The organism is Amycolatopsis halotolerans (genome assembly GCF_042647905.1).
Taxonomy (GTDB): domain Bacteria; phylum Actinomycetota; class Actinomycetes; order Mycobacteriales; family Pseudonocardiaceae; genus Amycolatopsis; species Amycolatopsis halotolerans.
Window position 1 is genome coordinate 1 of record NZ_JBHRWI010000077.1, and the last position, 57637, is coordinate 57637.

Annotated in this window: 50 protein-coding genes and 1 pseudogene; 27 read left to right on the top strand and 24 right to left on the bottom strand. The window is 69.0% G+C overall.

Annotated features, from left to right (window positions below; genetic code table 11):
- The first annotated feature begins 62 nt into the window (after positions 1-62).
- Positions 63-878 carry an SDR family oxidoreductase gene (locus tag ACFORO_RS44720; RefSeq protein WP_377873344.1) on the top strand — a complete coding sequence of 272 codons (816 nt, stop codon included), beginning with the start codon at positions 63-65 and terminating at the stop codon, positions 876-878.
- Here ACFORO_RS44720 and ACFORO_RS44725 read toward each other — a convergent pair.
- Positions 827-1345 carry a MarR family winged helix-turn-helix transcriptional regulator gene (locus ACFORO_RS44725; RefSeq protein ID WP_377873343.1) on the bottom strand — a complete coding sequence of 173 codons (519 nt, stop codon included), beginning with the start codon at positions 1343-1345 and terminating at the stop codon, positions 827-829. The genes ACFORO_RS44720 and ACFORO_RS44725 overlap by 52 nt on opposite strands.
- Before the next feature lie 150 nt (positions 1346-1495).
- Here ACFORO_RS44725 and ACFORO_RS44730 point away from each other — a divergent pair, with 150 nt between their 5' ends.
- Positions 1496-2284, top strand: coding sequence for an IclR family transcriptional regulator (locus ACFORO_RS44730; protein ID WP_377873342.1), 789 nt, complete (start codon positions 1496-1498; stop codon positions 2282-2284).
- Between the two features lie 68 nt (positions 2285-2352).
- On the opposite strand, the gene ACFORO_RS44735 is transcribed toward ACFORO_RS44730, so the two are convergent.
- The gene (locus ACFORO_RS44735; RefSeq protein WP_377873341.1) at positions 2353-5217 is read right to left on the bottom strand and encodes an FAD-binding and (Fe-S)-binding domain-containing protein; all 2865 of its coding nucleotides are present in this window, start codon (positions 5215-5217) and stop codon (positions 2353-2355) included.
- Between the two features lie 129 nt (positions 5218-5346).
- Here ACFORO_RS44735 and ACFORO_RS44740 point away from each other — a divergent pair, with 129 nt between their 5' ends.
- Both ACFORO_RS44740 and ACFORO_RS44745 read left to right on the top strand, forming a co-directional pair.
- Complete coding sequence (locus tag ACFORO_RS44740) at positions 5347-6612, top strand: hydroxyacid-oxoacid transhydrogenase (protein ID WP_377873346.1); 1266 nt, start codon at positions 5347-5349, stop codon at positions 6610-6612.
- Positions 6613-6628: 16 nt separating this feature from the next.
- Positions 6629-7963, top strand: coding sequence for an MFS transporter (locus ACFORO_RS44745; protein ID WP_377873340.1), 1335 nt, complete (start codon positions 6629-6631; stop codon positions 7961-7963).
- A gap of 74 nt (positions 7964-8037) precedes the next feature.
- Here ACFORO_RS44745 and ACFORO_RS44750 read toward each other — a convergent pair whose 3' ends face one another.
- From ACFORO_RS44750 to ACFORO_RS44770, 5 genes are all read right to left on the bottom strand, one after another.
- A complete protein-coding gene (locus ACFORO_RS44750; RefSeq protein WP_377873339.1) occupies positions 8038-8835 on the bottom strand; it encodes a SigB/SigF/SigG family RNA polymerase sigma factor in 798 nt (265 codons plus the stop codon).
- 220 nt (positions 8836-9055) lie between these two features.
- Entirely contained in the window at positions 9056-9484 is a 429-nt protein-coding gene (locus tag ACFORO_RS44755; RefSeq protein WP_377873338.1) for a DUF6292 family protein, read from the bottom strand.
- Positions 9485-9505: 21 nt separating this feature from the next.
- Positions 9506-10000: a hypothetical protein gene (locus ACFORO_RS44760; RefSeq protein ID WP_377873337.1), complete on the bottom strand. Its 495-nt coding sequence runs from the start codon at positions 9998-10000 to the stop codon at positions 9506-9508.
- A 180-nt stretch (positions 10001-10180) separates the two neighbouring features.
- A complete protein-coding gene (locus ACFORO_RS44765) occupies positions 10181-11623 on the bottom strand; it encodes a CYTH and CHAD domain-containing protein (RefSeq protein WP_377873336.1) in 1443 nt (480 codons plus the stop codon).
- Positions 11624-11634: 11 nt separating this feature from the next.
- The gene (locus ACFORO_RS44770) at positions 11635-12759 is read right to left on the bottom strand and encodes an NAD(P)-dependent malic enzyme (RefSeq protein ID WP_377873335.1); all 1125 of its coding nucleotides are present in this window, start codon (positions 12757-12759) and stop codon (positions 11635-11637) included.
- A gap of 318 nt (positions 12760-13077) precedes the next feature.
- Between ACFORO_RS44770 and ACFORO_RS44775 the strand changes: the two genes are divergently transcribed.
- A complete protein-coding gene (locus tag ACFORO_RS44775) occupies positions 13078-13437 on the top strand; it encodes a VOC family protein (RefSeq protein ID WP_377873334.1) in 360 nt (119 codons plus the stop codon).
- Positions 13438-13495: 58 nt separating this feature from the next.
- Here ACFORO_RS44775 and ACFORO_RS44780 read toward each other — a convergent pair whose 3' ends face one another.
- Genes ACFORO_RS44780 through ACFORO_RS44800 form a run of 5 tightly spaced genes read right to left on the bottom strand, consistent with a single transcriptional unit; the run spans position 13496 to position 18586 of the window.
- Positions 13496-15295, bottom strand: a complete 1800-nt coding sequence (locus tag ACFORO_RS44780; RefSeq protein WP_377873333.1) for an AMP-dependent synthetase/ligase — start codon at positions 15293-15295, stop codon at positions 13496-13498.
- Positions 15296-15338: 43 nt separating this feature from the next.
- Positions 15339-15839, bottom strand: coding sequence for a flavin reductase family protein (locus tag ACFORO_RS44785; protein ID WP_377873332.1), 501 nt, complete (start codon positions 15837-15839; stop codon positions 15339-15341).
- A complete protein-coding gene (locus tag ACFORO_RS44790) occupies positions 15832-16599 on the bottom strand; it encodes an enoyl-CoA hydratase/isomerase family protein (RefSeq protein WP_377873331.1) in 768 nt (255 codons plus the stop codon). The genes ACFORO_RS44785 and ACFORO_RS44790 overlap by 8 nt, the downstream gene beginning before the upstream one ends.
- A gap of 11 nt (positions 16600-16610) precedes the next feature.
- Positions 16611-17417, bottom strand: coding sequence for an enoyl-CoA hydratase/isomerase family protein (locus tag ACFORO_RS44795; protein WP_377873330.1), 807 nt, complete (start codon positions 17415-17417; stop codon positions 16611-16613).
- Positions 17414-18586 (bottom strand): LLM class flavin-dependent oxidoreductase, encoded by a 1173-nt coding sequence (locus ACFORO_RS44800; RefSeq protein ID WP_377873329.1) that lies wholly within the window; start codon positions 18584-18586, stop codon positions 17414-17416. The genes ACFORO_RS44795 and ACFORO_RS44800 overlap by 4 nt, the downstream gene beginning before the upstream one ends.
- Before the next feature lie 117 nt (positions 18587-18703).
- Between ACFORO_RS44800 and ACFORO_RS44805 the strand changes: the two genes are divergently transcribed.
- From ACFORO_RS44805 to ACFORO_RS44845, 9 genes are all read left to right on the top strand, one after another.
- Positions 18704-19462 carry a creatininase family protein gene (locus ACFORO_RS44805; protein WP_377873328.1) on the top strand — a complete coding sequence of 253 codons (759 nt, stop codon included), beginning with the start codon at positions 18704-18706 and terminating at the stop codon, positions 19460-19462.
- A 9-nt stretch (positions 19463-19471) separates the two neighbouring features.
- The gene (locus ACFORO_RS44810) at positions 19472-20068 is read left to right on the top strand and encodes a TetR/AcrR family transcriptional regulator (protein ID WP_377873327.1); all 597 of its coding nucleotides are present in this window, start codon (positions 19472-19474) and stop codon (positions 20066-20068) included.
- A 310-nt stretch (positions 20069-20378) separates the two neighbouring features.
- Positions 20379-21062, top strand: coding sequence for a FadR/GntR family transcriptional regulator (locus tag ACFORO_RS44815; RefSeq protein ID WP_377873326.1), 684 nt, complete (start codon positions 20379-20381; stop codon positions 21060-21062).
- A complete protein-coding gene (locus ACFORO_RS44820; protein WP_377873325.1) occupies positions 21059-22282 on the top strand; it encodes a CynX/NimT family MFS transporter in 1224 nt (407 codons plus the stop codon). The genes ACFORO_RS44815 and ACFORO_RS44820 overlap by 4 nt, the downstream gene beginning before the upstream one ends.
- 4 nt (positions 22283-22286) lie before the next feature.
- A complete protein-coding gene (locus tag ACFORO_RS44825; protein WP_377873324.1) occupies positions 22287-22712 on the top strand; it encodes a MarR family winged helix-turn-helix transcriptional regulator in 426 nt (141 codons plus the stop codon).
- Positions 22713-22829: 117 nt separating this feature from the next.
- Positions 22830-24080, top strand: coding sequence for a bifunctional 3,4-dihydroxy-2-butanone-4-phosphate synthase/GTP cyclohydrolase II (locus ACFORO_RS44830; RefSeq protein WP_377873323.1), 1251 nt, complete (start codon positions 22830-22832; stop codon positions 24078-24080).
- A gap of 130 nt (positions 24081-24210) precedes the next feature.
- Positions 24211-24594: a histone-like nucleoid-structuring protein Lsr2 gene (locus ACFORO_RS44835; protein WP_377873322.1), complete on the top strand. Its 384-nt coding sequence runs from the start codon at positions 24211-24213 to the stop codon at positions 24592-24594.
- A gap of 513 nt (positions 24595-25107) precedes the next feature.
- A complete protein-coding gene (locus ACFORO_RS44840) occupies positions 25108-25275 on the top strand; it encodes a hypothetical protein (RefSeq protein ID WP_377873321.1) in 168 nt (55 codons plus the stop codon).
- A gap of 372 nt (positions 25276-25647) precedes the next feature.
- Positions 25648-26235, top strand: coding sequence for a nitroreductase family protein (locus ACFORO_RS44845; RefSeq protein WP_377873320.1), 588 nt, complete (start codon positions 25648-25650; stop codon positions 26233-26235).
- On the opposite strand, the gene ACFORO_RS44850 is transcribed toward ACFORO_RS44845, so the two are convergent.
- Positions 26183-27388 (bottom strand): AMP-binding protein, encoded by a 1206-nt coding sequence (locus ACFORO_RS44850; protein ID WP_377873319.1) that lies wholly within the window; start codon positions 27386-27388, stop codon positions 26183-26185. The genes ACFORO_RS44845 and ACFORO_RS44850 overlap by 53 nt on opposite strands.
- 964 nt (positions 27389-28352) lie before the next feature.
- Between ACFORO_RS44850 and ACFORO_RS44855 the strand changes: the two genes are divergently transcribed.
- The 5 genes from ACFORO_RS44855 to sbnA are packed head-to-tail and all read left to right on the top strand — an operon-like array spanning position 28353 to position 36502.
- The gene (locus tag ACFORO_RS44855) at positions 28353-30854 is read left to right on the top strand and encodes a Pls/PosA family non-ribosomal peptide synthetase (RefSeq protein ID WP_377873318.1); all 2502 of its coding nucleotides are present in this window, start codon (positions 28353-28355) and stop codon (positions 30852-30854) included.
- Between the two features lie 32 nt (positions 30855-30886).
- The gene (locus ACFORO_RS44860; RefSeq protein ID WP_377873317.1) at positions 30887-33370 is read left to right on the top strand and encodes a non-ribosomal peptide synthetase; all 2484 of its coding nucleotides are present in this window, start codon (positions 30887-30889) and stop codon (positions 33368-33370) included.
- A gap of 34 nt (positions 33371-33404) precedes the next feature.
- Positions 33405-34418, top strand: a complete 1014-nt coding sequence (locus ACFORO_RS44865) for a TauD/TfdA family dioxygenase (RefSeq protein ID WP_377873316.1) — start codon at positions 33405-33407, stop codon at positions 34416-34418.
- Entirely contained in the window at positions 34415-35482 is a 1068-nt protein-coding gene (gene sbnB / locus ACFORO_RS44870) for a 2,3-diaminopropionate biosynthesis protein SbnB (protein WP_377873315.1), read from the top strand. The genes ACFORO_RS44865 and sbnB overlap by 4 nt, the downstream gene beginning before the upstream one ends.
- 45 nt (positions 35483-35527) lie before the next feature.
- Entirely contained in the window at positions 35528-36502 is a 975-nt protein-coding gene (gene sbnA, locus ACFORO_RS44875; protein WP_354749092.1) for a 2,3-diaminopropionate biosynthesis protein SbnA, read from the top strand.
- 100 nt (positions 36503-36602) lie between these two features.
- On the opposite strand, the gene ACFORO_RS44880 is transcribed toward sbnA, so the two are convergent.
- From ACFORO_RS44880 to ACFORO_RS44910, 7 genes are all read right to left on the bottom strand, one after another.
- Positions 36603-37775 (bottom strand): L,D-transpeptidase, encoded by a 1173-nt coding sequence (locus tag ACFORO_RS44880; protein WP_377873314.1) that lies wholly within the window; start codon positions 37773-37775, stop codon positions 36603-36605.
- A 49-nt stretch (positions 37776-37824) separates the two neighbouring features.
- Complete coding sequence (locus ACFORO_RS44885) at positions 37825-38724, bottom strand: M56 family metallopeptidase (RefSeq protein ID WP_377873313.1); 900 nt, start codon at positions 38722-38724, stop codon at positions 37825-37827.
- Positions 38721-39068, bottom strand: coding sequence for a BlaI/MecI/CopY family transcriptional regulator (locus ACFORO_RS44890; RefSeq protein ID WP_354749098.1), 348 nt, complete (start codon positions 39066-39068; stop codon positions 38721-38723). The genes ACFORO_RS44885 and ACFORO_RS44890 overlap by 4 nt, the downstream gene beginning before the upstream one ends.
- A 197-nt stretch (positions 39069-39265) precedes the next feature.
- Positions 39266-40213, bottom strand: coding sequence for a cation diffusion facilitator family transporter (locus ACFORO_RS44895; RefSeq protein ID WP_377873312.1), 948 nt, complete (start codon positions 40211-40213; stop codon positions 39266-39268).
- 74 nt (positions 40214-40287) lie between these two features.
- Positions 40288-40965 (bottom strand): M23 family metallopeptidase, encoded by a 678-nt coding sequence (locus tag ACFORO_RS44900; RefSeq protein ID WP_377873310.1) that lies wholly within the window; start codon positions 40963-40965, stop codon positions 40288-40290.
- 53 nt (positions 40966-41018) lie between these two features.
- Positions 41019-41765, bottom strand: a complete 747-nt coding sequence (locus tag ACFORO_RS44905; protein ID WP_377873345.1) for an SDR family NAD(P)-dependent oxidoreductase — start codon at positions 41763-41765, stop codon at positions 41019-41021.
- Positions 41766-41784: 19 nt separating this feature from the next.
- Positions 41785-42525 (bottom strand): SDR family NAD(P)-dependent oxidoreductase, encoded by a 741-nt coding sequence (locus ACFORO_RS44910; RefSeq protein ID WP_377873309.1) that lies wholly within the window; start codon positions 42523-42525, stop codon positions 41785-41787.
- A gap of 79 nt (positions 42526-42604) precedes the next feature.
- On the opposite strand from ACFORO_RS44910, the gene ACFORO_RS44915 reads away from it, so the two are divergent.
- Positions 42605-43420, top strand: a complete 816-nt coding sequence (locus tag ACFORO_RS44915) for a helix-turn-helix transcriptional regulator (RefSeq protein WP_377873308.1) — start codon at positions 42605-42607, stop codon at positions 43418-43420.
- Positions 43421-43430: 10 nt separating this feature from the next.
- On the opposite strand, the gene ACFORO_RS44920 is transcribed toward ACFORO_RS44915, so the two are convergent.
- Together ACFORO_RS44920 and ACFORO_RS44925 are read right to left on the bottom strand one after the other, a co-directional pair.
- Positions 43431-44135 (bottom strand): SGNH/GDSL hydrolase family protein, encoded by a 705-nt coding sequence (locus ACFORO_RS44920; RefSeq protein ID WP_377873307.1) that lies wholly within the window; start codon positions 44133-44135, stop codon positions 43431-43433.
- Positions 44136-44798: 663 nt separating this feature from the next.
- Positions 44799-45476, bottom strand: coding sequence for a LysM peptidoglycan-binding domain-containing protein (locus tag ACFORO_RS44925; RefSeq protein WP_377873306.1), 678 nt, complete (start codon positions 45474-45476; stop codon positions 44799-44801).
- Between the two features lie 1133 nt (positions 45477-46609).
- Between ACFORO_RS44925 and ACFORO_RS44930 the strand changes: the two genes are divergently transcribed.
- From ACFORO_RS44930 to ACFORO_RS44940, 3 genes are all read left to right on the top strand, one after another.
- Complete coding sequence (locus ACFORO_RS44930; RefSeq protein WP_377873305.1) at positions 46610-46903, top strand: hypothetical protein; 294 nt, start codon at positions 46610-46612, stop codon at positions 46901-46903.
- The gene (locus ACFORO_RS44935) at positions 46900-48273 is read left to right on the top strand and encodes an aspartate aminotransferase family protein (RefSeq protein WP_377873304.1); all 1374 of its coding nucleotides are present in this window, start codon (positions 46900-46902) and stop codon (positions 48271-48273) included. The genes ACFORO_RS44930 and ACFORO_RS44935 overlap by 4 nt, the downstream gene beginning before the upstream one ends.
- Positions 48274-48761: 488 nt before the next feature.
- On the top strand, positions 48762-49490 hold the full coding sequence (locus tag ACFORO_RS44940; protein ID WP_377873303.1) for a hypothetical protein: 729 nt from the start codon (positions 48762-48764) through the stop codon (positions 49488-49490).
- Positions 49491-52348: 2858 nt separating this feature from the next.
- Here the strand turns inward: ACFORO_RS44940 and ACFORO_RS44945 are convergent.
- Both ACFORO_RS44945 and ACFORO_RS44950 read right to left on the bottom strand, forming a co-directional pair.
- Positions 52349-53344, bottom strand: coding sequence for a YeiH family protein (locus tag ACFORO_RS44945; RefSeq protein WP_377873302.1), 996 nt, complete (start codon positions 53342-53344; stop codon positions 52349-52351).
- Positions 53341-53472, bottom strand: a complete 132-nt coding sequence (locus ACFORO_RS44950) for a hypothetical protein (protein WP_377873301.1) — start codon at positions 53470-53472, stop codon at positions 53341-53343. The genes ACFORO_RS44945 and ACFORO_RS44950 overlap by 4 nt, the downstream gene beginning before the upstream one ends.
- Positions 53473-53651: 179 nt before the next feature.
- On the opposite strand from ACFORO_RS44950, the gene ACFORO_RS44955 reads away from it, so the two are divergent.
- The 4 genes and pseudogenes from ACFORO_RS44955 (at position 53652) to ACFORO_RS44970 (ending at position 57502) form a co-directional block, all read left to right on the top strand.
- Entirely contained in the window at positions 53652-54614 is a 963-nt protein-coding gene (locus ACFORO_RS44955) for an LLM class flavin-dependent oxidoreductase (RefSeq protein ID WP_377873300.1), read from the top strand.
- A pseudogene (locus ACFORO_RS44960) lies at positions 54611-55875 on the top strand (LLM class flavin-dependent oxidoreductase). The gene ACFORO_RS44955 and the pseudogene ACFORO_RS44960 overlap by 4 nt, the downstream one beginning before the upstream one ends.
- Positions 55872-56915 carry an LLM class flavin-dependent oxidoreductase gene (locus tag ACFORO_RS44965; RefSeq protein ID WP_377873298.1) on the top strand — a complete coding sequence of 348 codons (1044 nt, stop codon included), beginning with the start codon at positions 55872-55874 and terminating at the stop codon, positions 56913-56915. The pseudogene ACFORO_RS44960 and the gene ACFORO_RS44965 overlap by 4 nt, the downstream one beginning before the upstream one ends.
- 89 nt (positions 56916-57004) lie before the next feature.
- Positions 57005-57502, top strand: a complete 498-nt coding sequence (locus tag ACFORO_RS44970) for a GNAT family N-acetyltransferase (RefSeq protein WP_377873297.1) — start codon at positions 57005-57007, stop codon at positions 57500-57502.
- The last annotated feature ends 135 nt before the right edge of the window (positions 57503-57637 follow it).

Below are 57637 nucleotides of genomic sequence, written 5' to 3' on the forward strand. Positions count from 1 at the left end.
CAGGGCCCACCGATCCTACGAATGACCAGTTCAGACCCAACAAAGAAGGTAGGACCCCGGCCATGACTCTCGCCGGAAAGACCGTCCTGATGTCCGGCGGCAGCCGCGGCATCGGCCTGGCCATCGCGACCCGCGCGGCACGCGACGGGGCGAACGTCGTCCTGCTGGCGAAGACCGCCGAACCGCATCCGAAGCTCGAGGGCACCGTCTACACCGCGGCGAAGGAGATCGAAACCGCCGGCGGCCAGGCGCTGCCGATCGTCGGCGACGTGCGATCGGAGGACGACGTCCTCTCCGCGGCCGAAGCGGCGGCGGCGCAGTTCGGCGGCATCGACATCGTCGTGAACAACGCGAGCGCGCTCGACCGGTCCGGCACCGAAGCGCTCTCGATGAAGCGCTACGACCTCATGCAGGACATCAACACCCGAGGCACGTTCTTGCTCAGCAAGGCGGCGATCCCGCACCTGCGCAAGGCCGCGAACGCGCACATCCTGACGCTGTCGCCGCCGCTGAACCTCTCCCCCGGGTGGATCGGCGCGCACCTGGGCTACACGCTCTCCAAATACGGGATGAGCCTCTGCACGGTCGGCCTCGCCGAGGAGCTGAAAGCGGACGGGATCGCGGCGAATTCGCTGTGGCCGCGCACCCTGATCGACACCGCGGCGGTCCGCAACATCATCGGCGGCGAGAGCCAAGCGCGTACGCCGTCAATTGTGGCCGACGCCGCGTACGCGATCCTCACCCGGCCGTCCCGCGACTGCACCGGGAACCTCTTCATCGACGACGAGGTGCTCGCCGCCGAAGGCGTCACCGACCTGTCCGGCTATCAGCGCGGCGAGGGCGAACTGGCGCTGGACATCTTTGTCGACCCGGTCTGATCCCGCATCCGGTCGAACTCCCCCGGCAGCACGCCGCCCTCGTTCATCTTGGCGAGCAGCTTGTGCAGGGAATCGTGGGAGCGCTGCGGAAGGTCGCTGAGCACGTGCTGGTCGAGGTCGGCCAGCAGCGTGTCGGCCTTGCCCAGCGTCTCCCGCCCCGCATCGCTGAGGTCGACGACGTAGCGCCGCCGGTCCTCGGGGTCGCGGGCGCGCGCGGCGAGCCCGAGCGACTCCAGGTCGTCCAGGCTGCTGACCATGGTCGCCGGGTCGATCCGCAGGTAGGAGCCCAGCGACAGCTGCGACATCGGCCCGTTGTCAGCCAGCGCCTGCAGCACGCTGTAGTGGCGGACCCGCAGGCCCAGCCCGTAGAGCCGGTCCTCGGCGAGGCGGAACACGACCTGGCCGAGCTTGACCAGGAGACAGCTGGTGTGCTCCCCGATCCCGCCCGGCGCCAACGGACCAGACATCGTTTCCCCTGCCCATCGTTAGCGGACCGTACGGTTCCCGATGATACGGGCCGGGGACCGGCGGACGCGCGGATCGGGTGCGCCGCGCCGCGCCGGGCCCGGCAGGCGTTAATCTGGCCTGACCCGACAGCACGAGAACACGGAACCCAGGTGAACCAGACCGGAGCACAGCCGCCAGCCGGAACGCAGGCCATCCGCCGGGCGCTCGGCATCCTGCGGCTCCTCATGGACGAGGACGGGGAGCTCACGCTGTCCGCGATCGCCCGCAAACTGGACCTCACGCCGGGCACGACGCACCGGGTCGTGCGCGCGCTGAGCTCCGACGGGCTCGTCGCGCACAACCCCCGCACCGACAGCTACCACCTCGGCCCCGGCGCCATCCTGCTCGGCCAGGCCGCCCAGCGCGTGCACGGGCTGCAGCTGGCGCTGCCGGTCATCCAGCGGATCAACGCGGACACCGGCGAATCGGTCAACATCACGATCCGCGAGGGCGCCGAGTCGGTGGTGCTGCTGCGCGCGCAGTCGACGCTCCCGTTGCGGTTCGAGCAACATCCCGGCGCACGGTTTCCGTTGTACGCCACGGCTTCCGGCAAGGCGATGCTCGCCAACTCTCTTGACGCGGAGTCCTATCTCGCGGGCCTCCCGGACCAGTTGCCCGCGCTGACGTCGCACACCCTCGCCACCCGGGACGCCCTCGCGCTGGAGCTGACCGAGACGCGCTCTCGCGGGTACAGCATCGACAACGAGGAGAACGTCGCCGGGGTGCGGTGTGTCGGGGCTGGAGTCCTGGACGAACGCGGTCTTGCGCGGGCGGCTGTGGTGATCCAGGTGCCTACTGTGCGGTTGCCGGAGGATCGGGTTCCGGAGCTGGGGGCGCTCGCGGTTGAGGCGGCGAAGGAGATCGCGCCGTTCCTGCCGCCGGACCGCCTCACTGGGTAGGCCAGTTGTACGTGAGGGGAACCCTGAGGGAATCTGATTCCCTGAGGGTTCCCCTCACGTACCACGCCTCATGCGCTGCGGAGGCCCAAGGCGCGCGCGGTCAGCGAAGCGAGATGCGCGGGCTCGCGGTCAGACAACTGCCGAATCTGCGTCCGGCAGCTGAACCCGTCCGCGTGCACCACCGTGTCCTCCGACGCCGCTCGCAACGCAGGCATCAGCTGGTGCTCCGCGACAGCGACGGAAACGTCGTAATGCCCCCGCTGAAACCCGAAGTTCCCCGCCAACCCGCAACACCCCTCCCGCAACACCTGCGTCTGCGACGACAACCGGCCAAGCAGCTGCGAATCAGCGTCATAACCGAGATCCGCGTGCTGGTGACAATGAACCTGAGTAAGCACCGGCGCCGAGGATTTCTCCAGAGCAGGCAGCTCCCTCTCCCCCAGATGCTCGGCGAACGTCCGCACACTCCGCTTCAGCAGGGCAGTCCGCGAATCCTCCGGCAGCAGCTCGGCACCGTCCTCCCGCAGGGTCGCCGTGCAGCTGGGCTCCAGGCCGATCACCGGAATCCCCTCCTGAAGCCACGGGTCGAGCGCGTCCAGCGACCGGCGCAGGACCCGGCGTGCCGTGTTCAGCTGGCCGGTGCTGTGCCAGGTCAGTCCACAGCAGACAGTCCGCTCCGGGATGACCACCTCGTGCCCCAGCGCCTCCAGCACGGCGACCGCGTCCCGGCCGACCTGCGGATCGAAGAAGTTCGTGAAGGTGTCCGGCCACAGGACGACCTTCGACGACGACCGCACCCGTTCCCGGCGGCGGAACCACGAAGCGAAAGTCGGCGCAGCTAGCTGCGGCAGTTCGCGTTCGGCGGCGATTCCGCCCAGCCGGTTCAGTACCGGCCGGAGCGGACCCCGCGACACGGCGTTGATCGCACGGGCGAAAGGGGCGCCCAGCCGGAGCCATCGCGGCAGCGCGCCCATCGTGTAGTGCGACATCGGGCGAATCCGGCGTTCGTAGTGGCGGCTGAGGAATTCGGTCCGGTAAGAAGCCATGTCGACACCGACGGGGCAATCAGACTTGCAGGCTTTGCAGCCGAGGCAGAGGTCGAGAGCGTCCCGGACCTCGGGGGAACGCCAGCCGTCCTCGATGACGTCCCCGGCGAGCATTTCGAACAGCAGGCGCGCCCGGCCGCGGGTCGAGTGTTCCTCCTTGCCGGTGGCGCGGTAGCTCGGGCACATCATCCCGCCGGACTCGGACACGCATTTGCCCACGCCCACGCACCGACGCGACGCCGCGGCCAGGTCGCCGCCGTCGGCGTGCAGGGCGAGGCGGGCGCGGGTCGGCAGGACTGGCGGGGCGATGACCGTGCGCAGGTCGGCGTCCAGCGGCGCGGGGTCGACGACTCGGCCGGGGTTCATGCCGTTCGCCGGGTCGAAGGACGCTTTGAAGTCGGCGAAGGCCCGCATGAGCCGTGGCGAGAACATCAGCGGCAACAGTTCGGCCCGGGCTTGGCCGTCGCCGTGTTCGCCCGAGAGGGAGCCGCCGTGGGACACGACCAGTTCCGCGGCCTCGACCATGAACGACCGGTAAGCTTCCTTCGCTTCCGGCGCGGCCATCGGGAAATCGATCCGCACGTGGAGACAGCCGTCGCCGAAGTGGCCGTAGACCACGCCCTTGCGGCCGTGTTTGTCCAGCAGCAGGTCGAATTCGCGCAGGTACGCGCCGAGCCGGTCCGGCGGGACCGCGGAGTCTTCCCAGCCCGACCACGCCTCGGATCCGTCGGCCAGTCGCGTCGCGAGACCTGCGCCTTCCTCCCGGATGCGCCAGAGTTTCCGTTGGGCGGCAGGATCTTCCACGACCAAAGCGGTAGCGCCGACCTGCGGGGCGCGGGCAGCGACCTGGTGGGCGACAGCCACCGCCTCCGCCGCGTCGTCGCCGCCGGTTTCCAGGTACAGCCACGCGGTTCCGTCCGGCAGGGTGCTGCGGTCGCCGGGTTTCCGGGCATCCAATGCGGCGACGAGACCGGCTTCGATGCCTTCCATGGTGAGCACCGGAAGGTCGAGCAGCGAAGGGACCGCGTCGGCGGCGGCGACGCTGTTCTCGAAGCCCAGCACGGCGAGGGCGCGCGTCGCCGGGATCGGGGCCAGGTCGACTACCGCGCTCAGCATGGTCGCACAGGTTCCCTCGGAGCCGACCAGGGCCTTGGCGACGTCGAAACCGTTCTCCGGCAACAGGTATTCGAGGTTGTACCCGGAGACCCGCCGGGGCAGTTCCGGGTAGCCGAGCCGGATGTCGGCCAGGTATTCGTCGCGCAGGTCTCGCAGGCCGCGGTACAGCGCGCCGACCGAATCCTCGCGGGCGCAGAACTCCTCCAGGTCCGCCGGTGAGGTCGGGCCGACCTCGATGCGAGTTCCGTCAAGGAGGGCGATGTCCAGCGCGCGGACGTTGTCGACCGTCTTGCCCCACGCCACGGAATGCGAACCGCAGGCGTTGTTGCCGATCATGCCGCCGATCGTGCAGCGGCTGTGCGTCGACGGGTCCGGACCGAAGGTGAGCCCGTGCTCGGCGGCCCGTTCGCGCAGCCGGTCCAGCACGAGACCGGGTTCGACGCGCGCGGTGCGGGCGGCGGCGTCGATGTCGAGCACGCGGTTGAGGTGCCGGGTGAAGTCCAGGATCACCGCGCGGTTCGTGGCCTGCCCGCCGATGCTCGTCGCCGCGCCGCGCGGGAGGACCGGCACGCCGTGCTCCGCGCACACCTTCAGCGCCGCGACCACGTCATCGGCACTGCGCGGCCGCACGACGAGCAGCGGGATGTGCCGGTAGTTCGACGCGTCGGTGGAGTGGGTGGCGAGCGTGGCCGGGTCGCCGGCGACTTCGCCGGACACCGCCCGCGCGAGTGCTTCCTGCAGTGCCGAATGCGTACGGACTCGGGCCGGCATGGGCGTCTCCTGGGAAATCGGGGGTTCACAGCGCCGCGGTCCTCGGGCTACCGTGAAGGCTCGCCACATAGTGGATATAGCTTCCACATGTTGTCAATATCGACGTGAGGAGTGGTCTCCTTGACCGACATGCCCCGCAACGAAAGCGTGTTCACCTGGGCAGCGCCCCCGCTGAAGTTCGGTGCCGGCGCGCTCGACGAGCTGGGCGCGGAGGTGGCCGCCCGGCAGGCCAAGTCGTGCCTGATCCTCACCGACCCCGGCGTCCGCGGCACCGGCATCCCGGACCGGGCGCTCGACTCGATCCGCGCGGCCGGGGTGAAGAGCGAGATCTTCGACGGCGTCGGCGTCGAACCGACCGACGCCAGCATCGACGAGGCGGTCGCCTACGCCCGTCAGCAGGAATGGGACTGTTTCGTCGCGATCGGCGGCGGCTCGGCGATCGACACCGCCAAGGCCGTCAACCTGCTGACCACGCACCCCGGCGAGCTGCTCGACTTCGTGACGCCGCCCATCGGCGCGGGCAAGGCCCCTTGGCTGCCGCTGAAGCCGCTGATCGCCGTCCCGACCACCGCGGGCACCGGTTCCGAATCGACCACGATCTGCGTCGTCGACCTGCTCGGCCTGCACCTCAAGGCCGGGGTGAGCCACCCGTCGCTGCGCCCGTCGCTGGCGGTCGTCGACCCGCGCACCACGATCACCCTGCCGTCGGAGGTGACCGCCGCCAGTGGCATGGACGTCCTGTCGCACGCGCTGGAGAGCTACACCAGCGTCGCGTTCGACGCGAAGCCCGCGCCGGAAGAACCGATGAAGCGACCGGCTTTCTGCGGCTCCAACCCGATCAGCGACGTCTGGTGCGAGATGGCGTTGACCTTGGTGGGCAAGCACTTGCGCGCCGCTGTCCTCAATGGACGCGACCTGACCGCGCGCACCCAGATGGCGCTCGCGTCCACCTACGCCGGAACCGGTTTCGGCAACGCGGGCACGCACCTGCCGCACGCCAACGCCTACCCGATCGCCGGGGCGGTGAAGCAGTACCGCGCCGCGGGCTACCCGGAAATGCCGATGGTCCCGCACGGCCAGGCCGTGTCCGCGACCGCCGCCGAGGTGTTCCGCTGGACCTATCCCGCGTCGCCGGAACGGCATCTGCACGCCGCGCATCTGCTGTCCGGCGGGCAGACGTTCACCACCACGGACGGCGCCGACGCCCTCCCGCACGTGCTCACCGAACTGATGGCCGACATCCAGATGCCGAGGGGACTGCACGCGTTCGGTTACGGCGACGAGGACATCGACACCCTCGTCGACGGCACGCTCAAGCAGACCCGCCAGCTGGCGGTCGTGCCCCGTCCGGTCACCCGGGCCGCGCTCGAAGACATCTTCCGCCGTTCGCTCTGACCACCGGGAGTTATCAATGGCGACAACTCCGGAGAAGAGCACCGACGTCCGCCTGGTGGTCGCGTCCAGCGTGTTCGGCACGACCGTCGAGTGGTACGACTTCTTCCTGTACGGCACCGCCGCGGGACTCGTCTTCAACAAACTGTATTTCCCCGGCTCCGATCCCCTGGTCGGCACCGTGCTGGCCTTCGCGACCTTCGCGCTCGGCTTCCTCGCCCGTCCGGTCGGCGGCTTCGTCTTCGGCCACCTCGGCGACCGGATCGGGCGCAAGAAGATCCTCGTCGCGACCATGCTCATCATGGGCACCGCGACCTGCCTCATCGGCCTGCTGCCCGACTATCAGATGATCGGACCGGCCGCGCCGATCATCCTCGTCGTCCTGCGGCTGGCCCAAGGCGTCGCCGTCGGCGGCGAATGGGGCGGTGCGGTGCTGATGGCCACCGAATACGCCCCCGCCGGGAAACGCGGTCTCTACGGCAGTTTCCCGCAAATCGGACTGGCCATCGGGCTCACGCTGGGCACCGGTGTACTGGCCCTGCTCAACGCGATCACCAGCGACGCGGCGTTTCTCGCGTGGGGGTGGCGAATCGGCTTCCTGCTGTCCGCCGTGCTGGTCCTGGCGGGCCTGCTGATCCGGGTCAAAGTCATGGAAACCCCCGCCTTCCGCACCATGGCGGCCGAGGAGGGCACCGCCACCGTCCCGGCCGTCGAACTGGTCCGCGACCGGCTCTCCCGGCGACACCTGTTGCTGGGCATGGGCAGCCGCTTCACCGAGGGCGTGGCGTTCAACGCGTGGGCGGTCTTCGTGATCTCCTACGGCAGCGGAACGCTGAAACTGGACCGGCAGCCGCTGCTGGTCGGCGTGATGATCGCGGCCGCGGTGATGGTGGTGTTCATCCCGGTGTTCGGCAGGGTGTCTGACCGCTTCGGCCGGCGGCGGACCTTCACGACCGGAGCCGTGACGACGCTGGTGCTGGCGATCCCCGCACTGGCGGCACTGCACAGCGGCAATCCCGTGCTGATCACGCTCTCGTTGATTGCGGTGCTGGGCATCAGCTACCCGGTGATGTACGGCCCGCAAGCGGCGTTCTATGCCGAACTGTTCCCGATTTCGCGGCGGTGCACCGGGATCTCGGTCGTCTACCAGCTTTCCGGCGTCGTGGCTTCGGGACTCACCCCGCTGGTCCTCGCCTACCTCGCCGGGAAGACCGGGACGACCGGCATCCTGATCTACCTCGCGGCGACGACCGTGATCAGTGTCGTCTGCACGCTGGCGATCCGCCAGAGCGACCTGTTCGACGACGACGTCCGGCCCACCGTACCGGCACAGGAGGTGCCCCGCCTCACCTGAGCGGCGCGAGGTCCGTGAGGGGAACCCTGAGGGACTCTGATTCCCTCAGGGTTCCCCTCACGGACGGTCACCGGCTAGGGGCAGCGCGCCTCGGTGAGCTGCTCCCGCAAAGTGCGCAGCGTCCGCGCCAGCAACCGCGAAACCTGCATCTGCGACAACCCGACCCGCTCCGCGATCTGGCTTTGCGTCATATTCGAGAAGAACCGCATGACGACGATCGCGCGCTCCCGCTCCGGCAGATCGCGCAACAGGGGCTTGAGCGTTTCCCGGTCCTCGAGCTTCTCGATTTCAGGATCGTCTTCGCCGAGGGTGTCGGCCAACGCGATCGAGCCGGTGTCGTCGTGGGCCGGATAGTCGATCGACGCGGCCTGGTAAGCGTTCCCCGCGTGCAGGGCTTCGGCGACCTCGTCGAGATCGAGGTCCAGGTGGTCGGCGAGTTCGCGCGCGGTGGGCGCGCGGCCGAGGCGCTGGCCCAGTTCCGTGGCGGTCTGGCCGATCCGCAGGTGGAGTTCCTTGAGCCGCCGCGGAACCCGGACCGACCAGGTGTGGTCGCGGAAGTACCGGCGGACCTCGCCCATCACCGTCGGGACGGCGAACGCGACGAAATCCGTCCGCCGCGCCGGGTCGTAGCGGTCGACGGCGTTGATCAGGCCGATGCGCGCCACCTGCAGGAGGTCTTCGGACGGCTGGCCGCGGCGGGCGAAGCGGCGGGCGATGTGCTCGGCCAGCGGCAGGTGTTCCTCGATGAGGCGGCGCCGCAGCCGGGAGTGCTCGTCGGTGTCCTCGGCGAGGTGGCTGATCTCCTCGAACAGCACGGCGCAATGCCGGTAGTCGTCGCCGCGCCGGGTGCGGGTCATGGTCGCCGCGGTCATGGAAATCCTCCTGACAGCCGAGGGGAACGTGACTCGTGTAGTGCCATGGAGCGCATCGCGTTGCCGACGCTCATCATCCTTAGTGGACAGTTCCCGGCGTCGCAAGGCGAGCGGGCGGCGGATCAGCGCGCCCGCCCGGGTCGCCACGCGGCCGAAGCGTCATGGCCGGGAGATACCCGGCGGGGAGCAAGATCAACCGGGCGGCCACCCGAATGGGGGCTCAAGTCACACCGCGCAGACGCAGGAGAGTGTCGAGTTCGGCGGAACTGCCCACGGAACGGAGCGCGGGCGGCGCGAGCTGCCCGATGCGGTGATCGTCCTCGCGCAATGCGGTGACGAACCCGAGGAGCTCCGCGGGCGGCGGCGTGACGGTGCCGCCGCCGAGATAGCGGAGCACGATGAAGTCCTCGCCGGAATGCGTTTCGACCGCGATCGCCCATCCGTGGACCTCGTCCCACAGCAACGCGAAATCGCGGCCGGGGTAACCCGGCAGGCGGCCGTCGAGGCCTACGCGCGCCGAAAGCGGCGGGCCCGGGTCGACGGCGCAGGACTCCAGGCCGGTCCGGAGCGCCCGCGCGACTTCGGCGAGGTAGCCCCGCAGCGCGGCGAGAACGGCGTGCTGATCGCTGGACGGGAAGTGCGCGGTCACGGGCGCCACGCCCGAGAGCGATCAGCGTCCGGACCGCCAGCGCCCGCGCAGCGAACGGCGGTCGGTGCGACTGAGCACGCCCGCGGTGTCGCGGGTCCAGTGGCCGCCGCGGGAATCGGTGAAGGAGAGGCCAGGGACGGCGGCCGCCGAGTACAGGTCGTCCACCGGCATGGCGTCCTCGCCGAAGGGCAGCGCGCGGACGGCGGTCGCGCCGGGCGGGATGATCGCGAACCGGGCGCGGTGCGGCTCCTCCTCGTCCGGGCGGCAGACCTCCAGCGAGCAGTCGAACACCGGTGCGTCGCCGCTGTTGTGCGCGCACACGACGTAGTCCTCTTCACGCTCATGCCGGGCGCCTTCGTCGAGCCACGCGGAGACCGATTGGGCCTGCCGCTCCTGCCGGACTTCCGCCTGGTCCTTCCGGTTGAGCAGCATGATCCACACATACGAGGCGAACCCCAGCAGCGAGCCCGCGCTCCCGATCGCCGATACCCACGTCGCGGTCAGTTGTGATCCCATTTCCGGCAGGGTTCCCCGATCCGGCCCCGGCGAAACCGGATCGGGGAAAGGTTTAGACCTCCCGGCGACGGGGTAGCAAGATCGCAGCGCGGAACCCGCTCCGCGCACTGGACTTCCGCTGCCGCGGGGACGCCGGTGGTGCCGAGACACCGCCGGCGTTTCTGCTGTCCTCAATGGACCTCAGGCCTTCAGCCAGGCCGGCCGCTCGCCTTTCCGCACCGTGCGCCATTCCTCGGCGAACCGGTCCCGCAGCCCGCGCGCCGCGGCCTCGTCACGGCCGTAGAGGAGACCGAAGGCGAACGTGTTCTGGTTCTCGCTGAAGCCGTCGATCGCGAAGTGCCGCAATGCTTCGCGGTCCACCACGGTGTCCTGATGCTCCCCGAGCGTGCCTTGCACTGCCTTGACGTTCTTGCGCCAGGTGCGCAGCTTCTTGCCGAACACCGGCCGGACGGCGTCGGCGGCGTAACGGGCGCGCTTGGCCTTCTTCCGGACGTTGTGCAGCGCCTTCTCCAACTCGGCGCCGCTGAGCCCCTCGGTCGCCGCAGTGGCCCGATACAGCTTGCGCGCGGTTTTGCGCACGGGCTTCCGCAACGCCTTCTTGCCCACAGGCTGGATCGTGTCGAGCAGCGCGGCGATCGACCGCAACAGAGTCGCGTATCGGTTGCCGGACAACGCGTCCATCGCGCGGGCCAGCTCCGTTTGCGAGTTGCGAGCGTACTCGCGGGTCAGATATTGCCGCAGCGGCCCGAAAAGCAGCTCCGGCGGGACCTCGTCGAGACAGGCTTCGAGGCGAGCTTGGCTTACCTCGACGTCGCGCGCGGGGGCGAGTTCGCCTCCCAGCCATTTCAGCTCCGCCGCGACCGCTTCGGCTTTCTTCTTGCCCACCAAGGATTTGAACGTCTGGAGCCCGCTTCGCAACTTCCGCGCCGCCACTCGGAGCTGGTGCACTGAATCGTCTTCCCCGACGCGAAAGCCCAAGTCAGCGCGACGCAATCGCTCGAATTGCTCGCTCAGGTACGCGGGCAGGACCTCGTTCGAGCCACGCTTGCCTTCAGCGGCGTCCCCGATCAGCCGCTCCAGTTTCGACGGCCACCAGGCGTCCTCCGCCCCGCGCTTGCGCAAGGTGCGATCGAGGCGGTCGAGCAGCTCCGGCCCGGACTCCGGCGAGAACTCGACGTCGAGCTCGCGCCAGCGGTCCAGGTGAAGTGCTTGTCCCCCAAGGAACTCTCCGGTGACGTGGTCGTCCGCCAGGGTCGCCAGCGTCCGGCCGGACGCGTCGGCCAACCGGTGCGTGAACCGGTCGGTCCGCAGCTGTGCGACCGGGCGCAGCTTGCGGTCCAGCGTGTACGCGCGGAGCAGCGTCGCGATCGGAGCGGGTGTCTTCGGGTCGTCGTCGAGCGGAAACCGCAGCTCTTGACCGGGCAATCGCAGGGACCATCCGGTGTCGCTGCTTCTTCGCAGCGCGATCCCGGCTCTGGTCAACCGGAAGTCCTTGGTGTCGTAATAGACGGTCTCCAGCGTCCGCTCGGCGGGAGCTTCCTGTGTGATCCCCTTGCTCGCCAGCTGCGGCACCCGGGCCTTCAGGCTCAGTTCGTACTTGCGTTCGGACTGTGCGCTTCGCATTTCACGCTCCTTCAGTCGTTTTCCGCCGCGCCGCCGACGCCCTCGGCGATCGCGGGCACCAAACCCTCGTCGAAGACGCTGGGCACGAGGTGCTCGAGGTCGAGGTCGTCGCCGACTGCCGCGGCCAGCGCGTGCGAGGCCGCGAGCAGCATCCGCGCGGTCACCCTCGGCGCGCCCGAGTCGAGCAGCCCGCGGAACATCCCCGGGAACACGAGGACGTTGTTGATCTGGTTGGGCAGGTCGCTGCGGCCGGTCGCGACGATCTCCGCGTGCTCGTGCGCGGCGTCCGGGTCGACCTCCGGGTCCGGATTGGCCAGTGCGAACACGATCGCCCGGTCGGCCATCCGGGCGAGGTCGTCGCCCTTGAGCAGCCCGCCGACGCTCACGCCGATGAAGACGTCCGCGTCGCGCAAGGCGTCTTGAAGGCTCCCCCGGACCGCGTCGCCGCGATTGGTGTTTTCCGCGAGCCACTGCTTCTCGCCGGTCAGGTCGCGTTCGCCGTGCAGCACACCTTTGCTGTCGCAGACCACGATCCGCTCCGCACGGAAATCCGCCTTCAACAGGAGACGGGCGATCGCGGACCCGGCCGCCCCCGCGCCGGAGATCACCACCGACGTCTCCCCCGGCGTGCGATCAGTCAGCTTCAGCGCATTGTCCAAAGCAGCCAGCACGGCTACCGCGGTCCCGTGCTGGTCGTCGTGGAAAACCGGGATGTCCAGCTCGTCGTGCAACTGCCGCTCCACGGTGAAGCACCGGGGCGCGGCGATGTCCTCCAGGTTGATCGCGCCGAAGGACGTCGCCAGATCCTTGGCGGTGCGCACGAGGTCCTCCGGTTCGCGGCTGACCGGGCAGATCGGCCAGGCGTCGATGTCGGCGAACCGCTTCAGCAGCGCGGCTTTGCCCTCCATCACCGGCAGCGCGGCGGCCGGGCCTTGGTCGCCGAGGCCGAGCAGCGCGGAACCGTCGGAAACGATCGCGACCGAATTGCTGCGCACGGTTTCGCGCGCCAGCACCGAGGGGTCGTCGGCGACGCGTTTGGCCAGCTCGGCGACGCCAGGCGTGTAGTGCTCGGCGAGGTCGTCGGCGTCGTCGAGCCGCACTCGGGTGGTGACTTGGATCTTTCCGCGACTGCTCATGGGAGCCGGATACCCGGCTGCGGGGCGGAGGAATCCTGGATTAGGCGAGGACGAACGCCGCGTCCTCGGTGACCCGGAAGTCGAGCACGAGGCAGCCGCCGTGCTCGACGCTCTCCAGCTCGCTGCGCTCCACGGTGAACGGTACGCGCCTCCACCAGCGGCGACATCCGGCGCTGCCGCTGGTGGAGTCTCGCGCTTCCGGCGCTCCCTTCAGGCCGCCAGGCTCGCGAGTGCGGGCGATGTCTTCGCCGGGCGGTCGGCGGACCGCATCCACGTTCTCGTACCCGGCCCGTGATCGATGCGAGCTACGCTCGACTGGTGAACGATTCCCCGAAGCCGGCCAAGATCGGGAACGTGCTGCACCCGGTCGCCGATGTCAGCTCAGCCGTGCGGTTCTACGCCGAGACTTTCGGCCTGCCGACGAAATTCGTCGACGGAGACCGCTACGCCGCCCTCGACGCGGGCGGAACAACCCTCGCCCTGGCCGGTCCGGAGGAGGACGTCACGGACGGGGTGCCTGCCGCGTCGTTCAAGGTTCCCGAGGTGGCTGCCGCATTGGCTGCGTTGGTGGCTGGCGGCGGAACCGTTGTGCGGCTACCGGAACAAGGACCACACGAGGTGCGGGCGGTGGCGCGCGATCCTTGGGGCAACACTGTAGTGGTTTACGGACCGCGATAACCCTGGGAAACGGCCGCAGCGGGACGGAAATCCCGCTGCGGCCTGGCGTGGCCTCTCCCTAGCGCCGCGGCCTCCGCACGTGGTCCGCGATCGCCGCGTCGTCGTCCACGCCGTACATCTCCCCGATCAATCCCGCGAACGAATCCACCACAGCCGCGCGCTTCACCTTTCCGTTCGCCGTCCGCTCGCCTCGCGAAGCCTCCAACGGCCGCGGCAGCACCCGGAAATCCTTCAGCTGCTCCACCCGCGCGAGGTCCGCGTTGACCCGGTCCAGCTCCGCCCGCAACCGCTCTGCCAGCTCCGCACCGGCGGCCGCATTCGGTTCGATCAGGACGGTCAGGTACTTCCGGCCATCGCCGACCACGATCGCTTCCTCGATCAGCGGACTCTCCCTCAACCGGATTTCGATCGGCTGCGGATCGACCGTCTTGCCGCCCCGGGTGATGATCACGTCCTTCTTCCGGCCGATCAGCCGAATATCCCCGTCGGGCGTGCGCTCCATCAGGTCGCCGGTGCGGAACCAGCCGTCCTCGAAAACCGCCGCGGTTTCCGACGGATTCCGCCAGTACCCGCGGAACAGCAGCGGCGCGCGGATCAGCATCTCGCGATCGTCCGCCAGTCTCACCTGGAAGCGCGGGTCCGGGAATTCCCGGCCGATCCGCCCCGGACGAGGGAACGGCTGTCCGAACTGCCCGATGGGACACCCGCCCGTCTCGGTGAGCCCGTAGTTCTCGCGCAGGTCGAGCCCCCAGATCTGCCACAGCGCCACGACGCTCTCCGGCATGGCGGCCGAAGCCGTCCACGCGACGCGCAGCCGGTCCATTCCGTGAATTGCTCGCAGCGGAAGGAAAACTCCGCGAACCGCGGCGGCGTAAGCGATTCTCAACAGCACCGAGGCACGTCGGCCGGACCAGCGTCGCTCGGCCATCCGGCGACCGACGTGCATCGCGATCCGATAGGCCACGCGCCGAATCCCGTTCCAGGACTCAGCTTGCGCGATCAGCTCAGCGGCGAGCTTCTCGTAGAAGCGAGGCGGCCACAGCACGACTGTCGGCCGCACCGCGCGCAGCACCTGGCCGTATTCCTCGATGGGGCAGAAAGTCACGACCAGCCGAGTGTGCAGCGGAGTGAAAACGAGCAACACGGCAGGTGCGACGTGCGCCAGCGGGAGAAAACCGACCACATCGTGCCGCGCAGTCCGGCACTCCGGGTACAAGCCGACGACACTCTGGATCGCGTGCTGGAGCGTGCGGTGCGAATGCGTCACGCCCTTGGGAACTCCGGTGGAGCCCGAGGTGTAGAAGAGGACGGCCGGGTCGTCGAGTGTCGTGGCGGCGATCAGCTCGGCCAAAGAGTCCAGGTCTCCGGCCGAGCGCAGGTCGTCCCAGCTCGCACCGGTGATCCCCTCCGGCAGGTCCGGCGGCGCGACGTCGATTCCGACGACGAGCCGCAGGTCCGGGGTGTTCGCGGCGATCTTCGCGACTTTGGCGAGCTCCGTTTCCGACTCGCCGACGAACGCGACCGCCTCGCTGTGCACGAGAACCTGTTCGATCTCGGCCGGCGAGTTCGTCGGATACACCCCGATCACGACCCCGCCGACGCTCTGCACCGCCAACGCGGCGAACACCCATTCCGGCCGCGCGCCGCTCATCACCGCGACCCGATCGCCATGCCGGACACCCTGTGCGACCAGGCCAAATGCCAGTTCACGCACCCGGTCCAGGTACATCCGCCAGGTGAGCACCCGCACGACCCCGCCGCGCGAATACCGCAGCGCGACGGCGTCGGGTTCGCGGCGGGCGCGATCGAGCAGCAAACCTGGCAGCGTCCGATCCGGTTCGAACTCGGTCAGCTCCATGTCCCGGCCTCTCTTCCCGCCGCGAGCCCAGCTCCGGCGGCGCTCACGCGGCATGCTCGCCGAGGTGGAGGAAGTCACCCCGGTACCACGTCACGGGCAGTTCGACGCCGGTCCGTGCGTCGAGTACCCGGCCGATAAGGATCACGTGGTCCCCGCCGGGCACGGCCTGCTCCAGTCCACAGTGGAGGACCGCCGCCGCGTCCGGCAGGAGCGGATGGCCCTGCTCGTCGAACTCGAAGCTCCCGTACGCGAACTTGTTCTCGCCTTTCGTCGCGAACCTCGTCGCCAGCTCGGCGTGCGACGGGGTCACCACGTTCACGACGAACCGTTCAGCCGCCATGAAAACCGGGAAGCACGTCGCGCCCCGGTCAAGACACACGAGCACCAGCGGCGGATCGAGCGACAGCGACGCGAAGGAGCTCGCGGTGAATCCGTGCAGCGTTCCGTCCTCGCTCCGGGTCGTCACGATCGTGACGCCGGACGGGAAACGGGACAACGCCGAACGGAAGACGGCCGGATCCAAGTCGTGCGAAACGTCAGCCATTCCATGCCTCCCGGGCAGCTCGTGCGGCAGGGTCGTTGAAAATGGTTCGCGCGTCGGCGGCCGTGACCTGCAACTGTTTCTCGTCCGGCCACACGGCGGTCTCCTGGCGCAAAGCCAGTTTCAAGGCCGCGAACACCGCTGGCGGTTTCGCCGCCGCCGCGCGCGCCTGCGCCGCCGCAACCTCCAGCAACTCCCCCGGCTCAACCACCTCGTCGACAATGCCCAACGCTTTCGCCGCTGACGCGTCGACGGATGCTCCGCCCAGCAACAACCGCCGGGCACCACGATCGCCCACAACCTCACGCACCCTGGCGATTCCTTTCACCGCAGGCAACATTCCGTGGTCGACCTCGGGGAAAACGAACCGGGCTTGCGACGACGCGTACACCGCGTCAGCGAACAACGCCATCTCGATCCCGCCGCCGACACACCAGCCGTTCACCGCGCACACCACCGGCCGGGGAAACTTTTCCAGAGCGCAGAGCAGCGCGTGGAACGACGTCATCCGCTCGACCATCGACTCGGCGTCGTAGCCGACCGCTTCCTTGAGATCGCCGCCTGCGCAAAAGAACCGGTCGCCCGCGCCGGTCAGGACGACGGCGGGAGCGTCCGGACCGCTGGCGAGGTCTTCCAAAGCGGCGGTCAGGCGGTGGATGAGCGAGTTGCTGAGCGCGTTCGCTGGTGGACGGCTCAGGGTCAAGACCACCACGCCGTCCGCTTCATCGGACACTTGGACAGCGCTGAGCGAGGCAGTGGTCACGTCGCCTCCGCTCAATTCGCCGATACGGCGGAAGGGAAGACCGGCGGACGCTTCTCCCGGAACGCCTGGCGCGCTTCGCGATAATCAGCTCCGGCGAAGTCGAGAATCTCCAACGCGCCGGACAATTCGTGCTGCGGCAACGCATTCGTGAGCCACATGTTGAGCGCGCGTTTCGTGAACCGGAGCGCCTGCTGCGAACCTTGCGCGAGCTGAGCGGCGACTTCCAAAGCACGCGGCAGCACCTGTTCGCGGGGAACGGCCAGGCTCACGAGCCCGATCCGCTCCGCCTCGGCCCCGGACAGTTTCTCCGACGTCAGCACGTAATACTTTGTTTTGGCCATCCCGACCAGCAGCGGCCAGATCAGCGCGGCATGGTCGCCTGCGGTCACGCCGACCTTGGTGTGCCCTTCGATCAACACCGCGTCTTCGGCGGCGATGCTGATGTCAGCGAGCAATGCCGTCGACAGGCCGTAGCCGACCGCGGGGCCGTTGATCGCGGAAATGATCGGCTTTTCGATCCGCAGCACGGTCGAGATCCGCCGCCGCTCGGCCTCCAGCATCGCGAGCGCCGCTTCCGGCGTCGGATCGGGTTCGCGGACGTCCATCCCGGTGCAAAACGCGTCGCCGGCCCCGGTCACCACGACGACGCGCGTCTCGTCGTCGCGCTCGACGTCGGCCCAGATCTGGCTCAGCTCTTCGAACATCGGCATCAGCAGCGCGTTGTACCGCTCGGGCCGGTTGATGGTGATCAGCAGGACGCCGTCGGCCGGCCGTTCGACGAGCACATTTCCGGTGCCGTGCTGGTAAAGGCCGCTCATCGGACCGCCTCCGCGGGCTTGTTCTCGGACTGGAACCGGCGCAGCGCTTCCTCGTGCGCCGGACGCGCGGCGCGGATCCCCGCCAGCACGTCGTCGGCCGGGCGCACCACGTTGCGCGGGTGCTTGAAACGCGGGATCACGTACTTGCCGAACAGCTCGATCGACCGCATCAGCTGGTCATGCGGAAGACTGTCCACTCGCAACACCAGGGACTCGACGCCCATGTCCGCGTAGCGCTGGACGTGCTCGATGCAATGCTCCGGGTCGCCGACGAGGAAGCCCTGCGAACGCTCGAACAGGTACTCCTCGTCGCTGAAGTCGACGTCATTGACCGCGCCCATGTAGGCGTAGTCCTGGGAAAGCTTGGCGAGGCGCCCGAACGCGTCGGTGGACAGCTTGGACATCTCGAACAGCGGGCGAGCCTGTTCGCGGGCCAAGGCGGTCGTCTCGGCGCAGTGCATGCCACCGCTGACCAGGACCATCTTGCGCGGCGTGATCGGGTAGTCGTGGGTGGCCGCGGCCAGGGTTTCGTCGTAGAGCTTCAGCATGTTCTCCACGAGGTCGTAGCCGAGGTAGAAGCCGCCCATGATCGCGCCGATGCCCATCTTCGCCGCGGTTTCGACCGAACTCGGACTCCCCGCGGCGACCGAGATCGGCGGGCAGGGCGTCTGCAGCGGCTTCGGCACCAGGCTGCGCGGCGGGACCTTGTAGTGCTCGCCCACGAACGAGAACGGGTCGTCGAGGAACGCCCGGCGGATCAGCTCGATGCCCTCGCGCCATTGGGATTTGTTCTCGGTCGGGTCCACCTCGAACGCCCGCAGCGCGAGCGTCGTGTTGCCGCGGCCGGTGCCGAGTTCGATGCGGCCGTTGGAGAGGATGTCCTCGGTCGCGATGCGCTCCGCGACGCGCAGCGCGTGATTCATCCGTGTCGGCAGCAGCGTGACGAGGTGGATGAAGCGGATCCTGCTGGTGAGCGCCATCAGGTAGGGGTAGAGCACCTCCGGCGCGGACACCGTCGCCGTGCCGATGGCTACGTGCTGCTCGGAACTTCCGAAGGCGTCGAAGCCGACTTGTTCGGCGAGCAGCACCTCCTCGATCAGTTCTCGGTACCGGTGTTCGTGGGTGAGGCCCACGGGGGTGTCGCCCTCGGACATGAGGATGAAGTCCACGGTCGCTCCTTCCGTCCAATGTTATTGCTCGATAACATAAGGCTGAGCTGACGCGTGGTCAAGGCGTCGCTGAGGAGCTACTGTGTTACTTGTTACTAACTTTGACTGGAGGAGCGCATGAGTGAACTGCGGATCGAGCGGCTGACCTCGCCCGAGATCGCCGACGCGATCGCGGACGGCATGCGGACCGCGGTTCTGCCGCTGGGGGCCACCGAGCAGCATGGAGCGCACCTGCCGTTGTCAGTCGACAGTGAGCATGCCGACCGGCTGGGCGTGCTCGTGGCGGAGCGGCTAGGCGATGCTCTCGTCTTGCCTACGCTGCGCGTGGGTTGTTCTTCGCATCATCTTGGGTTTGCCGGGACCCTGTCGCTACAGCCTTCGACGTTGGAGTCGGTCTGTCTTGACTGCTGCGAAAGCCTTGCTGTGCATGGGTTTCGGCGAGTGTTGATCTTTTCTGCTCATATCGGGAACTATCCGCTGCTCAGCGAGATCGAGTCGCGGCTCGCTGCCCGGTTGCCCGCTGCACTGGAGGTGGTCGCGTTCTCCGACTCGGCCGCGGTGCTTGACGCTTGGCGTGCCGCCGTCGGTGGCCTGGCCGGTCAGGTTGGCGGACATGCCGACGTTGCCGAGAGCTCGGTCATGCTCGCGCTTCGGCCGGAGGCGGTGCGAACCTCGCGTGCCGCGGCCGGACTGGCCGAGCCGATGACTGACGAACTGCTCAAGCGGGTATTAACCGGCGGAGTTAAGGCGGTCGCGCCGGATGGCGTGCTTGGCGATCCGCGGGGGATGTCTTCTGAGCTGGGATTTGCCTGCCTCAACGCGGTCGCGGGGATGGTGGCGGAGTATGCGGCGGCACGTTATCGGTCCCTCACCTAGACTCGAGCCATGACGAGTCCATCTCGCGCCGCGTCGCCTCGTTCCTCGCGCAGGCAGACGTTGATCAAGGTCGCTGGCGAGCTGTTCCATGAGCGTGCTTTCGATGCGGTTACCACCGAGATGATCGGTGCTCGGGCCGGGGTGACCGGTCCTGCGCTGTATCGGCATTTTCCTAGCAAGCAGGCCTTGTTGATCGCGGTGCTCGAGGATCCACTGAAGGATCTGCTTGCCAATGCGCGGGAGACTGCCGCAGAGGTGGCTGATCCGCGCAAGGCGCTTGAGGCGATGATCGACTATCACGTCACGCGCAGCCTTCAGAATGTGCCTTCTACGTTGGTGTTCTTGAAGAATGAGCACAACGTTCCGGAGGAGGAGCGGCATCGGATGCGGCGGATGATGCGGCTCTACGCCGAGGAGTGGAGTGCACTGGTGGAGCGGTTGCGGCCGGATTTGTCGGATGCGCAGAATCGGGTTCTTACGCATGCCGTGTTTTCGATGATTAATTCGGTGCCGCAGTTCAATAGCGGGCTTGATGCGGAGAGTGTCGCGACTACGATTCGTACGGCTGCGATCAATGCGTTGCTTGTTCCGGCTGGGGCTGTCTGACCCTGCTGGATTCGCGAGGGTTCCCCGCACGGACCACGCCCCAACAGCCACCCGCGCACCCAGCTATCGAGGCACCCAGCCCCCGCCCTGCACCCCGATACGAAGCCTCCCTGCGGTCCGGGGTTGCTTGTCAAGGCATCTTTCCCGCCTTGACAAGCAACCCCGGACCGTCAGCACAATCAAGCTTCGGGGTGCGGGGCCCCACCACGGTTCCGTGAAGGGAACCCTCACAGACCTCGGCCCGCGAGCAAGACCCCCTCGCGACCCCGCTCACATTCAAATGTCTGACATTCGGTGTTAGGGTCGCCTTATGAACGATCTTCGGGCGCCCAGTCGGGTCGCCAGCCTTGCCGCGCAGCTCGTGGACACTCTCCGGGAACAGATCGCCTCCGGGGAGTGGCCGGTCGGGATGCGGATTCCCCCGGAGAACGACCTGGTCAAGCAGCTTGGCGTCGGGCGGACGACGGTGCGGGAGGCGCTCGGCGCGCTGGTGCACCTCGGGCTGTTGGAGGCGCGGCGGGGCGACGGGACGTATGTCCGGGCGTCTAGCGAAATGCAGTCCGTCTTGATGCGGCGGGCCAACTCCTCGCGGCGGAGCGACGTGCTGGAGCTGCGGGCCGTGCTTGAGGAGTATGCCTCGGGGCTGGCTGCGGTGCGGCGCACTGACGACGACCTGGTCAGTTTGCGGCAACTGCTCGACGAGGCCGAGAAGCGCGACAACACCGAGACAGCCGTTGAGGCGGATGTCCGTTTTCATCAGGCCGTCGTGAATGCGGGGCGGAATTCCCTGCTCACCGAGGTGTACGACGTCCTCAGCGCCTCCGTTGCCGAGCAGATCGGTGACACGTTGTGGCCCGAGGCGACCGCGCAGGAGCACACCCGACTGCATCGGCAGCTGGTCGAGGCGATCGCGGCCCAGGACGAGGTGGGGGCGCGTTACTGCGCCGCCGAAATCGTGAAGCTCACCGGGGCCGGAACGGAGCGGGAGAAGTGACCGCCGAGGTCGAAGCTCCAGCGGTCGCGAAGAGACCGATCACTAAGCCTGAGTGGTCAGCCGGACTGCTGCTCGCGATTCTCTTGGTGGCAGCCAATCTCCGCGCGACGCTGACCGGCGTCGGCACGTTGTTGCCTGCCATCGAGCACGACACCGGGCTGCCGGCGTCGGCGGGTGGTGTGCTGAATACCTTGCCTCTGTTGATGTTCGCGGTGACGTCGCCGCTGGTCGGGCGCGTCTCGCATCGGATCGGGTCTACGCGGTTGCTCGTGCTCTCGCTGGCGGTGCTGGCAGTGGGCACGGTGGTTCGGTCGCTGCCGTCGGTCGCATGCCTGTTCGCGGGGACGGTGTTGCTGTCCGCGGCGATCGCCGTGGGGAATGTCTTGCTTCCTACGGTGATCCGCACGCACGTTCCGGCCTCGCGGGTGCATACCGTCAGCGCGCTGTACGTCACGGTCATGGGCGTGGTCGCCGCGGTGTCGTCCGGGATTTCCGTTCCGCTGGCGGGGGTTCTGCCTGGCGGATGGCATTCCGCGCTCGCCTGGGCAGTGGTCGTCGCCTTGGCCGCGCTGGCGGGGTGGCTGCCGCGGCTGCGTGGTTCGCGTCCGGACACCGGGTCGCAGACCGGCAGCACGCACGCGCCGACGCCGTGGCGGTCTTGGCTCGCGTGGCAGGTCTCCCTGTTCATGGGTCTGCAATCGCTCGCCTTCTACACCGCCGTCGCGTGGTTGCCCAGCATTCTCAGCGGGCAGGGCATGACCACGGCTGCGGCTGGCTGGATGCTGTTCTATTACCAACTCGTCGCGCTGGCCACCGGCATGGTGCTGCCCTTGCTTACCCGGGGACGGGCCGACCAGCGCTTCCCCGCGGCCGCGGCGTCGGCGGTCACGGCTGCCGGGTTCGCGATTCTTCTGCTGGCGCCCGGAATCGCGATTGTCGGGTGCACGCTGCTCGGGCTGGGCACTGGGGTCTGCCTCGTGCTCGCGCTCAGCTTCCAGAGCCAGCGCGCCACCGGTCCCGGCGAGACCACCGCGCTGGCCGGAATGGCGCAGTCCATCGGCTACCTGGTCGCTGCCGCCGGACCGCTGCTGCTCGGCATCCTCCACGACGCCACCGGAAGCTGGTCCGGCGCGCTCGTCGCGCTCACCGTGTTGAGCGTGCTGATGGTTTTCACCGGGTACGGGGCCGGGCGCGATCGTCACGTTCGCGCTGGTCGTTGAGGCCATGTCCGACGCCGACCTCGCCGACCAGTTGCTCACGCTGACCCGCCTGGTCCAGCGTGCGGAAGCGGCACCGGCCGAAGCGATGTGCTTGCCGCTGCTGGCCATGCTCGCCGACGATGGTCCGTTCCGGGCCGGGGAAATCGCCGCGGTGCTGGGCGTGAATCCGTCGACGGTCAGTCGCCAGGTCGCCGGGCTGGTGCGGTCCGGGCTGATCGAGCGGCGAGCCGATCCCGAGGACGGTCGGGCCAGCCCGCTTGTCGTGACCGCTGCGGGCCGCGGGATTCTCGATGCGGAACGGCAGCGCCGGGCGGCTCAGTTCGGCGACGCTCTCGCCGGGTGGTCTCCGGACGAACGTGCGCGGTTCGCGGACCTGCTCGGCTGTTTCGTCCGCGATCTTCAGCGGACCGGTGCACTCCACGGCTCGTGACCCTTCCACTCAATGTTATTAGCAGATAACATCGACGCACAGGTAATGCCAGCTCGCTGCCTGATTCGCGTTATTCTCCAGTAACTACGAGTGGCTTCAGCGCCGGGGAGGTTCGACATGCTTGCTACCGAGGACAGCGTTCGCGCGGCGGTGTTCGCACTCGAGGAAGGCCGGATGATCGTGGTCGTCGACGATCACGACCGGGAGAACGAGGGAGACCTCGTGCTGGCGGCCGACAGTGTCACCGCCGATCAGATGGCCTTCCTCGTCGCGCACACCACCGGAATCGTGTGCGCGCCGATGACCGCGGAACGAGCCGACGCGCTCGCGCTTCCGCCCATGGTCGCGGATAACAAAGACCTGCACAGCACCGCGTTCACCGTGTCGGTCGATCACGCGGACGCCGGGACCGGAGTGTCCGCGACAGCACGCGCACGCACCTGCCGGGCGCTCGCCGAGCCGGGCACGGCACCGGAGAGTCTTCGCCGTCCGGGCCACATCTTTCCGTTGCGTGCCCAGGACGGCGGGGTGCTCGTCCGCGCCGGGCACACCGAAGCCGCTGTCGATCTGTTGCGGCTGGCCGGTCGCGAGGCGGTCGGCGTCATCAGCGAGCTGATCGGCCCGGACGGCGAAATGCTGCGCGACGCCGGCGTGCGGGAGTTCGCCGCCGAACACGGACTGCCCGTCGTCGCCATCGCCGATCTGGTCCGGCATCGCCGCACCACCGAGCGGCTGGTCGAACCGGTCGCGACGGCCGCGATGCCGACGGCTTTCGGCGACTTCCGAGCGATCGCGTATCGGTCCCTAGTGGACGGTGCCGAGCATCTCGCCCTCGTCATGGGAGACGTCGCCGCCGCCGGCAGCTCCGAGCGAGGCGCGCTGGCGCGGGTGCACAGCGAATGCCTCACCGGCGACATCCTCGGCTCGTTGCGCTGCGACTGCGGCACCCAGCTCGAACAAGCGATGCGCGCGGTGGCCGACGAGGGGTGCGGGGTCATCGTTTACCTGCGCGGCCACGAGGGCCGCGGCATCGGCCTCGCTTCCAAGATCGAGGCTTACGCGCTGCAGGAAACCGGTCTCGACACAGTCGACGCCAATGTCGCGCAGGGTCTGCCGGCGGACTCCCGCTCCTATGATTCCGGCGCGCGGATCCTCGACCATCTCGGCGTCCGGCGAGTGCGGCTCATCACCAACAACCCGGAGAAATACCGCGGACTCGGCGATTACGGACTTCACGTCACCGAGCGGGTCGCGCTGCGCCCGGTCGAAACTCCGCACAACCTGCGTTACCTCCGGACGAAACGCGACCGGATGGGACACGCCTTCGCGGCGTTGCCCGATCCGGCGCCGCGGCGGAAAACCTCCTGACCGCCGTTCCGCTCGGCACGGCCAATTCCACCGGCGCGACCGGCGTTACATTATTGCCGCCGACCAGCCACAGTGGACTCCTGTTATGGTCTGCGGTGACCGCGTCCCGTTTCCAGGAGGAGTCACCGCGATGGCACAGAAAGTCCTCGTCGAGATGATCGACGACCTCGACGGGTCCGAAGCCGGGCAGACCGTCCCCTTCGGACTCGACGGCGTCCAGTACGAAATCGACCTGTCCGACGAGAACGCCGCCACCCTGCGCGGGGAACTGGCGACGTTCATCGCGTCCGCCCGCCGGACCGGCGGACGCAAGACGACCGTGCGGGCCGCGGCCGCGCCGACGGCCGAGGAACGCGAACGCTCCAAGGCGATCCGCACGTGGGCCCTGGACAACAACTGGGCCATCGCCGAACGCGGCCGCATCCCGCGCGAGGTGATCGCCGCCTACGAGGAAAGCCAGAAGCCGGAGGCGAAACCCCGCAAGCGCACCGCGAAAAAGCGCGCGGGCAAATAGCCCGCCGGGCCTCGGCGGTTCCGCGGAGATCATTTCGGGAAAAGCCGGACGAGCCGTTCGCTCCCCACCGGAGTTCGAACGGCCGCCGCCCGGCGTTTTCCCGCGCGGCCACCGCCTGGCATACCCGGAACGCGGGAGTTCGAGTCTCTCAGCAGTAACGCCGCCCGGCCGCAGGCAAATGCCTCCGGCCGGGCGGCGAACCATGCCCCGCCGATTTCACGCACCCCGGCGATGCCCACCTCCGCGCGCTCGGTGACAACTCACGCCCCGGATCGGTACGGGAGCCGTGCCGTCCCACGCGAACAATTCGCCCCGCACCGATCTGCTTCGCGACACCGCTCTCAAGCCGACCGCACCGTCGCCAATGCCAGACGCGCTGCGGGATCGCGTCGGCGCAATCAACCACGCGAGACCGGACCAGCGGGTCCCGGATCTGCGCCGCGAGGAGGTCGCGGTGCTCGCCGGGTCAGCACCGAGTGGTACCCGCGGCTCGGGAACGGACACATCGGCGGCGTGCCCGAGGAGGTCCTCGACGCGGTCGCCAAGGCGCTGCAGCTCGACGACGAACGCACCTGCCTGTTCGACCTCGCCCGCACCGTCGGCCGGCCCCCAGCGGCGGGCAACGGCACCGTCCGCCGCAGCGGGTCAGTCCGATCGTGCAGCGCATCCTCGACTCGATGACCACCGTCACCGCGTTCGTTCGCCTCGCCACCAATCCGCTCGCCCGCGCGCTCTGCTCCCCCGTCTTCGACATCCCCACCCGCACCTGCGAGCACACCCCCGCACGACAAAGGCCTCTCCGACCTCATCGGCGAACTGTGCACCGCTGGACGGCCCACGAAGTCCGTCCGCACCGCACCGGCGTCAAGGAATTCCGGCGGTCGGCGAACTCACCCTCGATTTCGAGGCCAGGCAGCTCACCACGAACACCAGCCGCACCCTGACCGCCTGCACCGCGGCACCCGACACCGCGTCCGAGGAATCGCTCCGGATCAGGCCGCGGACGCTAGAAACCCGCTACAGTCGACCGAAAACTTCCTCCAGGGGGCAGCGATGGAGTTTCAGGAAGTCGTGCGGCGCAGGCGCATGGTGCGCAAGTTCACCGACGAACCGGTGCCCGAGGACAGTCTCCGGCGGATCATGCGCAACGCGCTGCGCGGGCCGTCCGCGGGGTTCTCGCAAGGCCAGGCGTTCCTGGTGCTCCAAGGCGACGACGTGCGGCGATTCGCCGACACCCTCTCGTCCTGGACGCTGGACGAGGGCACCAAGGCCGCGCCGGTGATCGTGATCCCGTTCTCGGTGAAAGACGTCTACCTCGACCGCTACGCCCAGCCGGACAAGGGCTGGACCGACCGCGGCGAGGACCATTGGCCGGTGCCGTTCTGGTACATCGACACCGGCATGGCCGTCCTGCTGATCCTCCAGACCGTGGTGGACGAGGGGCTCGGCGCGGTGTATTTCGGCATCGGCGCGGAGGACTACGCCAAGGTGCGCACCGAATTCGGCGTGCCGGACAGCCACGAGCCGGTCGGCGCGATCGCCATCGGCTACGACGCCGACGCCAAGATCTCCGCGGGCGCCTCCCCGGCTACTCGCAAGCGGAAGCCGGAGAGCGAGACTGTCCACTTCGGACAGTGGTAACCGCGGCAGCCGCCGGTTCCTCGAGCCGCAGCACGCCGGATTCGTCGAGCCAGCCGCGGTCGCCGGTCAGGTAAGCCCGCTGTGACACACCGTCGATGTCCAGCTTCGGGAAGGCGTCGGCGGTGCGCTCCGGCGAGTGGAGGTAGCCGAGGGCCAGACCGTCGCCGGTGAGCGCGATCTCTCCGCGTTCACCGGCCGGTGCCGTCTTGACGCCGTCCCACACCGCGACGCCGGTGCCCGCGACCGCGCGGCCCAGCGGGATGCCGCCCGCGGCGTCGAGATCGGCCTGGGTCACCCGGTGAATCGTTGCGGCCCCGCAGTTTTCGACTGCACCATAAGCGTTGTACAGCGCCAGGGACGGGCAAGCCGCCAGGACGGTCCGGCAGACGGCCGGGTCGAGCCAGTCGCCGACGGTAAGGATTCGCAGTCCGGACAGGCAGGCCGCATCGGCGGCGACGGCAGCGAACTGGGCTGAGTCCAGAAAGAGATGAGTCGCGCCGCGCCGGACGCAGCCGTGGACATCCGCGGGCGCGAGTTGATCTTTCCGGTACGGGAGAACGGTTCCGCCGGACAGCAGCGTCGCCCACAGTTCCAGGCTGAAGACCGGCCCTGACGGGGCGGCGGCGCAGATGGTGACGGCGGCCGGACCCAGGGGGACGCATCCGCCCGCCGCGACCAGTCGAGTGGTTGCCCGGTGCGGCGAGAGCACTGCCGTCGAGTCCGAGGTCCGGAAAACAGTCGCCGGATCGCCCGGGGACGCATCGGGAAGCGCGGGTCCGTCGCCGGGTTTCCGGAGGCGTTCGGCCGGTATGTGCTCGATCGACGCCGCGGCGAGCGCGGCGGCACCGGCCGCGTCGCCCGTTACGACCGCCGGTCGCAGGGCGGACACCAGAACGGCGAGCCGGGTTCCGGGACAGCGCACATCCAAGACGCTGTACGCGCAGCCGGCCAGGAGAATTCCGAGCAGCAACGGCGGCAATTCCGGAGTGCGCTTGGCGGCCACCGCGACGATTCCGCCGGGAGAAGCGCCTGCCGCGGCCAGATTGTGCGCGATGCGGCGGGCTTCGGCGACGAGCCGCGCATAGGTCACGACGTCCAGCCGGTCGCGAATCGCCACCGCGTCCGGCCGGTTCGCCGCCTGCCGGAGCAGCATAACGGTAATCGTTTTCGCCGAGGCGGCGGTACCGGGCAGCACCGCGTCACTCGAATCTCAGGGCGGACGGGACGGTCGACTCTGCCTTCATGTTTTTCTCCCCTGGCGCGATCCGGGAAATCCGGACAACACGAAAATGTTTCAATGCAGCCAGAAAACCACGAGAAGCGACATAATTCCAGCGACCGGACCGACGCCTCGACTTCGCCCGCGCGCCGGACGCGGAAATACCGCGATCGGCCGTTTCCTCCCGGGAAGCTCTCCGTGCGACCTTCCGGCCGACCCCGGCCCCGGACGGCGCACCTGCGAAAAATCCGGCAGAGCAGTCCGGCGTACCCCGAACAGCGCAACGAAATCCTCCGTCCGCCGCGAACCTCATCCACCTGGCACAAACCCACGACATGGGACGGCAATTCCCTCGAAAGTGCCATCAATCCCGCGAAGCGCCACTTGCATATTCCAGTCCGGCGCATAACGTCACCGAATTCGAGGACCAAGGAACCTTGACGGGCACCCGCAGCGAGCACGGCGGGGCCAGGCCGTCGCCCGGGACCGCTTCCACACAGCGACTTCGCGCCACTCCATGTGCCGCGAATTTCACCCCAGCGGACCAGTTCCGCCTCCGCTAACAGGGGAATCCACCCCCCGAAAGCGGGGAAATCCTGGTAACATCGCCCGTGCGGAGGATCGGTTTGCGGTAAATGCACGACGACGATCAGACTTCACCGGAATCCTTCGCCGGACCGTCCCGGATCCGTCGACAACCGCCACTGGCTGTTGAAAAACAAAGGGTATTCACGGCATTAGTCCCCTTTGCCAGATTAATGGTTCCTTACGTGGTCTAGACCTCAATCCCGGCGCGTGTCGCATTTGTCAACCGCGACTCGCATCGAACAGGTCACGAAATTGTCAACACCGACGTCCGTAGGTTACGTCGGCGTTACATCCACCGATCATTAGGCATATGGATCTCACCGAGTACCCGACCGCCCGCCCCGGTCCGGCACCCGACACCGAAGAAGCATTCGCCCAGGTGATGGCCGACGTCACCGGGCAGGAAAACGTGTCGGTCGACAGCAACTTCTTCGCCGATCTCGGGGCCAACTCGCTCGTGATGGCACAGTTCTGCGCGCGAGTGCGCAAGCGTGCCGATCTTCCCACTGTCTCCATCAAGGACATTTACCGGAATCCGACCATCGCCAGCCTGGTCTCCGCTTTGGCCGAGACCGAGGAGGTCCCGGCCGAGGCGCCCGCTCCCGCCCCCGCGGAGCCGCCGAAGCGCGCGAGCCGACTCGAATACTTCGGCTGCGGGATACTGCAGCTGCTGATCTTCTTCGCCTATTCGTATCTCGTGGCCCAGGTGCTCGGCGTCGGCACCGACTGGATCCTGGCCGGCACCGGCCTGCTCCACTACTACCTGCGCGCGGTGGTCTTCGGCGCCGTGGTGCTGGCGGTGCTGTGCACCCTTCCGATCGCGCTCAAATGGATCCTCGTCGGCCGCTGGAAGCCCGGCGAGATCCGCCTGTGGAGCCTCGGCTACGTCCGGTTCTGGGTGGTCAAGACGCTCGTCCAGCGGAACCTGCTGGTCCCGCTGTTCGTCGGCTCCCCGCTCTACTCGCTGTACCTGCGCGCGCTGGGCGCGAAGATCGGCAAGGGCGTCACGATCTTCTCGCGCTTCGTCCCGGTGTGCACCGATCTGCTCACCATCGGGGAAGGCGCGGTGATCTGCAAGGACACCTACTTCACCACCTATCGCGCGCAGGACGGCGTGATCCGGACCGGACCGGTCTCGATCGGCGCGAACTCCTACGTCGGCGAGATGTCCGTCATCGACATCGAAACCCGGCTCGGCGCCAATGCCCAGCTCGGGCACGCGTCGTCCCTGCACGCCGGGCAGACGGTTCCGGAGGGGCAGAGCTGGCACGGTGTTCCCGCCGTCCCCGCCGACGTGCACTACCGGCGGGTCGAACCGCGGGCCTGCGGCAGCGTCCGGCGGGCGCTGTTCGCCGTGCGCCAGACCCTGACGGCGGTCCTCCTGCTGGCCCCGGTGGTGCTCGGCCTGCTCGGCTTCATGCTGAACACGCTGCCGGAACTCAGCCCGGCGATGGGACTCGGCACGGCCGTCCTGGACTTCGCCGACCCGCAGTTCTACTGGAAGGCCTTCGTCGTCTCCTTCATCCTGTACTTCGGCCTGCGGCTGACCGGTTTCCTGATCGTCACGTTCGTGCCGCGGCTGCTGAACCTCGCGCTGAAACCCGGCGAGGTCTACCGCCTCTACACTTTCCGCTACACCGCACACCGCGCCATCCGCATCCTCACCAACCTGCGGTTCTTCAAGACGCTTTTCGGCGACAGCTCGGCCATCGTGAACTACCTGCGCCTGGTGGGCTGCAAGGTGTCCGGCAAAGAGCAGACCGGGTCCAACTTCGGGCTCGACGAGAAGTACGAGAACCCGTACCTCTTCTCCTCCGGCGCGGGCACGATGGTCGCCGACGGCCTGTCGGTGGTCAACGCCGAGTACACCAACACCTCGTTCCGGCTGTCCCGGGTGCACGTCGGGGCGCGGAACTTCCTCGGCAACCACGTCCTCTACCCCGCCGGGGCGAAGACCGGGGACAATTGCCTGCTCGCCACCAAGGTCCTGGTTCCGCTCGACGGCCCGGTGCGCGAGGACGTCGGCCTGCTCGGCTCCCCCAGCTTCGAAATCCCGCGCTCGGTGGAGCGCGACAGCCAGTTCGACCACCCGAAGACGCCGGAGGAGTTCCGCCGCAGGCTGGCCGCCAAGACCCGGCACAACGTCGGGGGCATGCTGCTGTACGCCGTGTCCCACTGGCTGTTCTTCTACGGGCTGCTGCTGCTCACCTGGGCCTCGGACGTGTACTACGACCTGATCGGCCCGCCGCTGTTCGCGATCGACACGGCCGCGATGCTGCTCTACGGCATGCTGTATTTCATTGCCCTGGAACGGATCACGGTGTTCATCCGGCCGATGCACCCGGTGTCGTGCTCGATCTACGACCGGCGGTTCTGGCGGCAGGAACGGTTCTGGAAAGCGGCCGCGGCGAACGCGATCTACCGCTCGCTCGACGGGACCCCGTTCAAGCGCACAGTGTGGCGGCTGCTGGGCGTCAAGGTCGGCAAGCGCCTGTTCGACGACGGCGCGCTCATCATCGAAAAGACGTTGGTGCGCTTGGGCGACAACGTCACACTGAACATCGGGTCCGTCGTCCAGTGCCATTCGCAGGAGGACGGCGGCTACAAGATGGACCGCATCGCCATCGGCAGCAGGTGCGTCGTCGGCACCGGCGCGCTGGTGCATTACGGCGTGACCATGGGCGACGGCTCGTCGCTCGCCCCCCATTCCTTCCTCATGAAGGGCACTGAGGTCCCGGATCGCGAGCACTGGGGCGGGAACCCCGCGCACGAGGTCCGGGCAGGCCGCCGTCAGCTGGCGGGGAAATCGTGACGGAGCAACGACAACCACGGGAAGGACGACCCATGAGAACCGGACTGGGAGCGGTTCGCGAGCACTGGCGCGAGGTACTCACCGCCGGCGGACGCACCAGCGTCCCGCGCTGGACGCTGGAAGCGGGCTCCGCGATCGGCGACCACGAAACGCCGATCCCCCGGGGGATCGCGACCGGGCTGCGGCTGCTGGCCGACCAATTGCGCGTGCCGCTGAGCTCGGTACTGCTCGCCGCGCACGCCAAGGTGCTCGCCGCGCTGTCGGGCGAGCCGCAGGTGTGCACCGGTTACGTCGCCGGTCCCGGCGGAGCGGCGCTGCCCTGCCGGCTGAGCACCGAATCCGGCACCTGGCGCGAGCTGATCGAGCACGCCGCGGAGGTCGACGCGCAAACCCTGGCCTTCCGGGACTTCCCGGTGGACGAACTGCGCACCGAACTCGGCATCATCGCGCCGCCGTTCGAAACGGTCTTTGACCCGACTGGCACCGCGGGGGATCTCGCCGGGGACACCGTGCTGCAACTGGACGTCTCGCCGGATCTGGAGACGCTCCGGTTGCGCTTCCGCACCGAGGTGCTGGATTCCGAAAGCGCCGAACGCGTTCTCGGCTACCACCTGAGCGCGCTCGCGCTGATCCGCACCGACGTCACCGCGCCGCACCGCGAAACGACCCTGCTGTCGTCCGCGGAACTCAAGCTGCAGCTGGAAGGCCTCGCCGGGCCGCACGTCGAGGTGCCGGACCTGCGCTGCCACGAGCTGTTCCAGCGCCACGTCGCCAGCCGTCCGGACGCGATCGCGGCGGTGCACGGCGACCGGCGGTGGACGTACCGGGAGCTCAACGGGCGTGCCAACCGCCTGGCGCGGGCGCTGGTGGCGCGCGGGCTGCGGCGCGAGGGCGTCGTCGCGGTGGTGACCGAACGCAACCTGGACTGGATGGCCGCCGTGCTGGCCGTGTTCAAGGCGGGCGGCGTCTACCTGCCCGTCGAGCCGCATTTCCCGACCGACCGCATCGCGACCACGCTGCGCCGGGCCGATTGCGAACTGGTGCTGACCGAACCGGGCAGCACGACCACTTTGCGCAAGGCCGTCGAATCGCTGCCCGGCGTGCGCACCTTGTTCGTGGACGCCGCGTACGAGGAGGACCACTCCGACGAGGACCTCGCCGTCGCCGTCGACGCCGGACAGCTCGCCTACATCTACTTCACCTCGGGCTCGACCGGCGAGCCGAAGGGCGCGATGTGCGAGCACGCCGGGATGGTCAACCATCTCTACGCCAAGATCAACGACCTCGGCATCACCGAGGACTCGGTGGTCGCGCAGGTCGCGCCGCAGTGCTTCGACATCTCGCTGTGGCAGCTGGTTTCCGCGCTGCTGGTCGGCGGGAAGACCCTGCTGATCGAGCAGGACGTGATCCTGGACGCCGACCGGTTCGTGGACCGGCTCGGCAGCGGCGGCGTGTCTGTGCTGCAGGTCGTGCCCTCCTACCTCGAGGTCGTCCTCTCCGCGGTGGACAAGAACCCGGTCGCGCTGCCCGATCTGCGCTGCGTGTCGGTGACCGGCGAGGCGCTCAAGACCGAACTGGCGCAGCGCTGGTTCGCCGCGATGCCGGACGTCAAGCTGGTCAACGCCTACGGCCTCACCGAAACCTCGGACGACACCAACCACGAGGTGATGGACCGCGCGCCGACGCGGGAGCGGGTGCCGCTCGGGCCGCCGGTGCAGAACGTGCGCGTGTACATCGTCGACGAGCAACTCGACCCGGTCCCGCTCGGCGCGCCCGGCGAGATCGTGTTCTCCGGGGTGTGCGTGGGCCGCGGCTACATCAACGACCCGGAGCGCACCGCGCGGGCGTTCACGACCGACCCGCACCGGCCGGACGCCCGGCTCTACCGCAGCGGCGACCACGGCCGCTGGCTGCCCGAGGGCAAGGTGGAATTCCTCGGCAGGCGGGATTCGCAGGTCAAGATCCGCGGTTTCCGGATCGAGATCGGCGAGATCGAGAACACGCTGCTGCGGGTGCCCGGGGTGCGCGACGGCGCGGTGGTCGTGGCCGAACACGGGCAGGGCAAGCGGCTGGTCGCGTTCTACTCCAGCCGGGAGCAGCTCGATCTCGCACTGCTGCGGGACCAGCTCGGCGCCGCGCTGCCCGAGTACATGCTCCCCTCGGCGTTCCATTGGCGGGAGCAGTTGCCGTTGACCGCCAACGGAAAGATCGACAAGAAGAACCTCACCGCGCTCGCCGCCGAACTCGACGCGGTCGAAGAGGACTACGACGAGCCGGTCACCGAAACCGAACAGCGGCTGGCCGGGGCCTGGGCGCAGGTGCTCGGCAGCCGGTCCGGCCGGATCGGCCGCCGGGACAGCTTCTTCGGCCGGGGCGGCACGTCGCTGTCCGCGGTGAAGCTGGCGATCGCGCTCGACCGCGCGGTCTCGATCAAGGACGTCGCCAAGCATCCGGTGCTCGCCGACCTGGCCGAGCTGATCGACAGCCGGTCCGGCTCCTCGTCCCGAAGCTCCTGACCCTCTGCAACGCGGAAATCGAAGGGATTCCACGATGTCGTTGTCCAAATTCCTGCCGAAGACTTCCCCGCCCGAGCCGGATTTCTGTCCCGGGCTGCCCGCGGTGCTGCGGGCCGAGGCAGGCGGCGACCCGGCCGGCTGGGCGAGCACGCACCGGGACACGGTGCGAAGACTCGTCGCCGAATACGGCGCGGTGCTCGTCCGAGGTCTCGGGCTCGCCGAACAGACCGCCGTCGCGGCCGTGTTCGGAAGGCTGACCGACCTGCTGATGACCGAGCGGGAGGCCTTCGCGCCGCGCGCGGCCTACCCCGGCGGGGTGCACTCCTCGACGGAATGGCCGCCGAACCAGCCGATGTGCATGCACCACGAACTGAGCTACACCTTGGAGTTCCCGGGCCTGATGCTGTTCGCCTGCGTCAGCCCGCCGTCCTCGGGCGGCGTCACCGGCGTCAGCGATTCCACCGCCGTGCTGGCCTCGCTGCCCGCGGACCTGCGCGCGCGGTTCGAGCGCGAAGGCTGGCTGCTCACCCGCAGCTTCAACGACGAGATCGGGGCGTCGGTCGCCGAAGCGTTCGGCACCGAGGACCGCTCCGCGATCGAGGACTACTGCCGCGCCAACCGGATCGAGTTCGCCTGGCAGCCCGACGGCGGGCTGCGCACCCGGCAGCGCCGCGACGCGATCGTCGGGCATCCGGTCACCGGCCAGCGCTGCTGGTTCAACCAGATCGCCTTCCTCAACGAGTGGACGATGGCGCCCGAGGTGCACGAGTACCTGGTCGACATCTACGGAGCGGACGGGCTTCCGTTCAACACCCGCTTCGGCAACGGCGACCCGATCGGCGAGGACGTCGTGCAACTGCTCAACGAGGTGTACGAGGAGCACACCGTCCGCGAACCGTGGCAGGCGGGCGATCTCCTTCTGGTCGACAACGTCCGCACGGCGCACAGCCGGGACGCCTACGAGGGCCCGCGCGAGGTGCTCGTCGGGCTGGCCGACCCGGTACGACTTTCCGACTGCTCGCTGCATTCCGAGGGGACAACCCAGTGACCACGCAATCTTTCACCGCCGAATCCGCACCCGCGGGGCCGGGCGCGGTGCCGCCGTTCGCGGTGATCTCCGGCAGCCAGGTCCAGGAGGCGCTGGCCGGGCGCGAACGGGAGGTCGTCGACCTCGTCGAGACCGCCTACCGGGTGCACGGCTCCGGCGATTCGGTCAACCCGCCGTCGTATTTCCTGCGCTTCCCCGACCGCCCGGCCGACCGGATCATCGCCCTGCCCGCCTCGCTCGGCGGGGAGACGAACGTCGCGGGCGTGAAGTGGATTTCCAGCTTCCCGGGCAACGTCGCCGCCGGGATCCCGAGGGCGTCGGCGGTGCTGATCCTCAACGACCTCGCGACCGGGTATCCGTTCGCCTGCCTGGAAAGCTCCATCATCAGCGCGACCAGGACCGCCGCCTCCGCCGCGCTCGCCGCGGACTGGCTCAGCCGGACACGGGAACGGCCCCGGCGCGTCGGGTTCTTCGGCGTCGGCCTGATCGCCCGCTACATCCACACCTTCCTCGCCGGGACCGGCTGGGAGTTCGACGAGATCAACGTGCACGACCTGCACGCCGACAGCGCCGCCGGATTCCGCGGCTACCTGGAGCAGTCCGGGTTCGCCGGGGACATCAGGGTGCGCGACACGGCCGAAGGCCTGATCCGCGACAGCGATCTGGTGATCTTCGCGACGATCGCCGGCGAACCGCACGTGCACGATCCCTCGTGGTTCTCCCACAACCCGTTGGTACTGCACGTTTCCTTGCGCGATCTGGCCCCCGAGGTCCTGCTGGCGTCGGCGAACCTGGTCGACGACGTCGACCACTGTCTCAAGGCCAACACCTCGCCGCATCTGGTGCAGCAGCGCACCGGCAGCCGGGACTTCCTGCTCGGCACGCTGGACGACGTGCTGTCCGGCCGGATCAGCCCGCCCGCCGACCAGCCGCTGATCTTCTCCCCGTTCGGGCTCGGCGTCCTCGACCTCGCCGTCGGGGCCTTCGTCCACGAGAGAGTGTCCGACACCGGCGGACTGCACGTCATCGAGGACTTCTTCCACGACCTGCGCCGGTATGGCTGAGCGCCGTCCGCCCCTGAGCTTTTGTTCCTGACGAGGAGAAAAACCGTGCGTGTCATCACCGTTCCCGAAGCCTTCAACGAGGAGGCGCTGTACGTCGACCTCCGCTGGAGTTTCGGCTATTCGCTGTTCCTCAAGTGCGAGGGCTTCAACTTCGCCGGCTCCATCAAGCTGAAGGCCGCCACCGAAATGGTCGACGCGGCCGAACGCGACGGCCTGCTGCGGCCGGGCTCGATCATCGTCGAGTCCTCTTCGGGCAACCTCGGCGTCGCGCTGAGCATGATCGCGGCCAGCCGGGGGTACAAGTTCCTGTGCGTCACCGATTCCCGCTGCAACCTCGCGACCCGCCGCGCCATCGAGGCGCTCGGCAACGAGGTGCACATCATCACCGAACCCAGCCCCGAGGGCGGTTTCCTCGGGGCGCGCATCGACCACGTGCGCATGCTGGTCGCGTCCGACGAGCGGTACGTGTGGCTCAACCAGTACACCAACCCGGACAACTGGGGCGCGCACTTCCACCGGACCGGGCCGGAGATCGCCGCCGCGTTCCCGGCCCTCGACGTGCTGTTCGTCGGCGCGGGCACCACGGGCACCCTGATGGGCTGCGCGCGGTTCTTCCGGCAGTGGCACCGTCCGGTGCGGATCGTCGCGATCGACAGCGTCGGCTCGGTGACCTTCGGCGGCCCGGCGGGCAGGCGGATGCTGCCGGGCCTGGGCACCAGCGTGCGCCCGGCGATCCTCGACGAGACCTATGTGGACGACGTGGTCCTGGTCGAGGAGCCGGATTCGGTCCGGGCGTGCCACCGCTTGGCGCGCAACGGATTCCTGTTCGGCGGCTCGACCGGGACAGTGGTCAGCGGGGCCACCAGCTGGCTGTCCGAACACGACGCACACCACCTGACCGCGGTGGCCGTCGCGCCGGACCTCGGCGAGCGGTATCTCGACACGATCTACCAGACGAACTGGCTGCAGGGGATTTACGGAGAGGACGTGCTTTCCCCGCAGCCCCGCCAATCCGTCTGATCCGCGAGAGCTGGGTCGCCGTCCGTGAGGGGAACCCTGAGGGACTCTGAGTCCCTCAGGGTTCCCCTCACGGACCTGAGACCACGCAGTGCGGGCGGGGTCAGACCTTCTTCTGCCATTCCTCCCAGCTGAACCGCCAGTCGGTCCAGCCGTCGCCGGGTTTGAGGTCCGCTCCGGTGTCGGACACCGTCACGACGTCCCCGCGGTGGGAGTTCTCGTAGAACCACTTCGCGTTTTCGACGCTGACGTTGAGGCAGCCGTGCGAAGTGTTGGAGTGTCCTTGCTGCCGGACCGACCACGGTGCGGAGTGCAGGAACTGGCCGGAGTTGGTGAGCCGCAACGCGTATTTGACCGTGGTGCGGTAGCCGCCGGGCGCGTCCGTGGGCACGCCGTACGTGCTGGAGTCCATTGTGTACGGAGACTGCACGGTCATGATCAGCATGGTGCCCGAAACGCTGCGCGCGGACGGCTTGCCGAGACTGACCGGGGACGTCAGGACGAGCTGGCCGTCCTTGTACGTCCGCATCTGCTTCTCGTTGTCCGAGACCTTCGAGATGATCGACGGGCCGGTCTTGAAGCTGATCTTGCGGTCGGCCTTGCCGAACACCCCGTTGCCGAGCGCGCGGCCGGCGATCTTGATGTCGAGGGTGATCGTGGAGTACGCGGGCCAGTATTCCTTGGTGCGGTAGTGCACCTCGTCGTCGCCGAACCAGCGCCACGCTCCGGTCGCGGGCTTGTCCGAGGTGACGGTGAGCATCTTCTCCGCGGCGGCCTTGTCCGCGACCGGCGCGGAGAACTTGATCGTGATCGGCATGCCGACGCCGGTGGTCTCGCCGTCGAGCGGGATCACCGACGGGTACGCCTGCGCCTTGGCGGTCGCGGTGATGAAGGTGCTGGTGCGGGTCACCGGGTTGCCGTCCGCGCCGACGGAGCGGGCGGTCAGGGTGTATTTCGTACCGTATTCGAGGGGCTTGCTGGTGTTCCAGCGCTGCTTCGCGGCGTCCATCTCGCCCGGGATCGCGGTGCCGTCCGCGGCCTTGACTGTGACGTCACTGAGCGTAGCTCCTCCGGCCACCGCGGTGACGGGCTCGCCGGGCGCGACGTCGTTCGAGCCGTCCTTCGGCCCGAGGTCGAGGGTCGCGGGCACCGGCGCGGCGCTGGTCTTCTGGTCGTTCCCGGCGGCGGGCCCGGGATCCGGTGCGGCCGTGCAGCCCGCCGTCAGCGCCAGCCCGGCGAGTATACCCGCGATGATCTGCGTTTTTCGGCCCAACACCTGATCTGCCCCCGTTCACGACTACTAACGGACATAGTAGTCATAGCGGTCAGGCGTGGAGCAGGGCGGGAGTCGCCGTCCAGGCTCCGGCGACGATCAGGGCCGCAGCCGTGCTCACCGGGAGTAATACTGCCGTTGCCAGGGCGAGAATGCCGGTCATCGCGCTGCCGTGACCGCGGGCGAGGTGTTCGAGCCTGAGCGCGGTGGCCGCCGAACGCACCGGATGCATCCGGTCCAACGCCGCACTGACTGTCGCCGGTCCGTGCCGACGGCCAGCCGCGGCGTCCGCGCTCAACTCCACGGCCGCAGCAACGAATTCCGGCGACTGCCGGGCCAACGGAACGAACGGCAGCGCCGCCGACACCGCGTGCGCGAACCCGACCAGCCGATGGTGCCGTCCGCGCAGATGGAACCGTTCGTGGTCGACCACCGCGGCGAGTTCCAGCGCGGAGAGGTCCTTCGCGAGCCCTTCGGAAAGCACGACCAGAGCAGGCTTTCCGGCGATGCTGTAGGCGAGCTTCTCCTCCGACGGCAGCCACCACACACCCGCTCTGGCCCGGCACACCATCGACAATTCCGCGAAATGCCGGTCGTGCAGCCGAAGCTGGTGCCGGTACCGGCGGATTGCTGCCAACGCGAACGCTCCCGCCGCGCCCGCCGCGAGCAGCGCGCCGGACACGCCGACCACCTCGTCCAGATGCAGCACTTCGTGATGCCGCAAGGTGTCGAGCCGCAGCCACGCGACAAGCCGCCGCGCCACCTCGTGCCCGGGCCCGAACGCCGCCGCCACCGCACCGGATCCAGCCGCGATCATGCTGCCCAGCAACAGAATCCACACGACAAACCGCAGCGGCGAGGACATCCGCGCCCGCAACACCCGGCGCAGGAGAAGCGGTCCGCAGAAACCCACCACCGCCGCAGTCACGACCAGTGCCGCGGAGACGATCACGAGCGCTTCCGCAACCCGCGCCGCAACGCGTCCCGCTCCCCCTCCGACGCCGACCGCGCGAAATGCAGCAGCACTCCTTCGGGATCGCCGACGTCGGCGAGCAGATTCCGCATCGCGCGTGCGGCGGCTTCCTCGCGCGAGAGACTCGGGGTGTAGCAGTAGGCGCGGCTGCGCTTTTCGCGTGCCACCCAGCCCTTGCTGTGCAAATGATCGAGCACGGTGAGGACGGTCGTATAAGCCAGGTCCCGGTTCAGCCCCTCCAGCACTTCGCGGACCGTGCGCGCTTCGCCCGCGCGCCACAAGACGTCCATCGCCGCCGATTCCAGCTCGCCGAGTCCCTGCACGCCACGCATCCTAGGGCTCGCTCACTCGGGTTCGTCCCCGCTCTCCGCCTCGCTTTTCGGCGGGCGCCGGGCAGGGTCGCGGGCCTGCGCCACGCCGATCGCGGCCAGCAGGATCGCGAGCGCCTCGAAGACGGCCAGGAGCGTCCAGCCGCCAGCCGCCGAAGCAGCGTTGCATGCGGTTCCTCTCGTTCGCGGGTTCAGCTGCGTTCGGTGAACCGATAGGTCGGCCCGTGCGATCCTTCGCAATGCTCGGCCCGGCTCTCGTCGGCGTGATCGACCTGCAGCGTCGTGTGGTCCAGCCGGTGCCGGGACCGCATGATCTCCTCGATCCCCGCCCGCACCGCGTGGCAGTCCGCCGCGGGCCGCACCAGCACGTGCGCGGACAGCGCGGGCTCGCCCGAGGTGATCTGCCAGATGTGCAGGTCGTGCACCTGCACCACGTCCGGAACCGACGCCACCTGCTCCCCGACCGCCTCGGGATCGATCCCGGCGGGCGCCGCCTCCAGGAAGATCCGGCCGGACTCGCGGACGAGCCCCCAACCCGCCTTCGCCATCAGCGCGGCGACCACCAGCGCCGCGATCGCGTCGGCGCGGGCGAACCCGGTCCACCACACGACCGCGCCGGCCACCGCGGTCGCGATGAACGCGTAGAGGTCGTTGAGGATGTGCTGGAACGCGCCCTCGACGTTCAGGCTCGACCGGTTCGCCCGGCTGATGCACCAGCTCGCCGCGACGTTCACGACGATCCCGGCCAGCGCCGTCACGAGCACCAGCGCGCCCTGGACCTCCGGCGGATCGATCAGCCGGGTCACCGCCTCGTAGAGGAACCACGCGGTGAGCAGCAGCAAGGTGATCCCGTTGGCCTGCGCCGACAGGATTTCCGCGCGCTTGAGCCCGTAGGTGAACCCGCCCTTCGCCGGACGCGCGGCCAGCCGGATCGCGACCAGCGCGAGCACGATCGACGCGGCGTCGGTCAGCATGTGGCCCGCGTCGGTGATCAGCGCGAGCGACCCGGCGATCAGGCCGACGACCAGCTCGACCGCCATGAACCCGACGATCAGCACCAGCGCCCGCACCAGCCACTTGCGATCCGCGCCCGCCGACACCCCGTGGCCGTGGCCGTGCCCCGTCTTGTGCTCGCTCACCCCGCACCGTCCCTGACATATAGTGAAACGTGCATGTATTGTCGCGCACGCTCCGGCCCGACGTCCACCCGAGGTCACCCGCCCGGTTCGATCCGCACGCCGAGCCCCCGCAGCCAGCGCAGCGGGTCGGTCTTGCGCTCCCCGTCCGCCCAGACCTCGAAGTGCAGATGCGGCCCCGTCGACTGCCCGCGGTTGCCCACCTCCGCGATCACCTGCCCGGCCGCCACGCGCTGCCCGGCGGCGACCGTGTACCGGTTGATGTGCCCGTACACCGTGACCGTCCCGTCCTCGTGCCGGACGCGCACCCACAGCCCGAACCCGCTCGCCGGACCGGCCTCGACGACCGTCCCGGCGAGCGGAGTCCGGACCGGGGCGCCGATGACGTTCGCGACGTCCAGTCCGTAGTGGGTCGTTCCCCAGCGGCCGCCGTAGTTCGAGGTGATCGTGCCGGTCACGGGCGCGTGCGCACGGGGTTCCTGACGGGCCTTCTCGCGCTCCCGCTCTTCTCGCTGAAGCCGGTCGTCGCGGGTCTTGACCGCGGACTTCAGCACCGCCAGCTCCATCTCCGGCGGACGCGCGGCCATGGGCAGCACCTCATGCCCCGCGCCGGGCGCCGGTTCGCTTTCCCGCTCCGCCGGAGCCGCCCGCGCAGCCGCCGCGAACGCCGCCCCGCCCGCGAACCCGGCCAGGACGAGCCCCGCCCCCAACCCGCCGCGAGCACCAGCGGAAACCCGGCTCGAACGCCCCGCCATGGTGTTCCTCTCGCCGGACCAGGTACTACGCCGGATAGTAGATCATGCCGATGTCAGTACGCGGTGAGCCCACCGTCCACAACGAGCTCGGTTCCGGTGACGAACGAGGACTCGTCGCTGGCCAGGAAAAGCATCGCGTGCGCGACCTCGGCGGGACTGCCCGCGCGGCGCATCGGCGTGCGGACGATGTCGGGCTGCCGGTCGCCCTGGTCGTCGAGCAGGTCCTGGATCATCGGGGTGGCGATGACGCCCGGATGCACCGAATTGACCCGGACCCCGCGCGTCGCGTACTCGACGGCCGCGGTCTTGGTCAGCAGCCGCACCGCCCCTTTGGACGCCTGGTACGCGGCAGCCGCGCCGCTGCCGACCAGGCCCAGCACCGAGGAAGTATTGACGACCGATCCGTTGCCGGAGGCGCGCAGCAGCGGCATCGCGGCCTTCATCCCGAGCCAGGTCCCGGTCTGGTTGACCGCGATCACCCGGTCCCAGGCCTCCGGCGCGGTGTCCTCGATGCCCGGCCAGTCCACGATCCCCGCGACGTTGACCAGGACGTCGAGGCGGCCGAACCGCTGCCGGGTCCGTTCGACCGTGCCGCGCCAGTTTTCCGGCGAGGAGACGTCCAACCGATCGGCCAGGACGTCGGTCCCCAATCTCGCGGCGAGCTCCTCCACGGCCTCCCGGTCGACGTCGGTGACGACCAGGCTGGCCCCCTCTCGCGCGAACAGTTCCGCCGTGGCTTGGCCAATACCGCCGGTCGCCCCGGTGAGCAACACGACTTTGCCGCTGAGCCGCATGGATATTCCTTTCTGCGAGGGGGAATCAGGCCGCGGTGTAGCCGCCGTCGGCGGCGACGACCGCACCGGTGACGAACGCGGACCTCGGCGAAGCCAGAAAGCCGATCACCTCCGCGATCTCTTCAGGCTGCGCGACCCGGCCGAGCGGATGGGCGTCGCCGAAGGACCGCAGATACGCCCGGCTGTCGGCGCGAAAAGTGTCGAGCAGATCGGTCTCGATCACGCCCGGGGCGACAACATTCGCCCGAATTCCGTGTGGAGCGCCTTCCAGCGCGAGCACTTTCGTCAATTGCGCAAGCGCTCCTTTGGACGCGCTGTACGCCGATGCCTCGGCCAGTCCCACCGTGGAGGCGAACGATCCGACAGTGACGATCGCTCCCCCGCCGTTGTCACGCATCAGCCGAAACGCCTCTCGCGCATGCAGAAACGCCCCGCGCGCGTTGACGGACATCACCTCGTCCCAGTCCGCCGCGGTCGTCTCGGTGACTGGCTTGTTCACCGAACGACCAGCGTTGGCAACCAAGATGTCAAGCCCGCCGAACCGCTCGAGCGCCGCGGCCGCCGACCGCACCGCGACGTCCTCTTCGGACACATCGCCGACCAGCACGGCGACGCCGTTCTCGTCGGCGAACTGTTCCACCTCGGGCCGGATGTCCGTGGCCAGCACTCGGGCCCCGCGGGCGTGCAGCCAAGCGACCGTCGCCGCACCGACCCCGCGCGCGGCACCCGTGACCAGGGCGACCTTTCCCGCCAGTTCTTTCGTCATGCCGACCAGTCTCAGCCGCGACGGACCTCGCTGACAGGACGTGCCACACCCACCCAGCCCGACGCCTACGCTGATCCGCATGGGCAGTACGGAACTGGGCGACTTCCTGCGGGCACGCCGCGCACAACGCTCCCCGGACGACGCCGACGTGCGCTATTCCGGCAGACGCAAGGTCGCGGGCCTGCGCCGCGAGGAAGTCGCCGTGCTCGCCGGAGTGAACGTCGACTACTACGCGCGCTTGGAACAGGGCCGGGAAACCCGCCCGTCACCGCAGGTGCTCGACGCCCTCAGCCGCGCACTGGACCTGGACCCCGACGCCCGCGAGCACCTGTACCGCCTCGCCGGTGCCGCCCCGCCCGACCTGCCGTCCCCGGCGCCCCGGACTGTGAGCCCCGAACTGCGGCAGCTCATGGACAGCCATCCGCACGCACCCGCGTTCGTGCTCAACCGCGCCCTGGACATCCTGGCCGCGAACACCCTCGCCGACGCCCTGTTCTCCCCGTTCCGCATGGCCGACAACCTCGCGCGCATGACGTTCCTCGACCCAGCGGGGCGGCAGTTCTACGCCCGCTGGGACTGGACGGCCCAGGCGACCGTGGCGAATCTGCGCGCAGCCGCCACCTCCGAACCTGGTCTGCCGCAACTGGTGGCGGAACTGAGCGAAGGCAGCGAACAGTTCCGGGCGTTGTGGGAGACCCATCAGGTCCGCGGGAAAACCCGGGAGCCCAAACACCTCGTGCATCCGGCGGTCGGGGCGCTGACGTTGACGTATCAGGCGTTCGACGTGCGGAGTGCGCCTGGGCAGCAGTTGATCGTCTATCAGGCTGAGCCTGGGAGTGCGAGTGCGGACGCGTTGTCGTTGTTGCGGAGTGTTCCGTTACCGGCGCGCCGATAGCCGGACATCGTCACCGGGAAAGCCGAGCGATCAGCGCGTCGAGGTGCGGACGGAAAGCCGTGAACCAGATCTGGTAACCGCGCGAGTTCACGTGTGTGAAGTCGGCCGCGAAGACGTCGAACCGGCGGGCGGTGCGGAATGCGCGGGCGAAATCCGCGTGCGCGACCTTCGCCTCGTCCGCGACCTCGGCGAGTGCTTTTTGATACGGCTTGCTTCCCGGCCGCAATGGCACGTCGGACAGAATCGTCCGGTCCGCTGGAACCCGCTCGACCAGTTCGCGCACGTCCGCCCGGAATTGGCCGAGCGGCACGCGGGCGATGGCGTCCGCGGAACCCGCTACGACAATCACCGCGTCGGCGTCGGCCAGATGCAGGTGTTCCAGGACGGTCGCGACACGGCCGCCGCCGGTCGAGAGGTTTGTCAGGTGCACCGGTCGTCCCGTGCGCTCGCTGAGATATGCCGCGATCCGGGCGACCAGGCTTTCCTCCGGCCGTCGCGCGCCGATGCCCATCGCGGCTGAATCGCCGAACGCGACCACTCGCAAGGCGTTGGGAGCCAGTGGTTCTGCGGCGCGGGCGGCCCAGTATCGCGGATACGTTCTGGTCTGCCGCCACAGCGCCAGCAACCTGACCGTCTCGGCGAGGGCCAGCGCACCGGCGGATACTCCGGCCAGTCGCCACAGATTGCGCCGACGGCGAGGCGACGTCGGATTCATCGCTGCCCGATTACCGCGCCCGCGCCGTGCTGCCACGGGATTCTTTCGCGGTGCACCATCGAACAGCCTCCATTCGAACGCGGCCGACCACAACGACGGCGGTGAACAGACTTCGCCGCGTTCCCTCGCCTAAGCGCGTTTCCGACTCTACTCGCGGAAAGCACCGGCTGGACGGCCCGCGAACCGCCGTGGCTGTCGCGCGTTCGAGATCTCCGGCTACGCGCTATGGCAAGCCCGCGGCAAGGGCTGGCGTTCTCTGCCCTGGGGGCAAGGCGTGCAGCACAAGCTTGCCTGCACTCCCGCGAAACAGACCGCACCCACGCTTCCTGCCTACGCGGCAAGGCATGCGGCGCAAAACCGCCCGCACTCCCGCGAAACAGCTGACGCCAGCGCATCCCGCTCGCACGGCAAGGTGCGCAGCGCAGCCCTGTCCACGCTCATGCGCGACAAACCGCGCCAGCGTCCTCCGCCCTCGCGGCAAGGCGTGCGGCGCAGACGGGCCCGTGTTCCCACAAAGCAGGCCCGTCCGCTCCGCACGCCGGCCGCCGGGGCGCGCGGCGGTGCCCGAGCGCACTTTTCGCGCGCGCGTGCACCGGCGGCCTCCGGCCGGGGTCGCGCCGCCCGGGGGAAAGCGTCGCGGGCCCGGCCGGGGCCTCGGCGGGGTTACTTCGTGACGATCTTCTGGCCGACCATGATCAGGTTGGCGTCCGGGATGAACTTCTGGTTCAGCTGCTGCAGGTGCTGCCAGCCGCCGTCCACGTTGAGGTTCTTCGCGATTCCGGAGAGGGTGTCGCCGGCGGCCACGGTGTAGCTGCCGTCCGGGTTCGAGGTCGGCGCGGCGTGCTTCGGCGCGGACTTGACCTTCGTCTCGGCCTTGACCTCGACCTTCGGCTTCGCCGCGACAGCCTCGACCTCGGCGGAGCCGCCGGAGGTGTCGCCGCCGAAGTTCGCGTAGCCCGCCGGGCCCGAGCCGCCGCGGCACTGCCACGGGGCGGAACCCTGCTTCGCGTAGATCCGGTCCGCGACGATCTGCTGCTGCGCGGGCGTGGCCTTGTCGGCCGTCGGGGCGTACTGGCCGCCGCCGTTCGCGAGCCAGGTCTTCGTGACGATCTGGAACAGGCCGGCGGGGCGGCCCGCGCGCTGGCCCGCGGCGGTGTTGTTGACCGCGGTCGGGTTGCCGCTGCTCTCGCACTTGACGATGCCGGCCTGCCCCGGGAAGGCGTTGGCCGTGCCCGCCCCGGCGAGGCCGATGCCGCCGAGGGTGGCGCCCGCGAGAGCCGCGGTCGCGCCGGTGCGCTGGAGGACTGTCTTCGTCTTGCTGGGTTTGCTGTGCCGTCCCACGGTAGGTGGGCTCCTTCGCTGTCACACCGCACAACCGTCCTCGTGCCTGGGTCAGGCAGCGAGCAGCGACGGTTCGCGGCGGCTTCGGGTCGCTGATCCTCGGGGTAGATCGCAGGTCACCGCAAAAGCTCGAGAAGATTACGAAACGGAAACAGCGGGTGTACAGAGGCAGTGGGATCGGCCACAGATCGCCTCGGCGTGTAGCAGTCAGGCGACAGTGCGTCACACCCCAGTCACCCTACTTGGTTAATCAATCACAGCTCAACAGCAATGATTCTGGCCCAAATCCGCCGCGCAAGCTGACCCAGAGCGGTCAAGTCGGCAAATTTCACACCACCTCAACTGTGAGTCACTTCCAGTCGATCGGATCGTTACGTTCGAGATAAACGCGGGTTCGTCACCCTCGTTCACTCCGCACTACGGCACCTGGTCCGACCGCCACGCGTCCCGCCGGACCAGGCCCGCTCCCCCGGACGCACCCCGCCTTCCGCCCGTCCGCCCCCGGCCCGAGCCGGTGGACCAGCGGTCCAGACCACTGCCTTGGTCTGGACCACCCCGGACGCCGCCTCGCCGGACCCGCCGCCGAAAACGCAGCCCGCCGCCCGCCCTCCGGCGGAAAACCGCACCCGCAACCGGACCCGGCGGCGAAAACGTCAGAAACGGCCCGGCGACTTCGATATTTCTCCCATCCGACATATCCCCGAACGCCTTCGGCAACCGTCCCGAAAACATCCCGCCATGCGGTCTTCCGCGCCCGATTCACATGCCGGAAACGAAGCGTGAATATTCACGCTCCGTTTCGCGGAACCGCGAACACCGTTGCCGCTTCAGTCGTTCAGCCCAGCGCGGCGAACTCCGCGAAATCGCCGCCTTCACTCTCCTGGCGCATTGCCTTGCCTAATATCGGCCGATTCTTTTCTTTCCGCAGCCGGGCCCGGCGCGCCCGCGGCCGAGGCGCCGGTGCGGCGGAACCGGCTGCGCTACGCTGTGCCCCGCGGTATTCCAGTGAGGTCAACCGAGGGAGGGCTGCGCCCAGCGCGGCCCTCCCTCGGTCTGCCCGCGAAAAACCGTTTCCTTCCTCGCCGGCCGTTTTTCGGCGGTCCGCGAATCCCTGCGAAAAAGAGGAGGAGTGCATGACGAACTCGACGCCGGACGCGCCGCGCGACGTCGGCGGCACGCATCGGCGGGCCGGCACCGAGGAGATCTGTCCCGAGGAAGGCACCGCAATACCGCAGCATTCGAGAGAACGGCCGCTCCGGTCAATCGAGGAGGACTTCCCCCGGCGGCTCCCCGCGAGCGCCGGGCGGGAACGGTTCGCCCCGAATGTCTTTGTCCATTGTGGAGGCAGGGACCCCGGGCGGGCCGCCGCGCACCGAGGCGGGCCCGGCCGCGCCACCACCACTGCCAGGGGAGAACAGGCCAGATGACCATCCTCGACCATCCCGCGCCGCTCACCGGCCCCGCCGTCTACTGCGATCTGCCCGGCCCGCGTTCGGCCGAGTACCTCGCCCGGCAGGACCGCCGCGAGCCGGTCCCCCGCGGCGGCCCGCGGCGGCTGCCGATCGCGATCACCGAGGGCTCGGGCAGTTTCGTGCGCGACGCCGACGGCAACGTCTTCATCGATTTCCTCGCCGGGGCGGGCGTGCTCTCCCTCGGGCACAACCATCCCGAACTGGTCGCGGCCATGACCGCGCAGCTGAGCAAGCTGACCCACGCGCTCGACTTCGCGACCCCGGTCAAGGACGAGTTCTCCGAGGCCCAGCTCGCGATGCTGCCCGAGGCGCTGCGCTCGCGGATGAAACTGCACTTCTGCGGCCCCGCCGGGACCAACTCGGTCGAAGCCGCGCTCAAGCTCTGCAAAACCGCGACCGGACGCGGCGGCGTCGTGTCGTTCCAGGGCCGGTTCCACGGCAGCGCACACGCCGCGCTCGGTCTGACCGGGCTGGCCGGCCAGCAGCGTTCGGTCGCGAACCCCCTGACCGGAACGCAGTACGTGCCGTACTCCTCGTGCCCCCGCTGCCCGGCCGGGCACGATCCGGCCGCCTGCGCCGCGGACTGCCCGGACCAGCTCGAACGATCGCTGCACGACCCCGACGGCGGACTCCCGTTGCCGGCGGCGGTGGTGCTCGAACTGGTGCAGGGCGAGGGCGGCGTGGTCCCGGCGCGGGCGGATTTCGTGCACCGGGTGCGCGAGCTGACCCGGGAGCTGGGCATCCCGCTGATCGTCGACGAACTGCAGACCGGCTGCGGCCGGACCGGGACCTGGTTCGCCTTCGAGCGCTACGGCATCGAACCCGACGTGATCGTCGCGTCCAAGGCGCTCAGCGGAATCGGCTCGCCGGTCTCGCTGATCATCTACGACGAGCGCCTCGACAACTGGGCCCCGCGCACGCACACCGGCACGTTCCGCGGCAATCAGCTCGCTTTCGCCGCGGGCGCCAGGGCGATCGAGGTCGTCAACCGCGACAGCGTGCTGGACAACGTCGTCGAACGCGGATACCAGTTCGAAGAACTGCTGTCCCCGCTGGCGAGCCACCCGTGGGTGACCGACGTGCGCGGCACCGGGCTGATGTGGGGCATCGAGCTGACCGACCCGCGCACCGGCGCGCCCGCGTCGGAACTCGCGCTGGCCGTGCAGAACCATGCGTTGCGCCGCGGGCTCATCCTCGAACTGGGCGGACGCGGCGACAGCGTCGTGCGGTTGCTGCCGCCGCTCAACGTCACCGCGGACGTCGTGCGCACGGCCGCCGGGATCCTGCTGGCCGCGCTCGACACGGCGACCCGCGAGGCTCGCTGACCAATCGACTGCGCCACCGCCCGGGTTCCGGCGGTGGCGCAGTCGCCGTCAGTTCTACTGTTAGTACGGGTTTCTGCCGAATGGCGGCCGAAGTCGTCTTCTGAGTAGATTTTCGACCACCGGACCGAATGAGCCATCCGGAATTCCCTTCGCCGAACGGTCTCCCATTCTACTGACCGTAGTGCGCGAAATCGTGCTGCGCGGGACGGAAAAACGCGGCGGTTTCGCAGTTCGCACAGAGTAACCTCCCCCAGCAAGGGGAGCCGTGGATCTTACTCGGCTCACCCTCCGGAATGCGGCATCCACCAGCGCGCCCGCACCCGGGTTCAGCGACCAGGATCACCGTCTGTCATTCACTCGAACGGGGAGTAGGGAAATCATGATCTAGTGCTCGTTGGCACTGTTTGCCAGACTGGGAACAACGCACCGTTTCGCCGGTGATTAATCGCTGATCGCGAACGTACGCACCGTTTCCAGGAGGCCTCGTCATGAGGTATGGCAGCACGGCCGGAATCCACGCGAGCCAGGCGGCTTGCTGGGTCGTGCGTGTCCTGGCGACGGCAGCGGCGCTCGCGGGCGGACTGGTTCTGAGCTGGCTGATTTCGACCGCTTCCGCCTCAGCGGAGCAGATTCCGCCGACTCCGGACATTCATTCCCTGCTCAAGGACACCGGCGTCCGGAACATTGTGGACAGTGCGCAGCGCTCGGATGTCGCAGCGGTCGGCAAGGACATCGTTGGCACAGTGGAGAAAACCGTCTCCCAGCTGACGCGGACTGTGCCGCGGAAACCAGCGCCGGTCGTTGCGCGGCACCCTCAACCCGTCGTCCAGCCGAAGGGGCCAGCTATCGCCGAACGTCCGGCGAAATCGACGGCTCGCGCAGCGGTAAAGGCCACAGCACCGTCGACCTCCGTTAAGCGGCAGGTGCACGCGACGAATACTGCTCCGCAAGCGACTGCTCCGGTCAAGGCGACTGCTCGACACACGATCCACCGGACATCCGCACCCGTACACTTCAATCTCGCGCCGAAGACCAAGCGCGCACCCGCGATTCCGACCGCGCCCGGCGTATTCCTCTGGCAGAGCGGTTCGGCGCAGGGTGGATTGCAGGCACCAGCACGGCTGTCCGAACCGACGCCGGTCGCGATTCCGGCCCGGCCAGGCGACACGTCCTGCCCGGCAAGCACCAACGCCCGGCCCGGGTACGACCCGGACTAGCGCGCCCTCGTTCTTCGTCACTCCCACAGCACTGAACCCGATTCCTCGCGGGCGCTGAAGTCGTGCCCGAAATATCCAGCCATCACTGAGAACAAAGGGATTCGTCATGCACATTTGGGTCAAGCGCAGCATGCAAACGGCACTCGTCTCGGGCGGCTTGTTCGTCCTCGGCACCGGGGTCGCCTCGGCCGCCGACAGTCCGGACGCTCCGGCCAATCCGATCGACGCCGGGGTCACCGTGCCGATCGACATCGGCGACAACGTCCTCGGCACCCCCGTCGGGCAAACGAAACTGCCCGGGTACCAGGGTGAGGTGTCCACCAAGACGCTCACCAATCCGCTCCAGCAGGCCTTGAAGCCGAAGACGGGCAGTGCGGCGAAACCGGCAACCCCGGCAGCCGCCAAACCAACGCAAAAGACGGTGACCAAGGCCGCGCCGAGCAAAGCCGCTCCCCCGAGCGATCCCCTGCGCGGCAACCGCGCCAACGCCGATCTGGCGGTCCCCGTCCAAATCGCCGGAAACGCCTTCGCGGCGGGCGGACCCGCCGAGGTCGACGGCTCGAACCACCACCAGACCTACCAAGACAACCACGACATCACCACCAGCGGCGCGGGCACCCCGCTGGGCGGAAACGTGGTCGACGCACGCTGGGCGGTCCCGGTGCAATTCGCGAACAACGCCATCTCCTGGGCCGGTGCCGCGCGCACGAAGGGCGGCCGCGCCGAGCAGACCACCTCGACGACCGGGAGCGACACCACCGACGGCCGCGGCGGCACCGGTTCCGGCAACGTCCTTGCCGGGCAGTGGGCGACGCCGCTGCAGGTCACCGGCAACGCGGCGTCCTGGGGAGGTTCGGCCCAGACAACCGACTCCCAGGCGCACAACACCACCGCCTCCGGCGGCCCGATCTCCAGCGCCGGGAAAGACGGCACGCTCGCGGGCAACGTCGGCGCGGCACCGCTAGCGTTCCCCCTGGAATTCAACGGAAACGCCCCGACCTGGGGCGGAGTGTCCACAGCAGACTCCTCGAACACCACCGACACGGTGACCGCGGGCGGCACCAAGGAAGGGATCAACCACATCCCGTCCTACGTCCAGACCAACGGCGACCGCGGGACCGGCTCCGGCAACATCGTCCAGCCCCAAGGCGCGGGCATCGCGAACGTCGCCAGCGTCGCCGCCGCGTGGGCGGGCAAGTCCAGCACCGGCGGCGTGCACGGCGGCCCGCTGGCGGACCCGGTTCCGCTGCCCGGCTACCCGTTCCCGACCGGCAACCCGCTCACCGGCGGAATCAACCCCGCCGCGCCGGCGCCGACCGGTCAGCCCACCCGTCCGGACGGGTCGCCGCTCTGGCCGGTCCCGATCCCGAGCCCGCAACCGGTGTCGCCGGCGCACGCGCCGAAGTCGGCGTCCAGCTCGAAATCGACCGTCACGTCCGGCGGGTTCTCGTCCACGTCCGCGAAGGACGGCACCGGTTCGGGCAACATCGCCGACGCGCCGCTGGCGGTCCCGGCCGAGGTGTTCGGCGTCGCCGGGAACTGGGGCCTGGAGTCCTACGCCGGACACGACAACACGTCCGACGTGAAGTCGGGCAGCGGCACCTACACGAACGGCAACGGCGGAAAGGCGTCCGGCAACCTCGTTTCGGAGCCGGTCGCGGCCAGCCCGGACGTCTTCGGCTCCGGCGCCTCGTGGATCGGCACCAGCTACGGCCAGGCGACCAACACCAAGAACGTCCAGGCCGGCGGCTACGACGGTACCCAGGGCAACAACTCCGAGGCGTCCGGCAACATCGTCACCGCTCCGGCCGCGCTGCCCGCCGAGGTGTTCGGCGTCGGCGGATCGTGGATCGGCCAGGGCGTCGGAGTCGCCGATGAGCACAAGAAGGTCACCGCGGGCGGCGACGGAAACACCAACGACGACAACGGAAAGCTGTCCTCGAACGTCATCGCCGCCCCGCTTTCCGCGCCGACCCAGGTCTTCGGCGTCGGGGCCGCGTGGATCGGCCGGGGCGTCGGCGAAGCGAGCAACCACACCGATTCGAAGGCAGGCGGCGACTACCACGGCACCGGCGCGCTCGGCACGGTCGCCGGGAACATCGCGCAGGCCCCGATTTCGCAGGTCACCCAGGTCGACGGAGACGGAGCGGCGTGGGGCGGCTACGGACAGGGCGTGTCCGACAACACCACTAATTCCCGCGCAGGCGGCAAGAACCTCGCCGACGGCACCGGCGGGACCCTCGCGGGCAACGTCGTCAACGCGCCGTCGGCAGGCACCGCGGGCGTCTTCGGGGTCGCTCCGGCGTGGATCGGCCGAGTGACCGGCGACGCGACGAACAACGTCACCTCCACCGCGGGCGGCGACACCCACACCGCGGGCGACCGCGGCCAACTGGCCGGGGACGTCGTCTCGGCCGAGGCATTGCCGATCGCCCAGGCCTTCGGCGACTCGGCGGCCTGGATCGGGATGGTCGACGGCAGCGCGGTGAATCACACCCGCAACACCTCGGGCGGCGACATCACCAGCTCCGGCACCGGCACGTCCGGCGTCGTGCAGGACGCGCCGACCTCGGAGGTGGCGCAGGTCTTCGGCGACTCGGCGGTGTGGGGCGGAGTCGCGAACGCCTACGGCGACAACGTCACGCACGGCAACTCCGGCGGCCACGTCGGCACGACCGGCCAGCACAACCAGACGCCGGTCGGCGCGGTCGGGCAGGTCTACGGGTTGAGCCCGGCGCTGCTCGGGCAGGCGACGTCCGTCGTGCCGGAGAACGTGACGCAGGTGGTGGACGGGGACACTCCGGCGCAGCTGGATCTGCCGCTGAGCCCGTCCGCGTTGCCTGCCAACGGGATTCCGACTACGGCCGCAGCCCGCTGCGGGCCATCTGGCGCAGGTCGAAGTTCAGCCCGACCCCGGCGAAGCACAGCAGGAACGCCCACTTCGAGAGATTCCCGAGATTGGCGACCTCCGCCTTGGTGAAGACGTGCGCGGTCGCCAGCGCGGACACCGCGATGAAGCCCAGCACGAACTTCGGGAAGGTGCGCCACACAAACCCCGCACGGCCCTTCACCCCACCCGCGACAGCCTTGCCACCGCGAGTCGACCAGTACGCCGCATACCCGAGCACCACGAGACCGATCAACGCGTTCCGCGTGCTCTTCACTGCCACCGCGATGTCCTGCGCGCGCGGCGAATACGCCGCGCCGGTCGCGGTCGTCTCAGCAGTGTTGTCCACCGCGAGTCCGGCCCACAGGCCGAATTCGGTGTCAGTCAGGTTCAGCGCGTGCCCGATCGCCGGGAAGGTGAACAGCGCGACCGCACCCAGCGCGAGAATCGCCGCGATGGCGTAACCGGAGTCCTCGTCGTCAGCGTCGATCGAACCGCGCCCGGCGATGATGGCCGACACACCACAGATCGACGTACCGATCGCCAGCAGCGAGGACAGCTTCCCGCCGAGGCCGAAAGCTTTGCCCACCAACAGGATCACTGTCGTCGCCACGGCCATGTCGACCAGGATGAGCCCCAGGCTGAACCCGCCGAGCTTGGCCAGATCGCCCAGCACGAAGCGAGCGCCGAGCAGGACGATGCCGGTCTTCAGCCAGAACTCGTAGGTCCCGACCCCGGGCCGGAACAGCGCGGGGATGCCGATCGTGTTGCGGATGACCAGTCCGAGGACGATCGCCCACAGCACGTATTCGATGTCCGGCAGCGCGGTCCCGGTCGCGTGGCCGAGGCTGCGCACCCCGTTCTGCGCCAGCGTTCCGACCACGCCGACCGCTGCCAGCAACAGCAGCCCCGGCAGATATCGCACGACCGCGGGCACTGTGCGGCGGCCTTCCAGCGCGGCCGTCATTTGACGAGGAACGGGATCGTCGGCAGCACGCCGAACGCGGCCAGCGCCACCAGGACGGCCGCGACCAGTACCGCGGCCCAGTCGGCGCTGATCCGCGCGGTGCCTCGCGGCTTCGAATCGGGACTCATGACCGCAGGACTGTAGGCGGGTCGGCCGCGCCAGTCCGCCCCGTCCACCAGCTGAGAAACCTCCTTTGTGGACACCGGCGGAACAACACCGGCCAGCCGCCCACATCCTGAGCGGCAGTGCGCCGCGCCCCGGATTCCGGCTACCTCTGGCACAACCGAATCGAGGGGGCCGTGCCCGCATGAGTTCACCGAAAACCCTGCACCTCGCCGTCGAACTCGACAGCGCCGGAGCGCGTCCAGGAGCCGATCCGCACGCACTGGCGGACGTCGTCGCCGACGCCGAGCGGGCCGGGTTCGCGTTCGTCACCTTCGACGACGCACCCGTCCCGCCCGCGGGCGGATTCCGGGTCGAGGCCACCGTCGGCGCGGCCTATTCCGCGACCTTGACGTCCCGGATCGGGCTCGCCCCGACGTCGCACGTGCTGACCGCCGAGCCGTTCCACCTGGCCGCCCAGCTGGCGAGCCTCGACCACGCCACGCACGGCCGCGCCGCCTGGATCGTCGGCACCGCCGCCACGCCCGAGGCACTCGCGACGATCGGCCGCGCGCACCCGGACGACCTCCGCCAGGAGGTGGCCGACGTCGTCGAAACCGTCCGGCGGCTGTGGGACTCGTGGGAGGACGACGCGGTCATCAAGGATCTCGCCACCGGCCGCTATCTGGACCCGGACAAGGTCCACCACGTGGACTTCGAGGGGGAAACGTTCTCCGTCAAAGGCCCGCTGATCACCCCGCGACCGCCGCAGGGCAGCCTCGTCGTGCTGGCCGCCGAGGAGTTCGCCGACGTCGTCCAGCCGGACATCGTGCTCACCGACGACCTCCGCCACCGTGACCGGACCGCTCCCCTGGTCTTCGGCGAGCTGGAGGTCCGCTTCGCCGCCACCGAGCCGTCACCGAACGGCCGCACCCGCTACACCGGCTCCCCCGCCGGTCTGGTCACGTTGCTGGAGCAGCTCGATCTCGACGGCGTGCGCCTGCATCCCGCGCCGGAGGACCTGCCCGTCCTGAGCCAGGAAGTACTCCCGGAACTGCACCGGCGAGGCCTGCTCACCCCACCGGAACCGGGCGCGACACTCCGCACGACGCTGGGCCTCCCGCGTCCCGAGAACCGATTCGCCGTGTCGTCGAAGGGAATCGCATGACCGCGCAGCTGCACCTCGGGGTCTTCTACACCGGCGTTGGACCGCAGTACCTGTGGGACGACCCGTCGAACGCGGACCACACCGAGATCGAGACGTACGTGTCGGTGGCCCGCACCCTGGAGCGCGGGCTGTTCGACGCGTTCTTCCTCGGCGAAGGCTTGCGGGTCCGGGAGAATCGCGGCCGCGTGCACGCGCTCGACGTCGCCGGTCGCCCGGACGCGATCACCCAGCTCAGCGCACTCGCCGGGGCCACGGCGAGGATCGGGCTGGTCGCCACGCAGAACACCACCTACAACTACCCCGCCGACCTCGCCCGCCGTCTCGCCTCGCTCGACTACGTCTCCGGCGGACGGGCCGGGTGGAACATCGTCACCACCGACAACGCCTGGACCGGGGCCAACTTCCGCCGCGGCGGCTGGCTGGCGCACGAACGCCGCTACGAACGCGCGACCCAGTTCGTCGAGGCGACGAAAGCCTTGTGGACCGGACCGGCCGAGGCGGACACCGACCTGGTGCGGCTGCGCGCCGAACCGACAGTCCCGCCCAGCCCCCAAGGTCGTCCGGTTTTGTTCCAGGCGGGCGATTCCCCGGCGGCCGGGAATTGGCCGCGCGCCACGCCGACGTCGTCTTCTCCGCGAACACCGCCTACGACAAAGCGGCGGCTTACGCGGCAGACCTGCGGGACCGATTGGCGCGCCACGGCAGGCCCGCTGACGCGGTGCGCATTCTGCCTGGTGCGTCAGTCGTCCTCGGCGACACGCCGACCGACGCCGCTGAACGCGCGGAGGAAATCCGCCGCCGCCAGATCAACCCGCAGCGCGCCATCGCGTTCCTCGAACAGTATTGGGGCCAGGACCTGTCGGCGTTCGATCCGCACGGGCCGCTGCCGGACATCGAACCGGCCGAGGGCGAACTGGACCCCTCGCGCGGCACGATCTCGATCGAGCACCGCACCGGGAAACTCGAGCGCATCCAGCAGTGGCGCGAACTCGCCGAAGCGAAGAACCTGTCGATCCACCAGCTGGTGCTGGAGGTCGAACCGCGGCACCACTCGTTCGTCGGAACGCCCGCGCAGGTCGCCGACGAATGGGCCCGTTACGCGGCCGACCGCGTGGTCGACGGCTTCAACCTCAGCCCGCACCTCGTGCCCGGATCGATCGACGAGGTGGTCGACCGGCTCGTGCCGGAACTGCAGGACCGCGGCGTCTACCGCACCGAGTACACCGGCACGACCCTGCGCGAACACCTGGAGCTGCCGTGAGGTTCCTGCTGATCACCCTGATCACGCACACCCCCGACCCGGTCACCGGGGAACTGGCCGCGCCTGAGGCCCGGCTGCGCGAGGTCGTCGAAAACGCCGAGCTCGCCGAGGAACTGGGCTTCGACGGCTACGGCGTCGGCGAACGGCACGAGCGGCCGTTCCTGTCGTCGTCCCCGCCGGTGGTGCTCAGCCACATCGCCGCGCGGACCCGCCGGATCCGGCTGTTCACCGCGGTCACGACGCTCAGCCTGCTCGACCCGGTGCGCGCGTTCGAGGCCTACTCGATGCTGGACAACCTTTCCGGCGGACGGCTCGAGCTCATCATCGGCAAGGGCAACGGCTCCGCGCAACGCGAGCTCTTCGACGTCACGCCCGAGGACCAGTGGGACCGCAACGCCGAGGGCTACGAGCTGTTCCGCAAGCTGTGGGAGGCGGACCGCGTGACGTGGTCCGGGCGGTTCCGGCCGCCGCTCACCGCCGCGGAGGTGTGGCCGCGACCGCTGCAACAGCCGATCCGGATCTGGCACGGCAGCGCGACCAGCCGCGAATCCGTCGAGCTGGCGGCGAAACACGGGGATCCGCTGTTCTCCGCGAACGTCACCAACCCGATCGAACCGTACGCCGAGCTGATCCGGCACTACCGGGAACGCTGGACCTTCCATGGCCGCGATCCCGTTCAGGCGGTGGTCGGCGCGGGCACGGCCGGGTTCCATCTGGCGAGCCGGTCGCAGGACGCGCTGGAGGCGTACCGGCCGATCTTCGAGTCCCGGCTGGCGCTCCAGCGCAAGCTCGGCCAGGAGGTGGTTTTCCCGACGCTGGAGGACTTCGCCGAGCGCAGCTCCGCGCTGATCGGCAGCCCGGCCCAGGTCACCGACAAGGTGTTGAGATACCACGAACAATTCGGCCACGGCGTGACACATCTGTCCGCCGACCGCGACGGCCGGACGCCGCGGGAGCACCGCGCGGCGTTGGAGCTTTTCCAGGCTGAGGTGGCGCCAGCGTTGCGGCGGGCGATACCTGGGCCGCCCTGGCCGTCGTGAGTGGCAAACCCGGTGAGAACCGGCATCGCCACTCACGAGGACCGATATTCGCTGGACAGGGCTCGCGGCGGCGCGCAAGATCAAGAGACGTGACCGATTTCGCCGCTTTGCCGCTCGCCGATGCCCAACTGTCCGAAGCCCAAGCCGCCGACGCCGCCGAACTCCTCGTGCTGCAACGATGCTGCTGGGTGCCGCAGGCGATCGTCAACGACACCTTCGACGTGCCCGCGCTGCACGAGGACCTCGACACCGTGCGCGGCTGGATCGCGTCCACTCGCGTGTGGACCGTCCGGATCGGCGGGCGGCTCGTCGCCGCCGTGCGTGCCCATCTCGAGGAGGACCGCTGGGAGATCGGCCGCCTGATGGTCGCGCCCGATCTCGCCGGACAGGGCGTCGGCCGGTGGCTGCTGGGCTACGCCGAGCAGCAGGCCCCGCCCGAGGCGACCAGCCTGGTCCTCTACACCGGGTCGGGCAGCGAGCGGAACCTGACGATGTACCGGCGGGCCGGGTACCAGGCAGCCGAACCGCCCGCGAACACGCTCGGGAAACACATCCACGGGGCGGTTTACCTGACGAAGGCCCGCTAGCGCTTTCCTTTGCGGAGCAACGCGCGGTCTGTGGCCAGGTCTTGAAGTACGTGAGGGGAACCCTGAGGGAATCTGATTCTGAACTGGCCCCCGAAAGTTGGACTGGCTGAGTAAAGGTTAGGCGGCGGGGGTCTG

What these genes read in the sequence shown, in the direction of transcription:
- ACFORO_RS44770 (WP_377873335.1), bottom strand. Translation starts at nt 12,759, where the DNA reads ATGAGCAGTCGCGGAAAGATCCAAGTCACCACCCGAGTGCGGCTCGAC.
- ACFORO_RS44935 (WP_377873304.1), top strand. Translation starts at nt 46,900, where the DNA reads ATGACCATCCTCGACCATCCCGCGCCGCTCACCGGCCCCGCCGTCTAC.
- ACFORO_RS44740 (WP_377873346.1), top strand. Translation starts at nt 5,347, where the DNA reads ATGCCCCGCAACGAAAGCGTGTTCACCTGGGCAGCGCCCCCGCTGAAG.
- ACFORO_RS44750 (WP_377873339.1), bottom strand. Translation starts at nt 8,835, where the DNA reads ATGACCGCGGCGACCATGACCCGCACCCGGCGCGGCGACGACTACCGG.
- ACFORO_RS44795 (WP_377873330.1), bottom strand. Translation starts at nt 17,417, where the DNA reads ATGAGCGGCCTTTACCAGCACGGCACCGGAAATGTGCTCGTCGAACGG.
- ACFORO_RS44915 (WP_377873308.1), top strand. Translation starts at nt 42,605, where the DNA reads ATGGGCAGTACGGAACTGGGCGACTTCCTGCGGGCACGCCGCGCACAA.
- ACFORO_RS44805 (WP_377873328.1), top strand. Translation starts at nt 18,704, where the DNA reads ATGAGTGAACTGCGGATCGAGCGGCTGACCTCGCCCGAGATCGCCGAC.
- ACFORO_RS44810 (WP_377873327.1), top strand. Translation starts at nt 19,472, where the DNA reads ATGACGAGTCCATCTCGCGCCGCGTCGCCTCGTTCCTCGCGCAGGCAG.
- ACFORO_RS44835 (WP_377873322.1), top strand. Translation starts at nt 24,211, where the DNA reads ATGGCACAGAAAGTCCTCGTCGAGATGATCGACGACCTCGACGGGTCC.
- ACFORO_RS44785 (WP_377873332.1), bottom strand. Translation starts at nt 15,839, where the DNA reads ATGGCTGACGTTTCGCACGACTTGGATCCGGCCGTCTTCCGTTCGGCG.
- ACFORO_RS44725 (WP_377873343.1), bottom strand. Translation starts at nt 1,345, where the DNA reads ATGTCTGGTCCGTTGGCGCCGGGCGGGATCGGGGAGCACACCAGCTGT.
- ACFORO_RS44940 (WP_377873303.1), top strand. Translation starts at nt 48,762, where the DNA reads ATGAGGTATGGCAGCACGGCCGGAATCCACGCGAGCCAGGCGGCTTGC.
- ACFORO_RS44850 (WP_377873319.1), bottom strand. Translation starts at nt 27,388, where the DNA reads ATGCTGCTCCGGCAGGCGGCGAACCGGCCGGACGCGGTGGCGATTCGC.
- ACFORO_RS44860 (WP_377873317.1), top strand. Translation starts at nt 30,887, where the DNA reads ATGAGAACCGGACTGGGAGCGGTTCGCGAGCACTGGCGCGAGGTACTC.
- ACFORO_RS44815 (WP_377873326.1), top strand. Translation starts at nt 20,379, where the DNA reads ATGAACGATCTTCGGGCGCCCAGTCGGGTCGCCAGCCTTGCCGCGCAG.
- ACFORO_RS44765 (WP_377873336.1), bottom strand. Translation starts at nt 11,623, where the DNA reads ATGCGAAGCGCACAGTCCGAACGCAAGTACGAACTGAGCCTGAAGGCC.
- ACFORO_RS44910 (WP_377873309.1), bottom strand. Translation starts at nt 42,525, where the DNA reads ATGACGAAAGAACTGGCGGGAAAGGTCGCCCTGGTCACGGGTGCCGCG.
- ACFORO_RS44745 (WP_377873340.1), top strand. Translation starts at nt 6,629, where the DNA reads ATGGCGACAACTCCGGAGAAGAGCACCGACGTCCGCCTGGTGGTCGCG.
- ACFORO_RS44780 (WP_377873333.1), bottom strand. Translation starts at nt 15,295, where the DNA reads ATGGAGCTGACCGAGTTCGAACCGGATCGGACGCTGCCAGGTTTGCTG.
- ACFORO_RS44945 (WP_377873302.1), bottom strand. Translation starts at nt 53,344, where the DNA reads ATGACGGCCGCGCTGGAAGGCCGCCGCACAGTGCCCGCGGTCGTGCGA.
- ACFORO_RS44720 (WP_377873344.1), top strand. Translation starts at nt 63, where the DNA reads ATGACTCTCGCCGGAAAGACCGTCCTGATGTCCGGCGGCAGCCGCGGC.
- ACFORO_RS44950 (WP_377873301.1), bottom strand. Translation starts at nt 53,472, where the DNA reads ATGAGTCCCGATTCGAAGCCGCGAGGCACCGCGCGGATCAGCGCCGAC.
- ACFORO_RS44920 (WP_377873307.1), bottom strand. Translation starts at nt 44,135, where the DNA reads ATGAATCCGACGTCGCCTCGCCGTCGGCGCAATCTGTGGCGACTGGCC.
- ACFORO_RS44830 (WP_377873323.1), top strand. Translation starts at nt 22,830, where the DNA reads ATGCTTGCTACCGAGGACAGCGTTCGCGCGGCGGTGTTCGCACTCGAG.
- ACFORO_RS44930 (WP_377873305.1), top strand. Translation starts at nt 46,610, where the DNA reads ATGACGAACTCGACGCCGGACGCGCCGCGCGACGTCGGCGGCACGCAT.
- ACFORO_RS44735 (WP_377873341.1), bottom strand. Translation starts at nt 5,217, where the DNA reads ATGCCGGCCCGAGTCCGTACGCATTCGGCACTGCAGGAAGCACTCGCG.
- ACFORO_RS44955 (WP_377873300.1), top strand. Translation starts at nt 53,652, where the DNA reads ATGAGTTCACCGAAAACCCTGCACCTCGCCGTCGAACTCGACAGCGCC.
- ACFORO_RS44900 (WP_377873310.1), bottom strand. Translation starts at nt 40,965, where the DNA reads ATGGCGGGGCGTTCGAGCCGGGTTTCCGCTGGTGCTCGCGGCGGGTTG.
- ACFORO_RS44845 (WP_377873320.1), top strand. Translation starts at nt 25,648, where the DNA reads ATGGAGTTTCAGGAAGTCGTGCGGCGCAGGCGCATGGTGCGCAAGTTC.
- ACFORO_RS44825 (WP_377873324.1), top strand. Translation starts at nt 22,287, where the DNA reads ATGTCCGACGCCGACCTCGCCGACCAGTTGCTCACGCTGACCCGCCTG.
- ACFORO_RS44760 (WP_377873337.1), bottom strand. Translation starts at nt 10,000, where the DNA reads ATGGGATCACAACTGACCGCGACGTGGGTATCGGCGATCGGGAGCGCG.
- ACFORO_RS44855 (WP_377873318.1), top strand. Translation starts at nt 28,353, where the DNA reads ATGGATCTCACCGAGTACCCGACCGCCCGCCCCGGTCCGGCACCCGAC.
- ACFORO_RS44865 (WP_377873316.1), top strand. Translation starts at nt 33,405, where the DNA reads ATGTCGTTGTCCAAATTCCTGCCGAAGACTTCCCCGCCCGAGCCGGAT.